This is a genomic window from Nonomuraea sp. B12E4 (genome assembly GCF_039871825.1).
GTDB lineage: Bacteria > Actinomycetota > Actinomycetes > Streptosporangiales > Streptosporangiaceae > Nonomuraea.
This window is the reverse complement of sequence record NZ_JBDPME010000018.1, coordinates 56,521-113,318: the sequence shown is the minus strand read 5'-3', so window position 1 is coordinate 113,318 and position 56,798 is coordinate 56,521. Positions and strand designations below refer to the sequence as shown.

The 56,798-nt window shown below is 69.8% G+C and carries 52 protein-coding genes (1 of these 52 running past the window's edge); 24 read left to right on the top strand and 28 right to left on the bottom strand.

What is annotated here, in order from left to right; translation table 11 throughout:
* A protein-coding gene (locus tag ABGB18_RS32785; protein WP_347699519.1) for a hypothetical protein crosses the window boundary here: on the top strand, positions 1-906 show its 3' portion. The gene continues 198 nt to the left of window position 1, outside the view; 906 of the gene's 1,104 nt are visible here — the last part of the coding sequence; the start codon falls outside the window, past its left edge; it ends in the stop codon at positions 904-906.
* Between the two features lie 372 nt (positions 907-1,278).
* Here ABGB18_RS32785 and ABGB18_RS32780 read toward each other — a convergent pair whose 3' ends face one another.
* A complete protein-coding gene (locus tag ABGB18_RS32780) occupies positions 1,279-1,872 on the bottom strand; it encodes a LysR family substrate-binding domain-containing protein (RefSeq protein WP_347699579.1) in 594 nt (197 codons plus the stop codon).
* Between the two features lie 205 nt (positions 1,873-2,077).
* On the opposite strand from ABGB18_RS32780, the gene ABGB18_RS32775 reads away from it, so the two are divergent.
* Positions 2,078-2,629 (top strand): hypothetical protein, encoded by a 552-nt coding sequence (locus ABGB18_RS32775; protein WP_347699518.1) that lies wholly within the window; start codon positions 2,078-2,080, stop codon positions 2,627-2,629.
* A 97-nt stretch (positions 2,630-2,726) separates the two neighbouring features.
* Here the strand turns inward: ABGB18_RS32775 and ABGB18_RS32770 are convergent, their stop codons facing one another.
* A complete protein-coding gene (locus ABGB18_RS32770) occupies positions 2,727-3,023 on the bottom strand; it encodes a helix-turn-helix transcriptional regulator (protein WP_347699517.1) in 297 nt (98 codons plus the stop codon).
* Positions 3,024-3,043: 20 nt separating this feature from the next.
* Here ABGB18_RS32770 and ABGB18_RS32765 point away from each other — a divergent pair, with 20 nt between their 5' ends.
* Both ABGB18_RS32765 and ABGB18_RS32760 read left to right on the top strand, forming a co-directional pair.
* Entirely contained in the window at positions 3,044-3,217 is a 174-nt protein-coding gene (locus ABGB18_RS32765; protein WP_347699516.1) for a hypothetical protein, read from the top strand.
* Positions 3,214-3,495 carry a hypothetical protein gene (locus tag ABGB18_RS32760; protein ID WP_347699515.1) on the top strand — a complete coding sequence of 94 codons (282 nt, stop codon included), beginning with the start codon at positions 3,214-3,216 and terminating at the stop codon, positions 3,493-3,495. Before ABGB18_RS32765 ends, ABGB18_RS32760 begins: the two co-directional genes overlap by 4 nt.
* 122 nt (positions 3,496-3,617) lie before the next feature.
* Here ABGB18_RS32760 and ABGB18_RS32755 read toward each other — a convergent pair whose 3' ends face one another.
* Positions 3,618-6,266: a cellulose binding domain-containing protein gene (locus ABGB18_RS32755; RefSeq protein ID WP_347699514.1), complete on the bottom strand. Its 2,649-nt coding sequence runs from the start codon at positions 6,264-6,266 to the stop codon at positions 3,618-3,620.
* 192 nt (positions 6,267-6,458) lie between these two features.
* Here ABGB18_RS32755 and ABGB18_RS32750 point away from each other — a divergent pair, with 192 nt between their 5' ends.
* Entirely contained in the window at positions 6,459-7,229 is a 771-nt protein-coding gene (locus tag ABGB18_RS32750; RefSeq protein WP_347699513.1) for a glucose 1-dehydrogenase, read from the top strand.
* Positions 7,230-7,235: 6 nt separating this feature from the next.
* Here ABGB18_RS32750 and ABGB18_RS32745 read toward each other — a convergent pair whose 3' ends face one another.
* The 6 genes from ABGB18_RS32745 to ABGB18_RS32720 all read right to left on the bottom strand — a co-directional run bounded on the left by ABGB18_RS32745 (position 7,236) and on the right by ABGB18_RS32720 (position 17,066).
* On the bottom strand, positions 7,236-10,091 hold the full coding sequence (locus tag ABGB18_RS32745; RefSeq protein ID WP_347699578.1) for a glycoside hydrolase family 3 C-terminal domain-containing protein: 2,856 nt from the start codon (positions 10,089-10,091) through the stop codon (positions 7,236-7,238).
* A gap of 37 nt (positions 10,092-10,128) precedes the next feature.
* Positions 10,129-10,950 carry a carbohydrate ABC transporter permease gene (locus ABGB18_RS32740; protein ID WP_347699512.1) on the bottom strand — a complete coding sequence of 274 codons (822 nt, stop codon included), beginning with the start codon at positions 10,948-10,950 and terminating at the stop codon, positions 10,129-10,131.
* Positions 10,947-11,810, bottom strand: coding sequence for a sugar ABC transporter permease (locus ABGB18_RS32735; protein ID WP_347699511.1), 864 nt, complete (start codon positions 11,808-11,810; stop codon positions 10,947-10,949). The genes ABGB18_RS32740 and ABGB18_RS32735 overlap by 4 nt, the downstream gene beginning before the upstream one ends.
* A gap of 4 nt (positions 11,811-11,814) precedes the next feature.
* On the bottom strand, positions 11,815-13,119 hold the full coding sequence (locus ABGB18_RS32730; protein WP_347699510.1) for an extracellular solute-binding protein: 1,305 nt from the start codon (positions 13,117-13,119) through the stop codon (positions 11,815-11,817).
* 17 nt (positions 13,120-13,136) lie between these two features.
* Positions 13,137-15,458: a TIM-barrel domain-containing protein gene (locus ABGB18_RS32725; protein WP_347699509.1), complete on the bottom strand. Its 2,322-nt coding sequence runs from the start codon at positions 15,456-15,458 to the stop codon at positions 13,137-13,139.
* Between the two features lie 219 nt (positions 15,459-15,677).
* The gene (locus ABGB18_RS32720; RefSeq protein ID WP_347699508.1) at positions 15,678-17,066 is read right to left on the bottom strand and encodes an NAD(P)H-quinone dehydrogenase; all 1,389 of its coding nucleotides are present in this window, start codon (positions 17,064-17,066) and stop codon (positions 15,678-15,680) included.
* Between the two features lie 206 nt (positions 17,067-17,272).
* On the opposite strand from ABGB18_RS32720, the gene ABGB18_RS32715 reads away from it, so the two are divergent.
* Complete coding sequence (locus tag ABGB18_RS32715; RefSeq protein WP_347699507.1) at positions 17,273-17,758, top strand: gamma-glutamylcyclotransferase; 486 nt, start codon at positions 17,273-17,275, stop codon at positions 17,756-17,758.
* On the opposite strand, the gene ABGB18_RS32710 is transcribed toward ABGB18_RS32715, so the two are convergent.
* A complete protein-coding gene (locus tag ABGB18_RS32710) occupies positions 17,755-19,059 on the bottom strand; it encodes an MFS transporter (protein WP_347699506.1) in 1,305 nt (434 codons plus the stop codon). The two genes, ABGB18_RS32715 and ABGB18_RS32710, sit on opposite strands and share 4 nt — an antisense overlap.
* A gap of 109 nt (positions 19,060-19,168) precedes the next feature.
* On the opposite strand from ABGB18_RS32710, the gene ABGB18_RS32705 reads away from it, so the two are divergent.
* The 8 genes from ABGB18_RS32705 to ABGB18_RS32670 all read left to right on the top strand — a co-directional run bounded on the left by ABGB18_RS32705 (position 19,169) and on the right by ABGB18_RS32670 (position 26,914).
* Positions 19,169-20,161 (top strand): Lrp/AsnC family transcriptional regulator, encoded by a 993-nt coding sequence (locus ABGB18_RS32705; protein ID WP_347699505.1) that lies wholly within the window; start codon positions 19,169-19,171, stop codon positions 20,159-20,161.
* Complete coding sequence (locus tag ABGB18_RS32700; protein WP_347699504.1) at positions 20,158-21,462, top strand: M20/M25/M40 family metallo-hydrolase; 1,305 nt, start codon at positions 20,158-20,160, stop codon at positions 21,460-21,462. The genes ABGB18_RS32705 and ABGB18_RS32700 overlap by 4 nt, the downstream gene beginning before the upstream one ends.
* 3 nt (positions 21,463-21,465) lie before the next feature.
* Positions 21,466-22,269 (top strand): purine-nucleoside phosphorylase, encoded by an 804-nt coding sequence (locus ABGB18_RS32695; protein WP_347699503.1) that lies wholly within the window; start codon positions 21,466-21,468, stop codon positions 22,267-22,269.
* Positions 22,266-23,984 carry a phospho-sugar mutase gene (locus ABGB18_RS32690; RefSeq protein WP_347699502.1) on the top strand — a complete coding sequence of 573 codons (1,719 nt, stop codon included), beginning with the start codon at positions 22,266-22,268 and terminating at the stop codon, positions 23,982-23,984. The genes ABGB18_RS32695 and ABGB18_RS32690 overlap by 4 nt, the downstream gene beginning before the upstream one ends.
* A 53-nt stretch (positions 23,985-24,037) precedes the next feature.
* Positions 24,038-24,301 (top strand): hypothetical protein, encoded by a 264-nt coding sequence (locus tag ABGB18_RS32685; RefSeq protein WP_347699501.1) that lies wholly within the window; start codon positions 24,038-24,040, stop codon positions 24,299-24,301.
* Complete coding sequence (locus ABGB18_RS32680) at positions 24,298-24,477, top strand: hypothetical protein (RefSeq protein WP_347699500.1); 180 nt, start codon at positions 24,298-24,300, stop codon at positions 24,475-24,477. Before ABGB18_RS32685 ends, ABGB18_RS32680 begins: the two co-directional genes overlap by 4 nt.
* Positions 24,478-24,695: 218 nt before the next feature.
* Positions 24,696-26,195: an AMP-binding protein gene (locus tag ABGB18_RS32675; protein WP_347699499.1), complete on the top strand. Its 1,500-nt coding sequence runs from the start codon at positions 24,696-24,698 to the stop codon at positions 26,193-26,195.
* A complete protein-coding gene (locus tag ABGB18_RS32670; RefSeq protein ID WP_347699498.1) occupies positions 26,192-26,914 on the top strand; it encodes an enoyl-CoA hydratase/isomerase family protein in 723 nt (240 codons plus the stop codon). Before ABGB18_RS32675 ends, ABGB18_RS32670 begins: the two co-directional genes overlap by 4 nt.
* 38 nt (positions 26,915-26,952) lie before the next feature.
* Here the strand turns inward: ABGB18_RS32670 and ABGB18_RS32665 are convergent, their stop codons facing one another.
* From ABGB18_RS32665 to ABGB18_RS32645, 5 genes are all read right to left on the bottom strand, one after another.
* Positions 26,953-27,684, bottom strand: coding sequence for a PH domain-containing protein (locus ABGB18_RS32665; protein WP_347699497.1), 732 nt, complete (start codon positions 27,682-27,684; stop codon positions 26,953-26,955).
* A complete protein-coding gene (locus ABGB18_RS32660) occupies positions 27,681-28,754 on the bottom strand; it encodes an adenosine deaminase (RefSeq protein ID WP_347699496.1) in 1,074 nt (357 codons plus the stop codon). Before ABGB18_RS32660 ends, ABGB18_RS32665 begins: the two co-directional genes overlap by 4 nt.
* 34 nt (positions 28,755-28,788) lie before the next feature.
* Positions 28,789-29,142 (bottom strand): cupin domain-containing protein, encoded by a 354-nt coding sequence (locus ABGB18_RS32655; RefSeq protein WP_347699495.1) that lies wholly within the window; start codon positions 29,140-29,142, stop codon positions 28,789-28,791.
* A gap of 5 nt (positions 29,143-29,147) precedes the next feature.
* On the bottom strand, positions 29,148-29,792 hold the full coding sequence (locus tag ABGB18_RS32650; RefSeq protein ID WP_347699494.1) for a hypothetical protein: 645 nt from the start codon (positions 29,790-29,792) through the stop codon (positions 29,148-29,150).
* Positions 29,793-29,922: 130 nt separating this feature from the next.
* Positions 29,923-31,335, bottom strand: a complete 1,413-nt coding sequence (locus ABGB18_RS32645) for an MFS transporter (RefSeq protein ID WP_347699493.1) — start codon at positions 31,333-31,335, stop codon at positions 29,923-29,925.
* Positions 31,336-31,422: 87 nt separating this feature from the next.
* Between ABGB18_RS32645 and ABGB18_RS32640 the strand changes: the two genes are divergently transcribed.
* Positions 31,423-31,809 (top strand): MarR family transcriptional regulator, encoded by a 387-nt coding sequence (locus ABGB18_RS32640; protein WP_347699492.1) that lies wholly within the window; start codon positions 31,423-31,425, stop codon positions 31,807-31,809.
* 7 nt (positions 31,810-31,816) lie between these two features.
* On the opposite strand, the gene ABGB18_RS32635 is transcribed toward ABGB18_RS32640, so the two are convergent.
* From ABGB18_RS32635 to ABGB18_RS32610, 6 genes are all read right to left on the bottom strand, one after another.
* Positions 31,817-33,094 (bottom strand): thymidine phosphorylase, encoded by a 1,278-nt coding sequence (locus ABGB18_RS32635; RefSeq protein ID WP_347699491.1) that lies wholly within the window; start codon positions 33,092-33,094, stop codon positions 31,817-31,819.
* Positions 33,094-33,495: a cytidine deaminase gene (locus ABGB18_RS32630; RefSeq protein WP_347699490.1), complete on the bottom strand. Its 402-nt coding sequence runs from the start codon at positions 33,493-33,495 to the stop codon at positions 33,094-33,096. The genes ABGB18_RS32635 and ABGB18_RS32630 overlap by 1 nt, the downstream gene beginning before the upstream one ends.
* Positions 33,492-34,772, bottom strand: a complete 1,281-nt coding sequence (locus tag ABGB18_RS32625; RefSeq protein WP_347699489.1) for an ABC transporter permease — start codon at positions 34,770-34,772, stop codon at positions 33,492-33,494. The genes ABGB18_RS32630 and ABGB18_RS32625 overlap by 4 nt, the downstream gene beginning before the upstream one ends.
* Positions 34,769-35,911, bottom strand: coding sequence for an ABC transporter permease (locus ABGB18_RS32620; protein WP_347699488.1), 1,143 nt, complete (start codon positions 35,909-35,911; stop codon positions 34,769-34,771). The genes ABGB18_RS32625 and ABGB18_RS32620 overlap by 4 nt, the downstream gene beginning before the upstream one ends.
* On the bottom strand, positions 35,911-37,509 hold the full coding sequence (locus tag ABGB18_RS32615; protein WP_347699487.1) for an ABC transporter ATP-binding protein: 1,599 nt from the start codon (positions 37,507-37,509) through the stop codon (positions 35,911-35,913). The genes ABGB18_RS32620 and ABGB18_RS32615 overlap by 1 nt, the downstream gene beginning before the upstream one ends.
* 83 nt (positions 37,510-37,592) lie before the next feature.
* A complete protein-coding gene (locus ABGB18_RS32610; RefSeq protein ID WP_347699486.1) occupies positions 37,593-38,657 on the bottom strand; it encodes a BMP family ABC transporter substrate-binding protein in 1,065 nt (354 codons plus the stop codon).
* A gap of 306 nt (positions 38,658-38,963) precedes the next feature.
* Between ABGB18_RS32610 and ABGB18_RS32605 the strand changes: the two genes are divergently transcribed.
* A complete protein-coding gene (locus ABGB18_RS32605) occupies positions 38,964-40,844 on the top strand; it encodes a Xaa-Pro dipeptidyl-peptidase (RefSeq protein ID WP_347699485.1) in 1,881 nt (626 codons plus the stop codon).
* A gap of 94 nt (positions 40,845-40,938) precedes the next feature.
* On the opposite strand, the gene ABGB18_RS32600 is transcribed toward ABGB18_RS32605, so the two are convergent.
* Positions 40,939-42,162 (bottom strand): M20 family metallopeptidase, encoded by a 1,224-nt coding sequence (locus ABGB18_RS32600; protein ID WP_347699484.1) that lies wholly within the window; start codon positions 42,160-42,162, stop codon positions 40,939-40,941.
* A gap of 529 nt (positions 42,163-42,691) precedes the next feature.
* Between ABGB18_RS32600 and ABGB18_RS32595 the strand changes: the two genes are divergently transcribed.
* Positions 42,692-44,044 (top strand): peptide ligase PGM1-related protein, encoded by a 1,353-nt coding sequence (locus tag ABGB18_RS32595; protein WP_347699483.1) that lies wholly within the window; start codon positions 42,692-42,694, stop codon positions 44,042-44,044.
* On the opposite strand, the gene ABGB18_RS32590 is transcribed toward ABGB18_RS32595, so the two are convergent.
* Positions 44,016-44,300 (bottom strand): hypothetical protein, encoded by a 285-nt coding sequence (locus ABGB18_RS32590; RefSeq protein WP_347699482.1) that lies wholly within the window; start codon positions 44,298-44,300, stop codon positions 44,016-44,018. The two genes, ABGB18_RS32595 and ABGB18_RS32590, sit on opposite strands and share 29 nt — an antisense overlap.
* A gap of 98 nt (positions 44,301-44,398) precedes the next feature.
* Between ABGB18_RS32590 and ABGB18_RS32585 the strand changes: the two genes are divergently transcribed.
* Positions 44,399-45,502 (top strand): D-alanyl-D-alanine carboxypeptidase, encoded by a 1,104-nt coding sequence (locus ABGB18_RS32585; protein ID WP_347699481.1) that lies wholly within the window; start codon positions 44,399-44,401, stop codon positions 45,500-45,502.
* Here the strand turns inward: ABGB18_RS32585 and ABGB18_RS32580 are convergent.
* Positions 45,491-46,555 (bottom strand): YihY/virulence factor BrkB family protein, encoded by a 1,065-nt coding sequence (locus ABGB18_RS32580; protein WP_347699480.1) that lies wholly within the window; start codon positions 46,553-46,555, stop codon positions 45,491-45,493. The genes ABGB18_RS32585 and ABGB18_RS32580 overlap by 12 nt on opposite strands.
* 44 nt (positions 46,556-46,599) lie before the next feature.
* The gene (locus tag ABGB18_RS32575) at positions 46,600-47,883 is read right to left on the bottom strand and encodes an amidohydrolase family protein (protein WP_347699479.1); all 1,284 of its coding nucleotides are present in this window, start codon (positions 47,881-47,883) and stop codon (positions 46,600-46,602) included.
* A gap of 61 nt (positions 47,884-47,944) precedes the next feature.
* On the opposite strand from ABGB18_RS32575, the gene ABGB18_RS32570 reads away from it, so the two are divergent.
* On the top strand, positions 47,945-48,451 hold the full coding sequence (locus ABGB18_RS32570) for a MarR family transcriptional regulator (protein ID WP_347699478.1): 507 nt from the start codon (positions 47,945-47,947) through the stop codon (positions 48,449-48,451).
* 5 nt (positions 48,452-48,456) lie between these two features.
* On the opposite strand, the gene ABGB18_RS32565 is transcribed toward ABGB18_RS32570, so the two are convergent.
* On the bottom strand, positions 48,457-49,317 hold the full coding sequence (locus tag ABGB18_RS32565) for a haloalkane dehalogenase (protein WP_347699477.1): 861 nt from the start codon (positions 49,315-49,317) through the stop codon (positions 48,457-48,459).
* Positions 49,318-49,418: 101 nt separating this feature from the next.
* On the opposite strand from ABGB18_RS32565, the gene ABGB18_RS32560 reads away from it, so the two are divergent.
* The 4 genes from ABGB18_RS32560 (at position 49,419) to ABGB18_RS32545 (ending at position 53,363) form a co-directional block, all read left to right on the top strand.
* The gene (locus ABGB18_RS32560) at positions 49,419-49,913 is read left to right on the top strand and encodes a MarR family transcriptional regulator (RefSeq protein ID WP_347699476.1); all 495 of its coding nucleotides are present in this window, start codon (positions 49,419-49,421) and stop codon (positions 49,911-49,913) included.
* Between the two features lie 130 nt (positions 49,914-50,043).
* Positions 50,044-51,234 (top strand): helix-turn-helix transcriptional regulator, encoded by a 1,191-nt coding sequence (locus tag ABGB18_RS32555; protein WP_347699475.1) that lies wholly within the window; start codon positions 50,044-50,046, stop codon positions 51,232-51,234.
* Positions 51,235-51,523: 289 nt separating this feature from the next.
* Entirely contained in the window at positions 51,524-51,811 is a 288-nt protein-coding gene (locus ABGB18_RS32550; RefSeq protein ID WP_347699474.1) for a hypothetical protein, read from the top strand.
* A gap of 652 nt (positions 51,812-52,463) precedes the next feature.
* Positions 52,464-53,363 (top strand): hypothetical protein, encoded by a 900-nt coding sequence (locus ABGB18_RS32545; protein WP_347699473.1) that lies wholly within the window; start codon positions 52,464-52,466, stop codon positions 53,361-53,363.
* Between the two features lie 63 nt (positions 53,364-53,426).
* Here ABGB18_RS32545 and trpS read toward each other — a convergent pair whose 3' ends face one another.
* On the bottom strand, positions 53,427-54,431 hold the full coding sequence (gene trpS, locus ABGB18_RS32540) for a tryptophan--tRNA ligase (protein WP_347699472.1): 1,005 nt from the start codon (positions 54,429-54,431) through the stop codon (positions 53,427-53,429).
* A 14-nt stretch (positions 54,432-54,445) separates the two neighbouring features.
* Positions 54,446-55,759, bottom strand: coding sequence for a hemolysin family protein (locus ABGB18_RS32535; RefSeq protein ID WP_347699471.1), 1,314 nt, complete (start codon positions 55,757-55,759; stop codon positions 54,446-54,448).
* A gap of 86 nt (positions 55,760-55,845) precedes the next feature.
* Between ABGB18_RS32535 and galE the strand changes: the two genes are divergently transcribed.
* The gene (galE, locus tag ABGB18_RS32530) at positions 55,846-56,796 is read left to right on the top strand and encodes a UDP-glucose 4-epimerase GalE (RefSeq protein WP_347699470.1); all 951 of its coding nucleotides are present in this window, start codon (positions 55,846-55,848) and stop codon (positions 56,794-56,796) included.
* The last annotated feature ends 2 nt before the right edge of the window (positions 56,797-56,798 follow it).

The following is a 56,798-nucleotide window of genomic DNA, read 5'->3' as shown; positions in this document are numbered from 1 at the left end:
ATGCTGCCGCAGCTTCGCAAGGCAAAGCGCACCATGTGGACCCTCGGAACCGCCTTCGCCGTCGCGGGGCTGATCGACGTCGGCTTCATCACGGTGCAGGCAGCCCGCGGCACATACAGCCACTTCAACGCCGAAACCGACGCGTTCAACGCGACCGGGCAACTGATCTTCTCCGGCGGCGTGATGGGGCTGTTCGCGGCGAACCTGCTCATCGCCATCATGCTGCTGTTCCAGCGGACCGGCGACGCGGCACTCACCTGGGCCCTGCGCGCCGGGATCGGACTGGCCGTCCTCGGCATGGCGCTGGCATCCTTCATCACCGCGTCGACCTCGGCGAACGGACCCCGGACGGCCAAGGACGCCTACGGCAACCCGGTCTCACTCGTGGGAGGCCACGGGGTGGGCGCACCGGACGGCGGCGGCATGCCGATCACGAACTGGAGCACCGTAGGCGGAGACCTGCGCGTCCCGCACTTCATCGGCCTGCACTCCGTCCAGGTGTTCCTGCTGACGGTACTCATCCTCACCGCCCTCGCGACCCGGATCAGCCTGCTCCGCCACGAACGCGTACGCGCTCAGCTGACCGGCGTCGTCATCCTGGGATACTCCGCACTGTTCGCCATCACGGCGTGGCAGGCTCTGCGTGGTCAAGCCCTGATCCACCCCGACGGAGCCACCTGGACCGCACTCGCGGTAGCGATCTTCGTGACCACGCTGCCGGCGGCCCTGACCATCGCGACGGCCCGCCGCCGCGGCGACGCGGCACCCGCCGGATCCACCGGATCCACCGGATCCACCGGATCCACCGGATCCACCGGATCCACCGGATCCACCGGATCCACCGGATCCACCGGATCCACCGGATCCACCGGATCCACCGGCCGGGACCCTATCGCGGTCCGGTGAACAGTCGAGAAGGTCCACGTGCGGGGCCGCATGACCGGCCCTGGGCGGGGTTGACCATGGTTCGAGCCGTCAGATGCGTTGATCCGCTGCCTACGGGAAGGCCGCGAAGATGTCTGACGCACACGGTCTGATATCTGGCACCTGGAAGCTCACCACTCCACCGCCCTCGAAGGCAACACCCTGGTGCTTCGCGAGGTCCAGGCGCTGCTCGATCAGGGTCGCGCCGTTGGCGCCAAGCCGCTGCGCGAGTACAACGAGGTCAAGGGTATGGCGACGCTGCTAAATGGGTCTACGGCCAGGCGCTGGAACCGGAGGTGTGGGATGAGGGCCGGCTCATCAGCTTGAGCGAGCTACGTCACGCGGCCCGCCTCGTCACATGTCGGTGGGGAGGGTGGTGCTGCGCTGGAGGACCTCGCGGACGCGCTTCAGGAGGGGGCTGGTGTCGTCGGTGCGCCAGACCAGGTGGAGGAGGGTCGCGGTGCCCGCCAGTGGCCTGGGGGTGACGCCGACGCGGCGTAGCGTGCGGTGGGAGTCGGGCATGACGGCGGCGCCGAACCCCGCGGCGACCAGGGCCAGCACCGTCTGGACGCTGCGGCCTTCAGCTCCGATGCGCGGGACGACGTCGGCGTGGTGGCACAGGGTGATGATCTCGTCGTAGGACCGGGGTGAGACGTTCCTCGGCCAGAGGACCAGGGGGATCTGGCCGAGAGCGGTCAGCGGGGCCGGTTCGGAGCCGTAGGCCAGGGGATGGCCCGCGGGCAGGAACAGCGTCAGCGGCTCGCGCCACCAGACCTCGGTGGCCAGGCGGGCGTCGCGCATCGGCAGCCGCTGGACCGCGAGGTCGCATCGGCCGCTCAGCACCGCGGTGGACATCTCGGTGTCGTTGAAGCTCTCCTCCAGCCGCAGGTCCACCCGGGGCAGCTCGCGGCGCAGCCGGCCCAGCGCCGCACCGAGCGGGCCATTGATGCCCGAACCCGCCCGTCTACTGCGGCGTACCGCGTTCGATCAACGCCACGCTGGTGGCCAAGAAGGTCTTCGCCGAGCGCGGGCTGCTCCCGATCAGCAACATCGATTCTCCAAGCCATGCCCACGCGGCATCGAAAGCGGAGGCGACGTCGGCATAGGACAGAGCCTGGGGGCCGGTGGGAGTAAGTTACGCGCTATGCAACGTATGACCGGTCTGTTGATCGGCGCCCTGTTTGGCGCGATCTTTGTGATCGCCAATGCCCATGACCCCCTCAACCCAGCGACCGTCACCATCGCACGCGCCGTCGCCGCACTCGCCCTGTGCGGTGTCGTCGTCCTGGGCCGGCGAGGACGGGCCGCCGGTCAGGCTCGACCGGCCGCGGAGCGGGGTCGGCGCAACATGTTCGGCCGGGGTTACTGGGTGGTCGTGGCCGCCGAGGCCGTACTCCTGTTCGGCGGGATCGCACTGTTGCGCGCGTGGGGCCAGGCCGATGAGGCGAACGTCGCCTGGATCGCGGTCATCGTCGGCGTCCACTTCATCGTGCTGGCCCCGGTCTGGAGGCAGCCGAGCATCGCCGTGCCCGGCGTGATCCTCGCCCTGCTCGGGGTGGCCGGGCTCGTGATGGCTCAGACCTCCGCCGTCGCGTGGACACCCGTCGTCGCCGGCGTCCTGTCCGGCGTGACGCTCCTGGTGTCCTGCATCGCCGCCGCCTGGTTCGGGTCACGCAGCGGCGCCGCCCCGAAGAGCGCCGCCTGAGCCGGCGCCCCGAAGCGCGCCGTCAGGTGTTGTTCAGGTAGGCGAGGACGGCCAGGACGCGGCGGTTGTGGTTGTCGTCGTCGGTGATGCCGAGCTTTCAGGCGGCGTCCTGTCCGACGGTGATGGTGAAGGTCGTCCCCATTGCCCGTGCCAGCCGATCCAGCATGGCCAGCGTCGGCACTCCGCCGCCGCCCTCGATCCGCGAGAGGGCGGGCTGGCTGAGCTGTGCACGCTGCGCCACCTCAGCCTGGGTCAAGCCCAATTCGATCCGGCGCGCCCGCACCATGTCGCCCAGCCGCAGGTCCAACCCCGCCTGCGTGTACTCGGGATGCTCAGCCGCATCCTCGCGCAACCCGGCCGTCCTGATCGTCTTCCATCTGTTGTGCCCAGACATCAGCCGCTCCTCTCGAACATATGGGTTACGGGGTCGAGGTGAGCCGCCTCGCAGATGCGCTTGGCTTTCGCCGCCAGCATCCACGCACCAAGCAGGCCTCCGGCAGGGTGAAGATCTTCGTCGCGGTCTACGGTGCGCTCAGCGTCGCGGCCCTCATCACGGTCATCATCCTCGCGAGCACCGGGCACAGGTGACCGACTTCATGTGGGGTCGAGCCGCCGGGCTGTTCGCGAGCGCCGCCGTGACCTACTGGATGATTGTCCTCGCCTCCCAGGGGAAACGATGGGCCTATCTTCGCGTGCGCGTCATCACGATCCTCGTGCCGGTCGCCCTCATCGCCATGGACCTGATCCCCGGCATCCTCCCGCCGTGGTTCGTCGTGGCACAGAACGCGAGCGCCCTGGTCATCGGCGCAGCCGCGGTAATCGTCAACGGAGCCAGGCTGCGCGCCGCCTTCCCCAAGGCCCGCTGACCTCGCTGCCCGCCGGTTTCAAGAAGCGCCCGTCATGACGGCTCCTCTGAGGGAGTGCAGGCACAGTCCCGCGGTCCCGGGGAGGGGCCGCGGCTTGCGTGGCGCCCTCCCCGAGGGGTGGGTCAGGTCGGGGTGCAGGTGAGGGTGGCGGGTGGGGTGTTGGTGCCGGAATAGCTGCCGTTGAAGCCGAACGACGTCGTAGCGTTGGGTGCCAGGTTGCCGTTGTAACCGGCGTTCACGACGCTCAGGTTGGCACCCGTCTGGGTGGGGGTGCCGCCCCACATCTGGGTGACCTGCTGGTTACCCGGCCAGGTCCAGGTCACGCGCCAACCCGTGATGGCCGAGCTCCCGGTGTTCCTGACCGTGACGTCCGCCTGGAAGCCGCCCGGCCACCGGTTGCCGGGGGTGTAGGTCGCCGAGCAGCCTCTGCCGGGGGTGGGCGTGATCGTGGGCGTCACCGTGGGGGTCACGGTAGGAGTCACCGTGGGGGTGACCGTGGGGGTGACCGTGGGCGTCACCGTGGGGGTGACCGGGCCGCCCGTGCGGTCGCCGTACAGGATGCCGCGGCCGTTGGTGCCGAGGTAGACCCGGCCGTAGATGCGCGGGTCGCCCGTGAGCGCCTCGCCCATGTTGCCCCACTGGTGCTTGTCGTCGTTGATGCGTACCCAGCTCGCCCCGGCGTCGTCCGAGCGGTACAGGCCGGTGACCCCGTCGATCGTGGCCACCGCGTACAGGGCCAGGTACGTCTGCCCCGGCGCGGCCCGGCCGAAGCCCACGTTGACCGCGTTCGTGATGCCCGCGACCTTCGTGAACGACGTGCCGCTGTTCGTCGAGTGCCACAGCCCGCCCTGGCCGGCCAGCCAGAGGTCGCCCTCCCGGCCGGGCATGGCCTTGAACTTGCCGGTGGTGGGCAGGCCGGTGGCGGCGGTGGCGGTGAAGGACTGGCCGCCGTTCGTGCTGACGTAGAGGCGGCCGCCGCTCAGGCCGTAGAACTTCATCGGGTTGACCCGGTCCGACTCCACGATCGCCTCGGTGGGCAGACCGGCGGCCTGCTGCCAGGAGTTGCCGTAGCCGACCGAGTAGACCGGCGTCACGGCCTTGGGCGCCCAGACGAAGCGGGAGCCGTCGTCCGCCGCGGCCACCGTGCCGCCCTCGTTGACGCCGCCGGGCTCCGTGCCCTGGAACCAGTTGGCGCCGCCGTCGGTGGAGAAGGCCACGTGACTGTCGTTGGGGCGGTCGGCGTCGGTGAAGTTGCCGGCCCGCACCATGATCGACGGGGTCCGCTCCGCGTAGTCGAGGCTGGTGGTGGAGGTGAACGTGGGCGCCGTGAACAACATCGACGGCACGGAGTCCAGGTTGGTGTGCCGGAAGCCCCCGATGTCGCCCAGGCCGCTGACCAGGGGTGCGCCACTGGGCGGGCTGATCAGGTCGAGCACCGCCGTCTCCTCCAGGCCCCTGGCCATGGGCCTGATGGTGAACTGGCCGCCCGAGTCCCACTGGGTCAGGTTCTCGGTGCCGTAGATCGTGGCGCCGGTGCCGTACATCATCCGGTTGGAGTCGAACGGGTCGATCTCCAGCGACTCGGTCATCCAGCCGAGCTTCGGCGTGACCTCGGGAGGCTGCGGGTTGCCGCCGAAGGTCAGCCACGGGTTCTCCGCGATGTCCATCCGGTAGCGGAAGCTGCGGTTCGGGTAGGACGTGAAGTCCCAGACCCGGGTCCAGGTGGCGCCGGAGTCCGTGGACCTGAAGAAGATCACGTCCGGCCACCAGGAGATCTGGGTGGCCACCATGAGTGTGCCCGGCCGCTGCCGGTCGATGGTCAGGCCGCTGTAGCCGAAGTAGTCGTCGGCGCTGGAGGAGGGGACGGGGCTGATCTGGGTCCAGGTGCCGGTGGCAGTGGCGTAGCGCCACACGTCGCCCTTGGCCCCGTCGTAGGGGCCGCCGGTGTCGCTCGTGGCGATGTACAGGTTGCCGTTGACCGTGTCCAGCACGCCCTTGTGCGGCAGGTAGCCGGTGGGCTGCCCGGCCAGGCGGGTCCAGGTGGCGCCCGCGTCAGTGCTGCGGTAGATGCTGTTCTGCTTGTCGGCCACGCCCACGTAGAGGGTCCTGGTGGTGGTGCCCCGGGTGGACGAGCGCGGGTCGTAGGTCACCCAGAGCACGCCGGGCCGGTGGCTGAGGTAGCCGTTGGGGTCGTTCGGATCCTGGGCGTAGTCGCCGGCGTTGGGGAAGCTCGCCACCCTTGCCCAGGTGGCCCCGAAGTCGGTGCTGCGCCACAGCCCGTTGCCGTTGGGCGCGCCGAAGTACAGGACGCTGTTGTTGTTCGGGTCCACGGACAGCGCCTCGCCCATGCCCCGGCCGGGCATGTTGCCGCCCAGCTTGAACGGCAGCGGCGTGACCTGCCAGTTGGCGCCCCGGTCGGTCGAACGCAGGATCGCGCCGTTGTTGGGGTCCCAGGTGTTGGTGTACATGCCGACGGCGGCGTACACCCGGTTGGTCTGCACCGGGTCGGTGGCGAGGCTGATCACGCCGTTGTAGCCCCACCTGTCCCAGCCGGCCCAGTCGAGCAGCGGGGTCCACGACCTGCTGGACTGGTTCCACCGGTACGCGCCGCCGATGAAGATGATGCCGGGGACGAAGCCGCCGCCGTCGATCCGTACGTTCTTGTACGCGTACGGATCCGAGGCCACGGCCGATACCGGCGACATCCGCACGACTGCCACCGCGAGCAGGACGGTGGCGATCGAGAACATCACCAATAATCTTTTTCGCATGCGCGGCTCTTCCTTTCCAGGTGCGCCGGCGGGCGCCCCAAAGGCTCCAGGTGACCGCCATGCACGAGCAGAGTGCAGGACCCTGACCGTCGCCGCGCCTTCGCGCATGAGCTCACCAGCAGGCTCACACACCCGCGTATAGACGGTCAATAGTTTGGATAGACAACGAATTAATGTGCACAGGAGGCTGACATGGCAGGATTTCCCGAATTCCGGATAGACGGCAAGATCGCCCTGGTCACGGGCGCGGCGCGGGGTCTCGGCCGGGCTATCTCGTTAGCTCTGGCGCACGCCGGCGCCGACGTCGCGCTGGGCCTGCGGGACGTCAACGCGGACGGGGGACTGGCCGACGAGATCGCCGCGCTCGGGCGTACCGCGCTGCCGCTGCAGATGGACATGACCGACCCCGGGCAGATCAACCGGTCGGTGCGGGACGTGCTGGACCGGTTCGGCCAGATCGACATTCTGGTGAACAACGCCGGGATCGCCCCGGGCAGCCCGGCCGAGGACTTCCCGGAGGACGACTTCGACCGCACGCTGCAGATCAACCTGAAGGGCACCTTCCTGGCCAGCCAGGCGGCGGGACGAGCCATGATCAGGCAGGGGCACGGCAGGATCGTGAACCTGGGATCCCAGGCGGGTGAGGTGGCCCTGCCCGGCGAATCCGTTTATTGCATGACCAAGGCGGCCATCGCCCACCTCACCCGCTGCCTCGCCGTCGAATGGGGCCCGCACGGCGTCACCGTCAACAACGTCGCGCCGACCTTCATCCGCACGCCGGGCACCGCGGAGGCGCTGGCGGACCCGGCGTTCGAGGCGGACGTGGTCGAGCGGATCGCCGCCCTGCACCGCATCGGCGAGCCCATGGACGTCGCCGGTGCGGTGCTCTTCCTGGTCTCACCGGCCGCCTCGCTGGTCACCGGCCACACCCTCGTGGTGGACGGCGGCTGGACGGCCCGGTGAGTCCCGCTACCCGGCCAGGGCGAAGTCCCTGATCCGCAGGTCGCCCTTGAACACGAGATACAGGTTGCCCTTGCCCGCCTTCAGCCGGGCGCTCGCCGTACCCCACTGGTAGATCCCGCCGGTGGCGGGCACCTGTACGGTGGCCAGCAGCGCGCCGGTCGGCGAGCCGGAGCGCACCTCGAAGGCGCCGCCGCCCACCGAGGACACCCCGGCGGTGAGGCGGGAGCCGTAGGAGGCGCCGGTGAAGGAGATCCAGCCGCCCGCGGTCCCGGCCACGACCTCTCCGCCGGCCTTGGTCTCGTCGGCGAACTGGACGCCCGAGTAGCCGTCGAAGTCCATCGCCCGCGTGGTCCTGGTGAGGTCGCGTACGGGGATGGTCTCGCCGGAGACGCGCAGGGTGGCGGACTGACGGATCTTGTCGGAGGCGGAGCCGACGAGGATGTCGTGGGTGGCGCTCTCGACGGCCCACTTGTTGCGCGTGTGGTCCCAGACGGCCAGGTCCGGCTTCTTCAGGGTGAACGTCACCGTGCGCGACTCGCCCGGGTTCAGGGTGACGCGCTGGAAGCCGCGCAGTTGCTTGACCGGCTGCTGGAAGCGTGAGTCGCGCTGGTGGGTGTAGAGCTGGACCACCTCGTCACCCCTGACCTTGCCGGTGTTGGTGACCTTCACGCTCACCTGCTCGCCCCGCACGCTCAGCCCCTGGTAGGCGAAGGAGGTGTAGCTCAGCCCGTGACCGAAGGCGTAGAGCGGCTTGTCCTTCCCGTACAGGTAGGTCATCCCGGTCTTGGCCAGGTCGTAGTCCAGGATGCTGGGCAGCTTGTCGGTCCCCGGCCAGGTCTGGGTGAGCCGGCCGGCCGGGTTGACGTCGCCGAAGAGCACGTCGGCGACGGCGTGCCCGGTCTCCGCGCCCGCGTGCGTGGTCCACAGCAGCGTCGGCGCGTCCACTATCACCGGGTAGCTGGTCTCCAGGACCACGACGGTGCGCGGGTTGGCCTTGCGCACGGCCTCGATCAGCCGCCGCTGGCCCGCGCCGAGCCGCAGGTCGTCACGGTCGTGGAACTCGCGCCCGGCCACGAACGGGTGGCTGCCCACCACCACGACCGCGACCTCGGCCCTGGCCGCCTGCGCGGCGGCCTCGGCCACGCCGTCCACGACGATCTCCTTGCCGAACCTGGATGCCTGGGCCTTGGGAGCCAGGCCGAGCGTGCCGTCGGCGGCGACGCTCACGTACGGGTCGGGCAGAGCGAACCAGCTCTCGACGGCCTCGTAGCCCGCGTACCGGATGAGGTAGCTGCCGTCGGACTGGGGCTCCAGGGCGAACTGCTGGGAGACGTACCAGCCGTCGGCGTCGGCGTCGTCGGTGTCGAGCGAGCGCCAGTCGCCGCCGAGCAGCCGGCCGTTGCCCGCGTTGCGCAGCGTGGACACCCCGCCGGTCCAGTCGGTCAGGTCCCACTGGGAGGCCGCCGTGGGCGCGGTGTCGATGAGGGCCGCGTTGTCGTCGGGGCCGGTGCCGGTGGCGGTGATGTACCTGCCGGAGTCCAGGTGTTTGAGCGCGATCCGCTCCAGACCCTGGCCGGTGCTCACCTCACTCACCCGCTCCTTGATCCCGTCGACCGGCGTCACCTGGTACGGCATCTGCCCGGAATACCAGTCCCGGTACAACTTCCCGGACAGCGGCCCGACCACGGCCGCCGACTTCGGCCTGGCCAGCGGCAGCACACCGGAGTTGCGCAGCAGCACGGCCGCCTTGCCCGCGGTCTCGCGGTTGAGCCGCTGGTTCGCCGGGCTGTTGATCACGTCCTTGGTGATCTTCTTGTACGGCCCGCCGTCCGGGTCGAAGTGCCCCAGCCGGGTCCGGATGGTCAGCGCGCCGCGTACCGCGTCGTCCACGTCAGCCTGGGTGATGAGCCCCTGGTTCAGCGCGGCGGTGAGGTGCTGCGCCATCGGCCCGCCGTCGCTGTTGTCGATGGTGTAGCTGTCCAGCCCCGCCCTGAGCACGGCGGCGAACGCCTCGGGCTTGTCGTCGTAGTACTCCTCCAGGTCGGTGAGCGCGTGCGGCCCCCAGGCGTCGCTGACGTTGTAGAGCCTCTTGTCGGTCCACGACCTGACCTGCGCGTCCAGGTCGGGGTTGACGTGGTTCGGCCGCCCGTTGACCAGGTTGTACGACGCCATGACCCCGGTGGCGGCATCGGCCGAGATGGCCGCCTTGAAGGCCGGCTCGTAGTACTCGTGCTTGAGCTTGGGCGTCAGGTTGGAGGAGGTGAGGCTGCGGTTGACCTCGTTGTTGTAGGCCAGGTAGTGCTTCAGCACGGGCGCGGTCTTCAGGTAGAAGGGGTCCTCGCCCTGCAGCCCCTTGCCGAAGGCGGTCGAGATCGCCCCGGTCAGGTACGGGTCCTCGGAGTAGCCCTCCTCGTTACGGCCGGCCCGCGGATCGCGCAGCAGGTCCACCACAGGAGACCACACCTGCAATCCCCACAGGATCGGGTCCACGGCGTTGTAACCGCGCACCTCGTCGCCCACGGCGGAGCCGACCTTCTTGATCAGCGCCGGGTCCCAGGTGCTGGCCAGGCCCACGGCCTGCGGGAACACCGTCCCGCTGGCGAACTTCTGGTTCCAGTTGTCGTTGAGGTGGTTGGACCAGGCGACGCCGTGCAGCGCCTCGGTGCCGTTCTTGTGGTAGGCGATGCCGAGCCGGGGGATGGCCGGCTGCGACTGGTGCAGCAGGCTGAGCTTCTCCTGCGGGGTGAGCCGCCCGAGCAGGTCCTCGACCCGCTGCTCGACCGGCAGGCGGGGGTTCTGGAACGGGTGGTCGGCGGCCTGCGCGGCGGGCGCGGCGAGCACAGAGGCCGCCAGCGTTAACACTGCCAATAACGGGATTTTTCGCATTTAGGGCTCTCCATCACTTGATGGCGCCGACCGTCACACCTCGGGTCAGCGTGCGCTGGAAGATCAGGAAGAAGGCGACCGCCGGCACGATGCCCAGCAGGGCCGAGGCGCTGGACATGGTGGCGTCCATGTACTTCTCGCCCTGCAGCACCCCGAGCGCGACGGGCACCGTCTGGGTGTCGTTCGAGATCAGGAAGATCAGCGGCAGGAAGAACTCGTTCCAGGTCCAGATGAAGAAGAAGATCAGCAGGACGTTGAGCGTGGGCCGGCTGATCGGCACCACGATCCGCCACAGCGACCGCAGGCGTCCCGCGCCGTCGATCGCCGCCGCCTCCAGGATCTCCTTCGGGAACCGGCCCAGGACCGCGCTCAGCAGGTACGTGCCGAACGCCGCCTGGATGACCGTCATCACGATGATCACCGCGAGCTGGGTGTCGTACAGCCCGACGGCCTTGGCCAGGTAGTAGATCGGGTAGGCCAGCGCCTCCTGCGGCAGCGTGTTGGCCACCAGGAACAGCACGAGGATCGACAGCCGGCCGCGCACCCTGCCGATGCCCAGCGCGTACGCGTTGAGCACCGACAGCACCACGGCGAGCACCGACACGGAAGCACTGATCAGGAAGCTGTTCCAGAGCTTCGTACCGAACTCGACCCGGTTCCAGAAGTCGACGATCCCCCGCAGGTAGAGCCCGTCGGGCAGGCTCAGCGGCCCGTGCGAGCTGTAGTCGGCCGGCGACTTGACCGCGTTGAGCGCCACGATCCCGAACGGGAACACCATCACGACCGCCAGCACGACCAGCGCGAACAGCACCGCCCAGCGTCCAGGACCTCTCATGGCTCACGCTCCTGGACCCGCAGGAACAGGAACGTCACCACGATGATGATCAGCGCCAGCACCGTGGCGATGGCCGAGCCGTACCCGACGTTGCTCTTCTGGAAGAAGTTCAGATACGAGAAGTACGACGGCACCATCGTGGCGTTCCCCGGCCCGCCCCGGGTCAGCACGAAGATCGGCCCGAACACCTTCAGCGCGGCGATCGTGCACGTCAGCAGCACCACGAAGATCTCCGGCCGGATCTGCGGGATCGTGATGTGCCAGAACTTGCGCCACCACGAGGCCCCGTCGATCTCGGCGGCCTCGTAGTAGGCGGGGTCCACCCGCTGCAGCCCCGCCATGAAGATCACCACCGGGTAGCCGAGCTGGAACCACACCATGACCGCCATGACAGTGGCCAGCGCCAGGTCGGGATCGCCCAGCCAGTCCAGGTCCAGCCCGAGGACCTGGTTGACCGCCCCGTAGGACGGGTGCAGCATCCAGCCCCACACCACGCCGGCCACCGCCACCGGCAGCACCTGTGGCAGGTAGTACATCGCCCGCAGCGCCGAGGCCGTGCGCGCCCCGAACCGCCGGCCGATGTAGTCGAACAGGGCGGCCGCCAGCACCAGGCCGATCGCGGTCGGCACCACGGCCATGGCCACGATCAGGCCCACATTGTGCTGGAACGACTGCCAGAACCGCTCGTCATCCAGCAGCCTGGCGTAGTTCTCCAGCCCGATCCAGCGCGGCGTGCCGACCCCCGACCAACGGGTGAAGCTCGCCCCGACGTTCATCAGGAACGGCACGACGATGACCGCGAGGAACAGCACCAGGCTGGGGAGCAGGTAGAGCCAGTATCCCTTCGTCCGTGCTCTCATCTACTCAGTTGCCGATGTCGGCGAGGTTGTCCTCGTACGGCCCGGCTATCTCGTCCAGCACCGCCGCGGGGGTCTTGCTGCCGTTCATCAGGTTCTGGACCCCGGCCACCAGCACGTCGTAGTAGCCGGGGGCGGGCCAGTCGGGGTAGAAGGCCAGGCCGTCGGCGCTGGTCAGCTTGTTGAAGGTCTCGATGAGCTCCTTGCCCTTGGGATCGGTGATCGCGGCCGGGTCGGCGGCCACGGGCACACCGCCGGAGTTGCCGAGCAGGTTCTGGATCTCCTTGCTCATCGTGATGTCGATGAAGTCGTAGGCCAGGTCCTTGTTCTCCGACTTCTCCGGCACGACCCAGAGGTTCCCGCTGGAACCGGGCGCCATCGTGGCACCGGGGAAGAGGAAGTGGCCCCACTCGAAGCTCTTGGCCGTGGAGACGACCCGGCCGTACCACCAGCTACCGCTGATCATGACGGGGAACTTGCCGTTCATGAACGCCACGCCCATGTCCTCGGCCTTGAGCCCGGCCGCATTCTTGGCCAGGTATCCCTTCTTCACCCAGTCGGCGAACGTGTCGGCGCCGTAGGTGAACTCGGGGCCGTGGAAGTCGACCTCGCCCTTGTAGGACTGGAACGCCTCCAGCCACGGCTTCTGCGCCTTGGTCAGCGCGAGCTGGTAGAGGATCTGCTGGGCCGGGTATTCGGCGCCCGCGTTGGCGATCGGGGTCACCCCGGCCTTGACGAACGTGTCCAGCCCGGCCGTGAACTCCTCGAACGTCGTCGGGACCCTGACCTTGTGCTCGTCGAACAGGTCCTTGTTGTAGTAGACCATCACGAACTCGCCGTAGTTCGGCACGCCGTACCACTTGCCGGCGCCCATGACGCCTCGGTCGTCATATTTCGCGGTGGTCTGCAGGCCGCCCGGCAGCAGCTTGTCCCAGCCGCGCTTGACGGCCTCCTCGCTGAGGTCGGTGAGCAGGCCCTGCTTGGACAGCAGCCCCGCGGTGGCGTTGCCCTTGTTGTACTCCATGAGATCGGGCGCCTCGTCGGAGTTGAGCACCATGCTGGCCGTCTTCTGGATCTGCTCGAAGCCCTTCTCCTCGAACTTGACGGTCACGTTCGGGTGCGACGCCTCGAACTTCTTGATCGCTTCGGCCCACGCCTTGCCCATGGCGCTGTCGGCGGACTCGTAGTGCCACAGCTTGAGGACGCGTGGCTGGTCGCCCTGAGCGCTGGGCGGACTCTCCCCTCCCGAACCGCAGGCCGACAGGGCGAGCGCGGCGGCGACCAGCACCGCCACGCCTCTCATTCTGACCATGATACCTCCATGGGGTATTACGAGATGACGGCCCGCGCGGGAGCTCCGGCCGTCGGGGCGATCTCCACCCCGGTGACCCGCTTCGGGCCTGTGACGGCGACACGCAGCACGTCGCCGTCCCTGCTGGCGACGGCGACCGTCACGCCGTCGGCGTCGTGGATTTCCACGGTCCCGTCGCCACCCCCGAAGGCGACGAGGGTGATCTCGGCCGGTACGTCGACCGTGTCCGTCTGGTGCCCGGCTGGAGTGACCGGGATGAGCGCGCCACATCGGACGAAGAGGGGGATCTGGTCGAGCGGTTTGGCGACCTCCACATAACGGGGACCCGCGAGCACTTCGCCGGTCCAGTAGTCGGCCCACTCGCCGCGCGGCAGGTACACCCGGCGCACGCCCTCCGGGGCCGTCATGGGGGCGACGAGCAGGTCGCGGCCGAGCAGGTACTGCAGGTCGGCCTGCCAGGCCACCGGGTCGTCCGGGTGGTCCACGCACAGCGCCCGCAGCATCGGCGCGCCGGTGCGCGCGGCCTCGACGGCCGCCGAGTAGAGGTAGGGCATCAACCGGTAGCGCAGCTTCAGCGCCTGGACGGCCATCTCCTCGACGGCCGGGAACTCCCAGGGCTCGCGGGTGGTGGTGCCGTGCAGGCGCAGCAGCGGGGAGAGCGCGCCGAACTGGGTCCAGCGCACGTACAGGTCGTCGGTGGGGCGGCCGGTGAAGCCGCCGGCGTCGTGGCTCCAGAACGGCACGCCGGACAGGCCGTGCGCGAGCCCGCCCCTGAGCGTGCTGCCCATGGCGGCGTAGCTGGTGTAGGTGTCGCCGCTCCACTGGGCGCTGTGGCGCTGGCCGCCCAGGAACGACGAGCGCGCCCAGACCAGGTCGTGCCCGTTGACCTCGCGGGTGACGGCGGCGACCGCGTCGTTGAACAGCAGCGTGTAGACGTTGTGCAGGTCGGTGCCGGCCATGCCGTTGGCGGCGACCGCGTCGCTCGGCACGCCCTCGGCGAAGTCGGTCTTGAACGCGGCCACGCCCTGCCGCAGCAGCCCGCGCAGCAGGTCCTGGAACCATTCGACGGCCGCGGGATTGGTGAAGTCGACGATGCCGCAGGCCGGGAAGGACCCGTGCCAGCAGTCGGCGACGTAGGTCTCCCCCTCCTCATTTTTCAGGAAATATCCGGCTTCGGCGGCCGCGGTGAAGGCGGGGCTCAGGTGGGAGACGTACGGGTTCATCCACAGGCAGACCTTGAAGCCCATCCCCGCCAGCTCGGCCAGCATGCCCTCCGGATCGGGGAAGTTCACCGGGTCCCAGCTCAGGTCCGACCAGTGCCCGGCGGACTGCCAGTAGGTGTCCAGGTGCAGCACGTCGCACGGGACGCCACGGGCCCTGATCGTGCGTGCCCTGGCCAGCACCCGCTCCTGGCTGTCCACGCAGAACCCGGAGGAGATCCAGGTCCCGAACGCCCACTTCGGCGGCAGCGCGGGGCGGCAGGTCAGCAGGTCGTAACGGTCCAGGATCTCGGCGGGGCCGGGCCCGGCGATCACGTAGTAGTCCATGACGTCGTCGGGCACCACGATCTGCACGGTGCTGTGCGTGGACTGGCACACGTCGAACTCCGTGGGGGCCCCGCTGTCGACCAGGACGCCGTATCCCCTGCTGGACACGTACAGGGGGACGTTCTTGTAGGCGCGCTGTGACTCGGCCCCGAAGGCGTCGTAGTTCCACATCACGGGGCGCTGGCCGCGCTTGTCCAGCCGGGTGCACGACTCGCCGAATCCGGCGAACGCCTCGTCGGGGGCGGCGGCGAAGCTCTCGTGGTAGGCCACGGTCACGCCGGCCGCGCTGGAGCGGCCGAACGGCAGCGTACGCAGCCGCCCGGAGATGTCGGTGTGCCCGCGATCCTGCTCGACCAGGGTGGCGCCGCGGGCGTCGGTGAAGCGCAGGTGCCACGGCGCGAGCGTGATCTCGGCCCGCAGCGAGCCGGCGTCGATCACGATCGGCTCCCCGGGCGCCGTCCCGGCAACGGCCGCGGAGAAACCCCGCGGGGAGGCCGACTCCCGCCGCCCGGCAGGCGTCACCAGCGAGATGGCCGCCGCCGAGCGCGGCCTGGCGGTGGCGTCCTCCGACAGCCGGACCCGGATGACCCCCTCGCCCGCCACGCCCACCTGGACGACCAGCGTCTCCTCCGCCGTGGTGACCGCCTTGAGCAGCACCTCGCCGCCGTCGGCCGCGACCGGCTCGGCAGCGGTCACCGCCGACAGGCCGCCCTCGCCTCGCGTGCGGACCGGCAGCTCGGGCGGATCCGCGACGAAATACTCGTGCGCGACCAGCGGGGGGCGGTAGGGCATGGAAGCTCCTTCGAACGGCTGCGCCAACTCCTGAGTTAGTTTGGTTGCCATACCAACAAAGGTCAACCATGGAGATGCCACTGAGGCGGCACACGACCGCGAAGAGGACGCGCGTACAGAAGGAGCCCCGCGCGCGAGGCGGCGAGGTGAAGGGAAGAGTCCCGAACCGCCCGCGCGGCGGGCGGCGACCGGGCGGTCAGGACAAGGAGCGGATGCCCGCTAGATGGCCACGCCGGGCTGCATGAGGCGGCGGGCGGCCTCCGTGATGGAGCCCGACAGCGACGGGTAGACCGCGAACGTGTGCGCGAGCTGGTCGACCGTCAGCCGCTGCTGCACGGCCACCGACACCGCGAGGATCAGCTCCGACGCCCGCGGCGCCACCACGACCCCGCCCAGCACGATCTGGGTGTGCGGGCGGCAGAAGAGCTTGACGAAGCCGTCGTTGAAGCCCTGCATCTTGGCCCGGGCGTTGGTGGCCAGCGGCAGCTTGACGACATTGGCCTCGATCTCGCCGGCCTCGATGGCCTGCTGCGAGACCCCGACCGCCGCGATCTCCGGGTCGGTGAAGATGTTGGAGGCCACCGTGGCCAGCCGCAACGGCTGCACGGCCTCCCCGAGCGCGTGCCAGACCGCGATCCTGCCCTGCATGGCCGCGACCGAGGCCAGCATGAGCACCCCGGTGCAGTCACCGGCCGCGTAGACGCCGGGCGCGGAGGTGCGCGAGACCTTGTCGACCTTGATGAAGCCGCCCTGGTCGAGCTGGATCCCGGCCTCCTCCAGGCCGATGCCGGAGGTGTTGGGGACCATGCCGACGGTCATCAGCGCGTGCGACCCCTCGGCCGTGCGGCCGTCCTCCAGGGTCACGACCACGCCGTCGGACGTCCGCTTGACGGAGGCGGCCCGGGAGCGCCCCATGACATTCATCCCGCGGCGGCGGTAGACCTCTTCGAGCACCTCGGCGCCGTCGGCGTCCTCGTTGGGCATCATCCTGGCGCGGCTGGAGACCAGCGTGACCTCCGACCCGAGCGAGCGGTAGGCACCGGCGAACTCGGCCCCGGTCACCCCCGAGCCGACCACGATCAGGTGCTCGGGCAGCTCGTCCAGGTCGTAGAGCTGGCGCCAGTTGAGAATGCGCTCGCCGTCGGGCTCGGCGCCGGGCAGCACGCGCGGCGTCGCGCCGGTGGCCAGGAGCACGACGTCGGCCCGGATCGTCCGGTCACCCGCCCGTACCACCTGCGGGTCCACCAGCCGCCCGCGCGCCTTGATGATCTCGACGCCCTCGGCCGCCACCCGCGTGGCGATGTCGGCGGACTGGGCCTGGGCCAGCTCCTTGACCCGCTTGTTGACCAGCGGCAGATCGACGCCCACCACGCCGACGTCGCCGTCGGACCCGCCGGTGAACGACACGCCCAGCGACGGGGCGTCGAGCAGGGCCTGCTTGCGGACGGAGGTGGCGATGAGCGTCTTGGAGGGCACGCAGTCGGTCAGCACGCAGGCACCTCCGGGACCGTCCTGCTCGACCATCGTGACCTGCGCGCCGAGCTGGGCGGCCACCAGCGCCGCCTCGTAGCCGCCGGGTCCGCCACCGATGATCACGATCCTCGTCACGTGTCCCATTGTCCCGCACCCGGGTGGTACCACCGCAACCGGGCCACCACCACGTCCCCTCTGTGCCGGTTGACGGGCCCGCCGGTGTCACCCCGCCGGGACACGTGGGTCCCGCAGAGGAGCCTGATGGACCGGCGAAGCCGCTCAGCGTGACAGGATGGCGCGGTAGCTGGATGAGGAGCGGCACCCGGCGAGAGGGGTGGATCGTGGCGTGGCTCTCAGATCATTCAGGGAAACCGAGTGAGCCCAGGCTTTACGGGGCCTACGGCTCCAACATGGACCCTGAGCAGATGGTCATGCGTGCCCCGCACTCCCCGGTCTGGGGGGTGGGCTGGCTGCCGGGCTGGCGGCTGACGTTCGGGGGCATGGACCTGGCCTGGGAGGGCGCGGTCGCCACGATCGTGGAGGATCCCGACGAGCACGTGTTCGTCGTGCTCTACGACGTGCCCGACTGGGAGGAGACCTCGCTCGACCAGTGGGAGGGCGCGGTCCGCGGGGCCTACCACAAGGTGCGGCTGCGGGTGCAGACGCTCCAGGGCGAGGCCCTGGCCTGGTTCTACGTGCTCGACGGCTACGAGGGCGGCCTGCCGTCGGCCCGCTACCTCGGCAGCCTGGCGGACGCGGCGGAGCGCGCGGGCGCTCCCGACGACTACGTCAAGGAGCTGCGGGAGCGCCCCTGCAACACCGTCTAACTCAGCGGCTGGTCCTTGGTCTCGCGCAGCACGAAGACGTAGACCAGCGTGGAGACGAGCGCCAGCGCCGACATGTAGTAGGGGAAGGCCCCGACGTTGCCCGCGTCCTCCAGGGCGGTGCCGATGAGCGGCGCGGTGCCACCGAACAGGGCCACGGTCAGCGAATACGGGAAGCCCGCGCCGGCGGCGCGCACCCTGGTCGGGAAGAGCTCGGAGTTCACCGCGGCGGAGATCGAGGTGAAGCAGCCGAGGAAGACCATGCCGATCAACTGCACGGTCAGCAGGCTGCCGAACGAGCCGGAAATCATGTTGAGCAGCGGCACCGGCAGGATCAGGAAGCCGAGCCCGAAGGCGATCAGCATCGGCTTGCGCCCGACGCGGTCAGACAGCATCCCGAGCAGCGGCTGCAGGATCATGAAGAAGAACAGCGCGACCGTGCCGGCCTGCAGCGACGTCGCCGGGTCGAAGTCGACGGTGATCTGCGCGTAGATCGGCAGGAAGCTCGTCCAGGTGTAGTACGCCACGGTGCCCGCGATCGTGATGCCGACGATCGTGGCGGCCGCCTTCGGATGCCGCTGCAGAAACTCGAACATCCCCGGCCGCTCGGCCTCGCCGCGCCGGATCTCCTCCGCCACGGCCGAGGTCTCCTCGGCGCCCTTGCGGATCCACAGGCCGACGAGGCTGATCACCGCGCCCACGAGGAACGGGATGCGCCAGCCGTAGGCGTCCATGTCCGCCTTGGCCAGGCCGGAGGCGAGCAGCGCGGCCAGCCCGGAGGCGATGAGCTGGCCGATGGTGGTGCTGACGTACTGGAAACTGGAGAACAGGCCGCGGCGGCCGGGCGGGGCCGACTCCACCAGGAAGGTGGTCGCGGCGGCGAACTCGCCGCCCACGGACAGGCCCTGGACGAGCCTGGCGAGGGTCAGGATGATCGGCGACAGGAGGCCCACGGCCTCGTAGGTCGGCGTCACGCCCAGCAGCAGCGACCCGGCGCCCATCAGCACGATCGTGAACGTCATCGCGGCCTTGCGCCCGAACCTGTCGGCGAACGCGCCGACCAGCAGTCCGCCCAGCGGGCGCATGAAGAAGCCGACGGCGAACACGCCGTAGCTGCTCAGCAGCGGCACCAGGCTGTTGCCCGTGTCGCTCGGGAAGACCTGCGCGGAGAAGTACGTCGCCAGAAACGTGTACGCATACCAGTCGTACCACTCGACCACGTTGCCGATGCTGGCCGCCATCAGCTGGCGGACCCGGCTCTTGGGGATACCGAGGGGGGATTCAGCCACAGGGGAGGTCGCCACGGAGGCTCCTTTGCTGACAGTGCGGTGATGGCTTACTGTGCAGTTGAAAGACTTAAACAGTCAAATATCTGGGCTCATATTTACAAACCCGACACAGAAACGGCTCCAGGTGGACGTTCTCGACCGGCGCCTCGTCGCCGCGCTCCAGGTCAGCCCGCGGGCGTCGTGGGGTGAGCTCGGCAGAGCCGTGGGCGAGCACGAGCGCACGGTCGCACGCCGGCTGCAGCGGCTGTTCGCCGAGGGCATGGTGCGGGTCACCGCCATCTACGACGACCTGCGCACCGGGCATGGGCGCCCCGCCCACCTGCACGTCCAGGTGCGGCCCGGCACGGCCGGCGAGGTGGCCAGGGGGCTGGCCGACCGGCGCGACACCCGCTCCGTCTACGCCCTGACCGGCGCCGCCGACCTCGCCTGCGAGCTGGTCTCCCCCTCCAGGGAGGACCTGCACCACGTCCTCACCTCGCAGATCACCGCCATCGACGGGGTGCTGCAGACGCAGACCCAGGTCGTGCTGCACACGTTCAGGACCGTGGCCGAGTGGCACGCTCCCTTCCTCGGCGAGGTGGAGCTGTCCGGGCTGCGGCCGCCGCCGCTCCCCGCACGCCTGCCCGACGAGGAGGGCCTGTCGCCGCTGGAGGAGGAGATCGCCCAACTGCTGGTCGCCGACGGCCGGATCGCCTTCACCGCGGTCGCCGAGCGCCTGGACATCTCCGTGCCCACCGCCCGCCGGCGGGTCACCTCGCTGATCGAGCGCCGCCTGCTGCTGCCGCGCGCCGAGGTCGAGCCCGCGCTGCTCGGGCTGGAGGTGGAGGCCGTGCTGTGGCTGAAGGTCCGCCCGTACGGGCTCGACCTGGTCGGCCGGCGGCTGGCCGCGCACCCGTCCGTCCGCTACTGCGCCGCCACCTCCGGCACCCATTCGCTGAACGTTCAGGTCGTGACGGCCAACGAGGCCGACCTGTACCGGTTCATCACCGAGGTCGTGGGCGGCTACGACGAGATCACCGACGTGGACCTCACCCTCATCACCCGTGCCTACAAGCGCGGCCACCTGCACAAGTCCGGATTGCTCACGTTGGATCACCGTTGGGAGAAAACGCCATGACACCCGCCGAGAAAGAAGTCGCCGACCTGTGCGTGGAGCTGATCCGCGCCGACAGCAGCAACTACGGGGACGGCAGCGGCCCCGGCGAGCGGGCCGCGGCCGAGGTCGTCATGGCCAGGCTGTCCGAGGTCGGGATCGACTACGAGTACATCGAGAGCGAGCCGGGGCGCGGCAACGTGATCACCCGGGTGACGGGCACCGACCCGTCGCTGCCCGCGCTGCTGGTGCACGGCCACCTCGACGTGGTGCCCGCCAACGCCGCCGACTGGTCGGTGGACCCGTTCGCCGGTGAGGTTCGCGACGGCTACATCTGGGGCCGCGGCGCGGTGGACATGAAGGACATGGACGCGATGATGCTGTCCCTGATCCGCCAGCTCAAGCGCGAGGGGCGACGGCCGCGCCGGGACCTGGTCTTCGCCTGGGTCGCCGACGAGGAGGCCGGCGGCGTGTACGGCGCCAAATACCTCACCACCCACCACGCCGGCCTGTTCGAGGGCGTCACGGAGGCCATCAGCGAGGTCGGCGGCTACTCGCTGGAGGTGGACCCGTCACTGCGGCTCTACCTGATCGAGACGGCGCAGAAGGGCCTGGCCTGGATGAAGCTGACCGCCGACGGCACGGCGGGGCACGGCTCGATGCTCAACTCCGACAACGCGGTCACCGAGATCGCCAAGGCGGTGGCCAGGATCGGCGACCACGACTGGCCGCTGACGTACACGCCGACCGTGCGGCGGTTCCTCACCGAGGTCGCGAGCGCGTTCGCGATCGAGTTCGACGAGGACGACCCGCAGCCGGTGCTGGACAGGATCGGGCCGCTCGTCCGCTTCGTCGGCGCGACGCTGCGGAACACCACGAACCCCACCCAGCTCGGCGCCGGTTACAAGTCGAACGTCATCCCCGGCCAGGCCACGGCGGTGATCGACGGGCGGTTCCTGCCCGGGTTCGAGGACGACTTCTTCAAGACCATCGACTCGCTGCTCGGGCCGAAGGTGCGGCGCGAGTTCGTGCACCACGACATCGCGCTGGAGACGACGTTCGACGGCGACCTGGTGGATTCGATGATCGCGGCGATCAAGGCCGAGGACCCGGCCGCGCGGGCGATCCCGTACTGCATGTCCGGTGGCACCGACAACAAGACGTTCTTCGCGGACCTGGGGGTGCGCGGGTTCGGGTTCGTGCCGCTGCGGCTGCCCGGGGACATGGACTTCGCCTCCATGTTCCACGGCGTGGACGAGCGGGTGCCGGTCGACGCGCTGCAGTTCGGGGTGCGGGTGCTGGAGAGGCTGCTCCTAAACTACTGAGACGTGACCAAAGACGCATACACCCTCGCCCGCGAGGCCGCCGCGGCCTTGCGGGCCGCGACCGGCCTGGACAGCTTCGACGTGGCGCTCGTCATGGGATCGGGATGGGTACCCGCCGCCGACGCGATCGGCTCGGCGGTCAGCGAGACACCCTTCACCGGCCTGCCCGGCTTCCAGGCCCCCGCGGTGGCCGGGCACGGCGGCAGGATCCGCGTCGTGCGTACGGCGGCGGGGCGGCACGCCCTGGTGTTCCTCGGGCGTACGCACCTCTACGAGGGGCTCGGGGTGGACGCCGTGGTGCACGGCGTGCGTACGGCGGCCGCGGCCGGGGCCCGCACGATCGTGCTCACCAACGCGGCCGGCGGCCTGCGGCCCGAGACGCAGAGCGTCGGCGACCCGGTCCTGATCAGCGACCACATCAACCTGACCGGGGCCAACCCGATCACCGGGACCACGTTCCTGGACCTCACGGAGGTCTACTCGGGCCGGCTGCGTGCCCTGGCCCGCGAGATCGACCCGACGCTGGCCGAGGGGATCTACGTCGCCTTCCGCGGGCCCACGTACGAGACGCCGGCCGAGATCCGCATGCTCCGCACGCTGGGCGGCGACCTGATCGGCATGTCCACCGTGCTGGAGGCTGTCGCGGCCCGCGAGGCCGGCCTCGACGTGCTCGGCCTCTCCCTGGTCACCAACCCCGGTGCGGGCCTGTCCGGGGAGCCGCTCGACCACGAGGAGGTCCTGGAGGTCGGCCGGGCCACGGCCGCCCGCATGGGCGTGCTCCTGGCCAAGCTGGTGGACCGGTTGTGAACGGGATCAGCAGCGGGCACGGTGACCTGCTGGCGGAGGCCCGGCGCTGGCTGGCCCAGGATCCCGACCCCGACACCCGGGCCGAGCTGTCCGGTTTGATCGACCGCGGTGACCTGGACGCGATCGGCGACCGCTTCCGCACCAAGCTGGAGTTCGGCACCGCGGGGCTGCGCGGCGAGCTGGGCGCGGGCCCCAACCGGATGAACCGCGTCACCGTCATGCGCGCCGCCGCGGGCCTGGCCGCGGTGCTCGGGGCGGGCCGGCACGTGGTCATCGGCTACGACGCCCGCTACAAGTCCGACGTCTTCGCCCGGGACACGGCCGCCGTCCTGACCGGCGCGGGCCTGCACGCCTCGCTGCTGCCGCGCCCGCTGCCGACGCCCGTACTGGCCTTCGCCGTACGCCACCTCGGCGCGGACGCCGGGGTGACGGTCACCGCCAGCCACAACCCGCCGCGCGACAACGGCTACAAGGTCTATTGGGGCGACGGCTCGCAGATCGTGCCGCCGATCGACGCGGAGATCTCGGCCGCCATCGACGCCGCCGGCCCCGTGGACCGGCTCCCGCTGCACGCTCCCGGCACGCTGACGGAGCTGGGCGACGAGGTCGTCGCCGCCTACATCGCCGCGGTGACGTCGCTCCCGCTGGGCGAGGCCCGCGACCTGCGGGTGGCCTACACGCCGCTGCACGGGGTGGGCGCCGCCACGCTGGGCGCCGCCTTCCGGGCCGCCGGCTTCGAGCCCCCGGTGGCCGTCGCCGAGCAGCGCGATCCCGATCCCCGCTTCCCCACGGTGTCCTTCCCCAACCCGGAGGAACCGGGCGCGATGGATCTGGCCGTCACGCTGGCCGCCAAGCTGGAGGCGGACCTGGTGCTGGCCAACGACCCGGACGCCGACCGGTGCGCGGTGGGCGTGCCGCTGCCGGACGGCACGTGCCGCATGCTGACCGGCGACGAGGTCGGCGGCCTGCTGGCCGAGCACGTGATCACGCACACCACCGGGGACCGGATGGTGGCCACCACCATCGTCTCCTCGACCCTGCTCGGCAAGATCGCCCAGGCGCACGGGGTCCGGTACGGCGAGACGCTGACCGGCTTCAAGTGGATCATGCGGGCGGGCCCCGGCCTGGTGTTCGGCTACGAGGAGGCCATCGGCTACAGCGTGGGCAGCGGTGCCGGCGCCGCCACCAGCGCCGTTACCGGCGCCGCGACCAGCACAGTCAGCACGGACAACACGGACGCCGGACTCCCGGTGCGAGACAAGGACGGCATCGGAGCGGCACTGACGGTGGCGGCCATCGCGGCGGAGGCCAAGCGCGCCGGCCGTACCCTCCTGGACCTGCTGGACGACCAGGCCCGCCGCTACGGCCTGCACGCCACCTCGCAGCTCGCCTTCCGCGTAGCCGACCTCTCGCTGATCACCACCGCCATGTCCCGCCTGCGCACCACCCCACCCACCACCCTCGGCGGCCGGACGGTGACCCGCGCAGACGACCTGGCCGACGGCGACGGCGGTCTCCCCCCGACCGACGGCCTGCGCTATTTCCTGGCAGGCGACGCCCGCGTGGTGATCCGCCCCTCGGGAACGGAACCCAAGCTCAAGTGCTACCTGGAGGTCGTCGTCCCGGTCGAAGGCGAGGTCGCGGAGGCCCGCACCCACGCCACCACGGCCCTCGACACCCTGAAGACCGACCTGACCGACCTGCTGACACCATAAGGAAGACAACCACTTTTGGTTGTACCAGAGTTGGTACAACCAAAAGTGGTTGCTTGCAGGGGGACTCAGCGGACGGTTTCATCGGCCGCCATCGCGAGCTGACCATGCTCAGCCGGCTTTTCGCACGCGTGGGCGCCGGAGACCGGCCAGGGCGGGCCATCCTCATGCGCGGCCGCCGCCGGGTCGGGAAATCACGTCTCGCGGAGGAGTTCGTCCATCGCAGCGACGTGCCCAGCCTCTTCTTCACCGCCGCGCACGAGCCACCCGACGAGCAACTCCAGCGGTTCATCGAGGATGCACCTTCGTCGGTTCCGTGAAGTGGCTGGAGAACCGGCCCTTCGATCACCACGACCTGAAGGAACTGATCGCCCACAGCTTGAAGCCGTCTGGAGCCGATGCGTCGACACCGCTCTACGCGGTCTCACGCAGCGGCTGCGACGTCCAGGGCGTTACCCACGTCACACCCGAGGAGCTCCTCGACGCGTGGAGGTGAGGCGATGGTCTCACTGCTGAGACCATCGCCGAAGTTGGTCTCACCGATGCGACTGCTTGATACAACCAAATTTGGTTGTATCAAGCGTGAGACCAGGGTGAGCGCGTCGGTGCTCCGCAGCCCGGCCGGCTGCTGACACGGTGTCATGGTCAACCTATGGTGATTTCGGATGACATGGGGCCTTTCCCTGCCGCTCGACCTGTCATGGGAGCCGCCGGATGCACGAAACGATCCCCGAGTTGATGAGGCACGCCGCCAGAACGTACGGCGCACGAGAGTTCCTCCGCTGCAACGACACCTCGCTGACCTTCGCAGAGGCCGATGAGCGGTCGGATCTGATCGCCCGGGGCCTGGTCGCCTGGGGCGTGCGGCCCGGCGACCGGGTCGCGATCATGCTGGACAACGTCTCCGACTGGCCGTTGACCTGGCTCGGGGTCCTGAAGGCCGGGGCCGTCGCCGTCCCGGTGAACACGCGCTACCAGGCCGCCGACCTGGCACACGTCCTGCGGGACTCCGGCTCCGCCCGAACCGTCACCAACCTCGACTACGCCTCCATCAACCTGGGCGGCTGCAGCACCCCGGACTTCCTGACGTACCAGCAGAGCCACCTGGTCCCCGACACTCCCACCGAAAGCCACGATGTAGCGAATTTTCAGTACACGTCGGGCACTACGGGCTTCCCCAAGGCCTGCATGCTCACCCACGACTTCTTCCTCAGAACCGCCCAGATCATCGCCGACCAGGTGAACCTCCGGGACGACGACGTCATGATCATGGCCCAGGCCTACTCCTACCTGGACCCCCAGTGGGCCACCGTGCTCTGCCTGCTCGGCGGCGTCCCGCTCGTGGTGCTCCCCCGCTTCTCCGCCTCCGGCTTCTGGGCCTCGGTCAGGGAGCACCGGGCGACGCTCACGTACGTGCTGGGCTCCATGCCCCTGCTGCTGCACAAGCAGCCACCCCACCCGCGCGACCGCGACCACCGCATGCGGCTGGTGATCTGCTCGGGCATCCGGCCGGACCTGCACCAGGCGTTCGAGGAGCGCTGGGGTGCACCCTGGCGCGAGCTGTACGGCTCCACGGAGAGCGGCCCCGACCTGGTGATGCCCGAGGACGCGGACGGGACGGCCGGCACCGGCGCGCTGGGCGTCCCGCCCCCGGGCAAGGAGGTCGAGCTGGACGAGAGCGGCGAGATCCTGGTCAGGGGCGTGCCCATGATGCGCGGCTACTGGAACCACCCGGAGGCGACCGCCCACGCCTTCAGGGACGGCTGGTACCACACCGGTGACCTGGGCTTCCGCGACGCACAGGGCTACATACACCACGCCGGGCGGATCAAGGACATGGTCCGCAGGGGCGGCGAGAACATCTCGTGCGCCGAGGTGGAAGCGGTGCTCACCCAGCACCCGGCGGTGCTGCAGGCGGCCCTGGTCCCCATCCCCGACGAGCTGTACGGCGAGCTGCCCAAGGCGTTCCTGCAGCTCCGCCCCGGCCACGAGCCCGGCGTCGAGCTGGCCGTGAGCGTGGTAGGGCACGCCAGAGAACGCCTGGCCAAGTTCAAGATCCCGGCGTACGTGGAGTTCGTGGAAGGGTTCTCCCTGACCCCCTCGGCCCGCATTGAGAAGCGCCACCTCCTCACCCCGGAACGCGACCAGCGCGCCGCCCCCGCCATCGCGACCGACCACCCCCACCGGGCGACAGCACAGAAGGAGCACTCATGATCCACGTGACGGAGCGCGACGAGGTGGCGGTGATCACGATCGCCCGCCCGGAGAAGCTGAACGCCCTCACCAACGCCATGCGCACCGACCTGGCGGCCGCGGTGCGCGAGCACGGCAAGAGCGCCAGGGGCATCGTGGTCACCGGCACCGGCCGGGCCTTCTCGGCGGGTGAGGACCTGTACGAGGCCGTGGGCAAGTCGCTCGTGACCGAGGTGGAGACCTTCCACGACATGACCAGGGCCGTGCTGGAGACGCGGGTCCCGGTTGTGGCCGCGGTCAACGGCCTGGCCGTGGGCGGGGCCGCCGAATGGACGCTCTGCTTCGACTCCCGCATCGGCACCGAGGCGGCCGGCTATTTCTGGCCCGAGAACCACCTGGGCCTGTCGATCTCGAACGCCTCCAGCTACCTGCTCCCCCGCCTGGTGGGCGCCAGGGCGCTGCGGCTGGTGCTCGACTCGACCCGCATGACCGCCGAGCAGGCCCACGCGATGGGCCTGCTGGACGAGCTCGTCGCCGCGGAGGCGCTGCTGGATGCGGCCGTCGCCCGCGTACGCCACTGGACCGCCCCGGGCACGGCCACCGCCACACACCTCGCGCTGCTGCGCCCGCCGCTGGAGGAGGTGGAGCGCGCTTTCGGGGCGGAGACCGCGGCCGCCGTCGAGGTGGAGGAATCGGGCCTCGCCCAGGCGGGCATGTCCCGGTTCGTCAACCGGACCTAGTCCGACCTGGCCCACTGTGTCCGGTTCGTCTATCCGACCTAGGCGACGACGATGGCCGCGACCACCAGCGCCACCGCCACCAGCAGCACGGCGATGGAGTCGTAGGACCAGGTCACCCGGACCCCCGCCGCCTCAGACCCGACCGTCTCAGACCCGACCGCCTCAGACCCGACCGTCTCGGACTCGGCCGCCGTGTGAGGCTTGGCCGCCGTATCGCGCTTGGCCGCCGCCGTGTCGGCCGGGGCCGCCGCCTCCGCGCGGCGCCTGGCCGCCTCGGCGCGCTCGCGGATCTGATCTCCCACCCAGTCGGCGTGCGTCTTGCCGGCGAACGCCTCCTGCGCCGCCTGCTCGCCCCTGGACAGCGTGGGCTCGGTGTTGAAGCGCCCCCGCCGCTGCGGCCGGGGGCTCGCGCGCCGCTGCGCCTTGGCCCGCTCCCGCGCGCTGCTCATCGGCGTCCACAGCCGCAGCACGCGCTCGTCGCCGTGGTGCACGTTGATGGCGTGCGACACCGTCACGTCCTCGATCGAGGCCCACGGCAGGAACGTCGTGCGGAACGGGTTGCGCCCCACCAGCCCCGCCTCCGTGAACACGGTGGCCGGGCGCAGCGCGATCGCGTAGACCAGCGCCGTCAGCACCCCGAGCACGGCCAGCGCCACCAGCGACGGCGGACCGCTGTAGCGGACGATCAGGTCCCAGACGTTGAAGGCGACGAAGACCAGCCACACCCAGCCGAGCACGAACGCCGTCTTCGAACGGTAGGTTTGCTTCACAGTTGCCACTTCAGTTGAGCGAACCCCGGCTTGATGACACCGTTGATCAGCGCCAGCCGCTCGTCGAACGGGATGAACGCCGACTTCATGGCGTTGACCGCGAACCACTGCAGGTCATCCCATCCATAGCCGAACGCCTCCACCAGCTTGTGGCACTCCAGCGACGCGTTCGTCGAGCTCATCAGCCGGTTGTCGGTGTTGACCGTGACCCTGAAGTGCAGCCGCCGCAGCAGCCCGATGGGATGCTCGGCGATCGACGCGGCGGCCCCGGTCTGCAGGTTGGAGGTGGGGCACATCTCCAGCGGGATGCGCTTGTCGCGCACGTAGGCGGCCAGCCGCCCCAGCTTGGCGACCCCGTCGCCGTCCACGGTGATGTCGTCGATGATGCGTACGCCGTGCCCGAGCCGGTCGGCGCCGCACCACTGGATGGCCTGCCAGATGGACGGCAGCCCGAACGCCTCGCCGGCGTGGATGGTGAAGTGGGCGTTTTCCCGCTGCAGGTATTCGAACGCGTCGAGGTGCCTGGTGGGCGGGTATCCGGCCTCGGCCCCGGCGATGTCGAAGCCCACCACGCCGCCGTCCCGGTAACGCACCGCGAGCTCGGCGATCTCCCTGGACCTCGCCTGGTGCCGCATGGCCGTCAGCAGCGTGCCGACGCGTACGCCGCGCCCCTGCGAGCCCTGCCGGAATCCCTCCAGCACGGCCTCCACCACCTGGTCCAGGCTCAGGCCCCGGGTGGTGTGCTGCTCGGGCGCGAACCGCACCTCCGCGTAGACCACCCCGTCGTCGGCCAGGTCCTGCGCGCACTCGGCGGCCACGCGGACGAGCGACTCGCGCGTCTGCATGACCCCGACCGTGTGCTCGAACGTCTCCAGATAGCGTTCGAGCGAGCCCGAGTCGGACGCCGCCTCGAACCACTCGCGGAGGTTGTCGGGGTCCTCGGTGGGCAACCGATCGTAGCCGGTCTCCCGGGCGAGCTCGACGATCGTCTCGGCGCGGAGCCCGCCGTCGAGGTGATCGTGCAGCAACACCTTGGGAGCCCGCCGGATCTCATCAAGCGTGGGGCTCATCTGGACATGATATGAGCAGCGCCCGCTCCTGCGGCTACTGCTCCCGCCCCGCCGTTTCCGGCGAGAAGGCGGGCAGGCACACGGCGATGTACTCGGCGCCCTCGGGCCCCACGCTGTAACGCACCTTCTCCCCCGGCGACGTCACCACCGACTGCCCGGCCGCGACCTCCGTCACGTCGCCGTCGTGCTCCACCACCACCGTGCCGCGCAGCACCACGGTGTATTCGGTGAAGGACGGCGCCTGGGCCGGCTCGGACCAGCCGGGCGGCGCGGTCATGTGCGCGATGGAGATGGCGCCGTCACCGCTGCTGACGCGGCCGACGTGCTCGTCGATGAGCTTTCCACCAGGTACGGGAATGCGGGCCGGAGCCTCGATCTTTCTCACCACGAGGGTCAGTGTGCCACGTCGACCGTCAGCCGTCCGGGTCGCTCCCTGACCTGGTAACCGGCCTGCCGGTCCAGCACCAGCCCGATGCCGACGCGGCCCTTGACCTCGCCGGTGCGCACGACCTGGTTGAGGTTGCCCAGGTCGGCGCGGTAGATCGGGCCGCCGGACCAGGTCGATCTGCCGTGGCGGTCGCGCGCGTTCGCCGGGAAGATCGTGAGCTGCAGGTATGCGCCGCCACTCACGTCGATGGGCTTGCCGGAGCCCTCCTGGACGAGCCTGTCCACCCAGGTGACGTGGTAGCCCGGGGTGCCGCCCTTGAGGTTGACGACCACGCGGTCGTAGGTGCCGTGGGTGGCGTACCGCACGGCCGTCACGAGCGCTGGCCGGCCGCCGCCGTAATCGACGTGTACCTCGCTGTTGCTCGACGAGGTGCCGCTCTCCGGGTCGCGGTCGGGCGGCGCGCCGGCGTCCAGGTCCGCCTCCGGGTCGTCCGGCCAGGAACCGCCGGACGAGATGCCGTCGTCCGCTTCGCCGCCACCGGACGGCGCCCGGGCGGGCGGCCTGTCCGGCACGACGGTGTCGGAGGAGGTGCCGCAGGCGGTGAGCACGGCGACCAGGCAGGCGAACGGAACGGCGGCACGTGAGCGCATATCGGGTAGATGCCCAGCTCACGGGCTTACAAGCGGCATCATGCCGAATCGGCCCGAGGCCACGCGAACGGCGTCCCGCGCCGGAAAGACCCCGCGGTGCCCGGTGCGGGCGCCCGCGGGGCCGTACGCGTCAGACGGTCTCGTAGACGGTGGCCGAGCCCTTCTGCTCGACCGGCACGGCCCTACGGGCGCGCAGGCCGGTCGCGGAGATCACCAGGCCGACCAGGGCCAGCACCAGCGACACGACGATGGCCGCGCGCATCGACCCGATGGAGAGCGTCTCACCACCGCCCGAGGTGAGCACGGCGGTCACCACGGCCAGTACGATCGCGCCGCCCACCTGGCCCGACGTGTTGAGCAGCCCGGAGGCCAGGCCCTGCTCGTCGTCGTGCACGCCGTTGGTGGCCTGGATGTTCAGCGAGGGGAACGACAGCGCGAACGCGATGCCCAGCAGGACCATACCGGGGATCACCATGCCGCCGAGGCTGGGCGTGCGGTCGATGCCGAGGAAGATCGCATACCCTCCGGCGAGCGCGGCGGCGCCGACGACGATCAGCTTGCCGGTGCCGAACCGGTCGGCGAAGTCGCCCATCTTGGTCGAGGTGATCGCGACGAGCAGGCCGGTGGGCAGGAACGCCATGGCCGTGCCGAACGCCGACCAGCCCAGCAGGTTCTGGAAGTACTGCATGGCCACGAACTGGAAGGCCACGTACGAGCCCATCAGGATGAGCAGCCCCAGGTTGGCCCGCACGATCGAGCCCGAGCGCAGGATGCCGAGCCGGACCAGCGGGTGCCGCATCCGCTGCTCGGCCAGGACGAACAGGATGAGCAGCACGGCGACCACCACCAGCGAGCCGATGGTCTGCAGGGAGGCCCAGCCGGCCTCGGGCGCCTGCACCACGGTGAACACCAGCAGCAGCATGGAGGCCGTGATCAGCGCCGCGCCGACCAGGTCGTGACCGCCCTCGGCGCGCTCCTCCCGGACGCGCGGCAGCACCTTCAGCGCGGCGAAAAGGGCGATGACCGCGACAGGCACCGGCATCAGCAGCGTCCAGCGCCAGCCGATCTCGGTGAGCAGGCCGGACAGCACCAGGCCGAGCGAGTAGCCGCTGGCGCCGCAGGCGGTGAAGATGCTCAACGCCCGGTTGCGCTCCGGCCCTTCGGGAAACGTCGTGGTGATGATCGACAGGGCCGCGGGCGCGGTGAAGGCGGCGGCCACACCCTTCACGAACCGGGCCGCGATCAGCAACCCGCCGTCGTCCACCACGCCACCGAGCAACGAGGCCACGGCGAAGACGCCCAGCGCGGCCAGGAACACCCTGCGCCGCCCGAGCAGGTCGGCGGTCCTGCCCCCGAGCAGCAGAAGACCGCCGTAGCCGAGCACGTAGCCGCTGACCACCCATTGCAAAGAGGAAGTACTGAGCCCCAGGTCATGCTGGATGGCGGGCAGAGCCACGCCGACCATCGAGACATCCAGGGCGTCAAGGAATATCACTGTGCAGAGCACGGCAAGCGCGCCCCAACGGGATGACAAGGAGGACATGCCTCAGAACAATACATGCAAGTGCATCTAATGCAAGCGCATTTAATGCCGTTGCATGTTTATTGGCGGGATGGTAACCTCCGCGACATGGACGACGACGTCGCGGTCGACACCTGGCACTATGTCCTGGCCAAACACGCCAAGGGGATGTGCGCGCTGGAGCGCGAGCTGGGCGAGCGGCACGGCCTGGGGCCCAGCGAGTTCGAGGTCCTGGACCGCATCGTCCGCCACGACAGGAAGCTGCGCATCCAGGAGCTCTGCGACGAGGTCCACCTGAGCCAGAGCGCGCTGTCGCGGGTGGTGGCCCGGCTGGAGAAGGTCGCGCTCGTGTCACGCGGCGTCTGCGACGACGACCGGCGCGGCGTCTTCGTCTGCATCACCGACGAGGGCCGCGCCCGGCACGCCGAGGCGGTCCCGACGCACCAGGCCGTCCTTCAGGAGATCTTCGCCGACGACCCGGCCCTGGCCCGCTGACCGGCGGCTACGGTGCGGTGATGCGGTCGATGACCAGGGGAAGCCGCTCCTCGCTCACCGCGCCCACCGCGTAGCCGCCCCGCAGGGCTTCGAGCGCACGCTCGAAGCGGCCCGTCTCATCGGCGTGCAGCGTCAGCAGCGGCTGTCCGGCCCGCACCAGATCGCCCGGCTTGGCGTGCAGTGTGACGCCCGCCCCGAAGGACACCGGATCCTCCTTGCGCGCCCGCCCGGCGCCCAGCCGCCACGCGGCCAGCCCCACCGCGTACGCGTCCAGCCGGGTCAGCACGCCCGACTCCGGCACCTCCACGGTCATGGTCTCGGCCGCGCTGGGCAGCAGGGCGTCCGGATCGCCGCCCTGGGCGGTCACCATCCGCCGCCAGGCGTCCATGGCCGACCCGTCCGCCAGCGCCTTGGCCGGGTCCTTGCCCGCGATCCCGGCGGCCTCCAGCATCTCCCTGGCCAGCCGTACCGTCAGCTCCACCACGTCCTCGGGACCGCCGTCGGCCAGCACCTCGACGGCCTCGGCGACCTCCAGCGCGTTGCCGACGGCCCGCCCGAGCGGCCGGTCCATCGCCGTCAGCAGCGCGACCGTGCGCACGCCCGCGTCCGTGCCGAGCGCGACCATGGTCTCGGCGAGCTCCCGGGCCGTCTCCGGGGTCTTCATGAACGCCCCGGAGCCCACCTTCACGTCGAGGACGAGCGCGCCGGTCCCCTCGGCGATCTTCTTGGACATGATCGACGAGGCGATCAGCGGGATCGACTCGACGGTGCCGGTGACGTCGCGCAAGGCGTACAGCTTCTTGTCGGCCGGGGCGAGCCCGGAGCCGGCGGCGCAGACGACCGCGCCCGCCGAGCGCAGGACGTGCAGCATCTCGTCGCCGGACAGCGAGGCCCGCCAGCCGGGGATGGACTCCAGCTTGTCCAGCGTGCCGCCGGTGTGGCCGAGGCCGCGCCCGGACAGTTGCGGCACGTACGCGCCGCAGGCCGCCACCAGCGGGGCCAGCGGCAGCGTGATCTTGTCGCCGACGCCGCCCGTCGAGTGCTTGTCGGCCGTGGGCCGGTCGAGCCCGGACCAGTCCATGCGCTCGCCCGAGCGGATCATGGCCTGCGTCCAGCCGGCGATCTCACGCCGGTTCATGCCGTTCAGCAGGATCGCCATGGCCAGCGCGGACATCTGCTCGTCGGCCACCTCGCCCCGGGTGTAGGCGTCGATCACCCAGTCGATCTGCGCGGCCGTGAGCTCGCCGCCGTCGCGCTTGGCGCGGATGACCTCGATGGCGTCCATCACGCGCTCTTGCTGAGGTCGGCGGGACCGAACGCGTACGGCAGGATCTCGGCCATCGGCTTGGGCCCGTCCACGGTCTCGACCAGCAGGTCCTCGCCGCCGAACTCGTAGAGGAGCTGACGGCAGCGCCCGCACGGCATCAGCAGCTCGCCATGACCGTCCACGCAGGTGAAGGCCACCAGCCGGCCGCCACCGGAGAGCTGCAGCGCCGACACCAGCCCGCACTCGGCGCACAGCCCGAGCCCGTAGGAGGCGTTCTCGACGTTGCAGCCGGTGACGACCCGGCCGTCATCGACGAGCGCCGCCGCCCCCACGGGAAATTTGGAATAAGGCGCGTACGCGTTGCGCATCGCCTCCGCCGCCTCGGCCCGCAGGCCGTCCCAGTCGACGTCGATACTCAATGTTGTTCCCCCCGGCGATAGCGCACGCCGTCGGCCTTGGGCATCCGCAACCGCTGCGAAGCCACCAGCAGCACGAGCAGCGTGAGCACGTGTGGTGTGATGAAGACGAACTCGTTAGGAAGCTGGTCGACGGTCAGCCAGAGCCAGAAGAGCACGACCATTCCCGCGGCGGCGAGCGCCATCAGGGTGTATTCCCTTGTGCCCCGGGCCGCCAGCTCGGCCGGCCGGTCGGACACGGTGAGCCGGCGCACCTGCAACCCAAGGTAGACCAGCAGCAGCACCGCGCCGAACAGGAAGAACGACGTGACCGCCCCGGAGCTGCGCAGTTGCAGGCCGTCGGCGTAGCCGAACAGCGCGGCACCGGCCGCGAGCCCGCCGGGCCGCCAGTTGCCGAAGATCATCGCGGCCAGGCCGATGAACCCGCGCCCGGCCGTCTGACCCTCCACGTACTTGGTGGAGACGAAGACCAGGAACACGCCGCCGAGCCCGGCGAACGCGCCGGAGATGATGACGGCGATGTATTTGATCCGGTAGACGTCGACGCCCAGCGACTCGGCCGCCCACGGGTTCTCGCCCACCGAGCGCAGCCGCAGGCCGAAGGCCGTGTGCCAGAGCACGAAGAAGGTCAGCGGGAGCAGCAGCACGGCCAGGATCACCAGCACGCTCACATTGTGGGTCAGGCCGCGCAGGATTCCCGCCAGGTCCGCCAGCAGGAACCAGTGCGTGTCCTCCAGCCGGCCGAGCACATCGGGGCCGTCAGACAGCAGCGGCAGGCTGGCCTGCCACGCGGACGAACTGATCGCCGGCGAGGTGGTGATGCCGGCGCCCGCGTCGGCCGCCGGCGTGCCCTCCTTGAAGAGCACCTCGGACAGGAAGCGGGTGACGCCGGGCCCGAGCAGGTTGATCGCGACGCCACTGATGATGTGGTCCACGCCGAAGGACACGGTGGCGATGGCGTGGACGAGCCCGCCGAGCGCGCCGCCGAGCAGCCCGGCCAGCAGCGCGGCCACGGGCCCCCACTGGTATCCGGCCCAGCCGGCGAACCAGGTGCCGAGCACCATCATGCCTTCGAGGCCGATGTTGACCACGCCGGCCCGCTCCGCCCACAGCCCGCCCAGCCCGGCCAGGCCGATCGGCACCGCCAGCAGCAGCGCGGCGGCGAACGTGCCGGAGGAGGTGATGTCGTTCTGGCCCGACACGACGCGCACCAGCGACATCAGCAGGATGAGCGCGGCGACCGCGACAAGCGCCACGTGGTATTTGCCGACCCTGCTCATGCTCCCACCTCAACCGGGATGTTCCTGCCGAGCTGCTGGGCGGCTCGCCGTTCTTCGAGTCTGTTGGCGAACCGGTTGGTCACCTCGTTGGCCACGACGACCAGCAGCACGATCATGCCCTGGATGATCGTGATGACGGACGCGGGGACGTCGGCGAACTGCAACGCGCCCTGAGCCCGGTCGAGGAAGGCGAACAGCAGCGCCGCGAACGCGATGCCGACCGGCTTGTTCCGGCCGAGCAGCGCCACCGCGATGCCGAGGAAGCCCAGGCCGGCGGTGAAGGTGGAGGTGTAGGCGCCCTTGTCGCCGAGCAGCTCCGGCAGGCTGATGAGCCCGGCGATCGCCCCGGAGAGCACCATCGCCGCGATGGTCATCTTCTTCGGGTCGACGCCCGAGGCGAGCGCGGCCTGGCCGTTGAGGCCGCTGGCCTTGATGCTGAAGCCGAAGCGGGTGCGCTCCAGCACCACCCAGACCAGCACGCCGAGCACGACGGCCCCGATCAGGAACCCCCACACGCCGCCCCCGCGGGTCGGCTCCGGCTGCCCGAACCAGTCGAAGATGAAGTTGAGGTTGGGGAACATGGCCGACTCGGGGAGCTCAGGCGTGGTCGTGTTGAGCGACCCCTCGGCGCGTGGTCCGGAGAACGGCCCGCGTACGAGGTAGGACGCCAGGTTGATCGCGACATAGTTGAGCATGATCGTGGCGATGACCTCGTTCACGCCCCTGGTGACCTTCATGACCGCGGGGATCAGCGCGTACAGGCCGCCCACGGCCGCCGCGACCACGATGATCACGGCGATCTGGATCGGCGCCGGCGCGGTGAACGTAGAGCCCACGTACGCGGCGACGATGCCCGCGAGCCGATACTGGCCCTCCACGCCGATGTTGAAGAGGTTCATGCGGAAGCCGACGGCCACCGCCAGCCCGGCGATGAACAGCGGCACCGCCCGGTTGAGGAAGGTCGCGATGCCGTTGGCCACCGTCGCCGGTCTCGAACCGAAGTCGAAGAACGCGCCGAGCGCGGCGAGCGGGCTGGCCCCCGCGGCGATGATGGCCACGCTGGAGATCGCGATGGCCAGGAGGATGGCGATGACGGCGCCGACGAGGGTGAGCAGCGCCCGGTTGAGCCCCGCGGGCATCACGTCTCCTCGGTGTCGGCGATGGCGCCGGTCATGTAGCCGCCCAGCCGCTCGGGCGTGAGGTGGGAAGGGTCGAGTGCGGCCACGAGCCGTCCCCGGTAGATGACGCGCAGCGAGTCGGACAGGCCGATCAGCTCGTCGAGGTCGGCGGAGATGAGCAGCACCGCCAGCCCGGCGGCCCTGGCCTCGCGCAGATGGTCCCAGATGGCGGCCTGCGCGCCGACGTCCACGCCCCGGGTGGGGTGGGCGGCGATGAGCAGCTTGGGCTCGCCGCTCATCTCGCGCCCCACGATCAGCTTCTGCTGGTTGCCGCCGGACAGGGCCAGCGCCAGGGTGTCCACGCTCGGGGTGCGTACGTCGTAGTCCTTGACGATGCGCTCGGTGTCGGCCCTGGCGGCCCGCCGGTTGACCCAGATGCCGCGGCGCGCCGGGGGCCTGGTCTGGTGGCCGAGCACCCGGTTCTCCCACAGTGACGCCTCCAGCAGCAGACCCTGCCGGTGGCGGTCCTCCGGGATGTAGCCGATGCCCGACTCCCTGCGCCTGAGCGTGGACCAGCCGCTGATGTCCCGGCCGCCCAGCTCCACGCTGCCGTGCGCGGGGCGGATGCCCATGATCGCTTCGATCAGCTCGGACTGGCCGTTGCCCTCGACCCCGGCGATGCCGAGGATCTCGCCCTCGTGGATCTCGAAGGACACGTCGTCGAGCAGCAGCCGCTTGCCCTCCTCGCGCAGCCGGTCCAGGTAACCGGTGTCGTTCGGGGCGGGGCGGTGGCCGTCGGCCTCCATGGTGACGCCCGTGACCTTCAGCGCCACGCGGTCGGTCACCGTGGACTCGCGGGTCTCCGGCGTGGGCAACTCGCTGCCGACCATGAGCTCGGCGAGCTGCCGCGCGGTGACGTCTGCGGGGTTCACGCTGGCGACCGTGGTGCCGCGGCGGATCACGGTGATCGCGTTGGCGATGTCGAGCACCTCGTCGAGCTTGTGGGAGATGAAGATGACCGTCAGGCCCTCGGACTTGAGCCGGCGCAGGTTCTGGAAGAGCTCCTCGACCTCCTGGGGGACGAGCACCGCCGTGGGCTCGTCGAGGATGAGGATGCGCGCGCCGCGGTAGAGGACCTTGAGGATCTCCACCCGCTGGCGGTCGCCCACGCCGAGGTCCTCCACCAGCCTGTCCGGATCGACCCGCAGCCCGTGGTCCTGGGCCAGCTCGATGATCCGCGCCCTGGCCGCGGCGGTGTCGAGCAGGCCGAGCCGCTTCGGCTCGGCGCCGAGGACGATGTTCTCCAGCACGGTGAGGTTGTCGGCCAGCATGAAGTGCTGGTGCACCATGCCGATGCCGGCGCCGATGGCGTCGCTGGGGGTGCGGAAGCTGACCTCCGCGCCGCCGACCTTGATCGTGCCCTCGTCAGGCTTCTGCATGCCGTAGAGGATCTTCATCAATGTGGACTTGCCAGCGCCGTTCTCCCCCACGATGGCGTGCACCGTGCCGGGTTGGACGGTGATGCGGATGTCGTGGTTCGCGACGACGCCGGGGAAACGCTTGGTGATGCCCTCCAGCTCTACGGCGGGTTTCGCCGTGGCCAGGGTGTCAGCACTCATCTCGCCTCTCCTACAAGGGGGTTCGGATAGACGAAGGGCCCGAAGCCGAGAACTCCGGGCCCTTGGTCGAGTCCGTACCCAGGTTACGGCTTGGCCGGAACCGTGATCTTGCCGTCGACGATGTCCTTCTTGGCAGCGTCGATCTTGTCCTTGATGTCGTCGATCTCGCCGCCGGTGGTGGACAGGCCCACCCCGTCGACCTTGAGGTCGTAGGTGACATCGGTGCCGCCCTTGGCGCCGCCCTGGAAGGCCTTGATGTACTCGAAGACGCCGACGTCGACGCGCTTGAGCATCGAGGTCATGATGACCGGCTGCAGATCGGTCTCCTTGATCGTCTGGCGCTGGTCGGAGTCGACGCCGATGGCCTTCTTCTTGGCCGCGGCCGCCGCCTGGAAGACGCCCAGGCCCGAGTCGCCGGCCGCGTGGTAGACGATGTCCGCGCCGTCCTGGAACATCTTCTCGGCCGCCACCTTGCCCTTGTCAGGGGCCTTGAAGCCGCTGAAGTCGCCGTCAGGAGTGAGGTACTTGATGTCGAGCTTGATGTCCGGCTTGACCGACTTCGCGCCGGCCACGAAACCCGCCTCGAACTTCCTGATCAGGTCGCTCTCGACGCCGCCGACGAAACCGAGGTGGTTGGTCGTGGTCTTGTTCGCCGCGGCGACGCCCGCCAGGTAGGAGCCCTGCTCCTCGGCGAACAGCAGGCCGGTCACGTTGGGCGCGTTGGAGGCGGAGTCGACCACCGCGAACTGCAGGTCGGGATATTCTCCCGCGACCTTCTTGACGTCCTCGGCGTAGGCGAAGCCGACCGCGATGATCGGGTTGTAGTCGGCGTCGGCGAGCTGGCGCAGCAGGTCACCGCGGTTGGAGCCGTCGGAGCTTGGGCTCAGCTCCTTGATCTCAGCGCCGAGCTCCGTGTGGGCCTTCTCCAGGCCGGCGTAGGCAGCGTCGTTGAAGGACTTGTCACCACGCCCGCCGACGTCGAACGCGAGCCCGACCTTGAGCGCGCCCTTCGCGTCGCCGGTCGTCGCGCTGGGGTCCTCACTGGCCGTGGTCCCCCCGCCGGTGCCACCGCCGCAGGCGGTCGCTGCCATGAGCATGACGCCGACGACCGTGCCGAACGCCATCCTGTTGAATCGCTTGCCGAGCAAGGCGACTCCCTTCCTGTTCCCCGCCGTCTTCCTCTCGCCGTCAAGAAACTTCGTCACAGACGCGAAGAAACGTACGGCACCTGCACGGAAGATAGTTGCTTGACCAGGGCATACCAAACCGTGGAACGGGGTCGCAACCGCTCCGTTATCGACATCAGGCGGGTCTGTGACCTGAAGCTGACTTCAGGCACTCCTCTCGTCTCTGGAAAATTTTGTGCAATTTCAGCACACTCGTACCCCTTGCCCCCGGCCCGATCTTGGACAAGATTCCCAACCATCGGAGGAAATTTCGTATCGGAGCCCAGCATGCACCCTTGGAAGGCCTTAGCCGTGCCCCTGGCCGCGCTGCTCGTCGCGACCATGACCGGCGCCACCCCGGCCACCGCCGACACCCCGGCCATCAAGATCGAGAACAACGCCACCCAGCCCGTCTTCTCCCGCGCCGACGCCGTCAAGCAGACGGTGTTCGTCGAGGTGGCGGGAACCGACAGCGACCACGACGGCCAGGCCGACCGGGTCGCCGTGGACATCCTGCGGCCCAAGGAGACCGACCAGGGCCTCAAGGTCCCGGTGATCATGGAGGCGAGCCCCTACTTCGCCGGCGGCAACGACGTCTCCAACCACCCCGTGGACGTGGACGAGAACGGCAACCCGCTGCCCACCCTGCGGGCGCTGGTCGACAAGCTGGCCGCCGAGCCGTTCGACGGCTACTACGACAACTACTTCCTGCCCCGCGGCTACGCCATCGCGCTGGTGGAGAACCTCGGCAGCGGCCGCGCCACCGGCTGCCCGACCTCCGGCGACGTCAACGAGACGGCCGGCCCGAAGGCCGCGATCGACTGGCTGAACGGCCGCGCCAGGGGCTTCGACGCCGACGGCAACCCGGTCGAGGCCACCTGGTCCACCGGCAAGGTCGGCATGATCGGCGTCTCGTACAACGGCACGCTGCCGAACGCGGTGGCCGCGACGGGCGTCAAGGGCCTGGAGACGATCGTGCCGATCGCCGCCATCTCCAGCTGGTACGACTACTACCGCGCCAACGGCGGCGTCCTGGCCCCCGGCACGTTCCAGGGCGAGGACCTGGACGTGCTCGCCAAATACGTGCTGACCAGGGAGAACGGCCAAGCGGCCTGCGGCGCCCTGATAGACCGGCTCACGGCCGACCAGGACCGCGTCACCGGCGACTACAGCCCCCTCTGGGACGCCCGCAACTACATGAACGACGTCCGCAAGGTCAAGGCCAGCGTCTTCCTGGTGCACGGCCTCAACGACTGGAACGTCAAGACCAAGCAGTTCGCGCAGTGGTGGTACGCCCTGGCCAAGCAGCACGTGCCGCGCAAGATCTGGCTGCACCAGGGCACCCACATGAACCCCTTCAACCTGCGCACCGCCGAGTGGCTGCGCCAGTTGCACGGCTGGTTCGACTACTGGCTGCACGGCATCGACTCGGGCATCATGCGCGAGCCGCAGGCCGACGTGGAGACCGCGGCCGGCCAGTGGGAGCGGCACGCCTCGTGGCCGCTGCCCGGCACCGCCACCGTGCCCCTCTTCCCGGGCTCGGACTCGAAACTGAACCTGCTGCCCCGGCCGCTGTCGCCCAAGGAGTCCTTCGTGGACCAGAAGACGCGCACTGCCGAGCAGCTCGTGGAGGCCACCGGCAAGGATCCGAACCGGCTGGCGTACGCGACCGGCACCCTGCCCACCGACGTGCGGATCTCCGGCACGCCGACGGTCTCGGTGCGGGCATCGTTCAAGGACGGGGCGTCACCATACCTGACGGCCCTGCTGGTGGACTACGGCACCGACGTCCGCCCGAACGGCACGCTGGTCTCGACCGGCGAGAACTACTGCTACGGCCAGGGCATCCCGGGTGACACCGGCTGCACCACGCTCAGGACGCTCGGCACCGCCACCACCCCCTACAAGATCGTCACCCGCGGCTGGCTGGACGTGCGCAACCGGCACCGCGCGGACAGGACCGAGCCGCTGCGCGCGGGTAAGGACTACAGCTTCACCTGGGACTTCCAGCCGACGGACTATCTGTTCAAGAAGGGCCACCGGCTGGGCCTGGTGATCCTCTCGACCGACTACGACTACACCCTGCGCTACCCGCCGGGCACCAAGGTCACGGTCTCGCCGGGGCTCTCGTCCCTGCGGCTGCCCGTGACCTTCGGCAAGCTGCACTGACCGGAAACCCCCGCGTGAGCAGTCACGCGGGGGTTTCCGGACGGCCCGCCGCCTCAGCGCGGCGGGCTCGCTCACGTCAGGGCCGGGCCGATCCTCACGCCAGGGCCGAGGTGATCGAGTCGAGTGGGCCGACCTCCCACAGGGCGGTCAGCGCGGTGGCGGTCATGACCCGCACGCCCGTCGCGATCGCCCGCTCGTCCACGTCGAACGTGCCCTGGTGGATGTCGTAGGTGATCCCGTCGGGCGAGCGGGTGCCCAGGCGGCCGAACGCGCCGGGGATCGACTCCAGATACCAGGCGAAGTCCTCGCCGCCGAGCGACTGCTGCGTGGGCACCACGGCGTTCGAGCCCAGCACCCGCTCGGTGGCCTCGGCCAGCATCTCGACGCTGACCTCGTCGTTGACCACCGGCGGCACCCCGCGCGTGTAGTCCATCGTGGCCTCCACGCCGTAGGCGCTCGCCACCGACTCCAGCAGGGACTTGATCAGGTCGGGGGCGGCGTGCCAGGCGTTCTCGTCGAGGCAGCGGACCGTTCCCTCGGCGATGCCGCCGTCGGGGATCGCGTTGGCCGCCGAGCCCGCCTCGACCCGGCCCCAGACGAGGCTGAGCGAGGAGCGCGGGTCGATGCGCCGTGACAGGGCGGCGGGCAGCTCGGTGAGGATCTTGGCGAGCGCGAAGACCAGGTCGGCGGTCAGGTGGGGGCGGGCGGTGTGGCCGCCGGGGCCCGAGACCCGGACGGCCAGCCGGTCGCAGGCCGAGGTGATCGGGCCGGGCTTGAGCCCGACCTGGCCGACGTCCACGCGGGGGTCGCAGTGGAGGCCGAAGATGCGGTCGGCGCCGCTGATGCCGCCGTGCGCCATGACCTCCAGCGCGCCGCCGGGCAGCTCCTCGGCGGGCTGGAAGATCAGCCGCACCCGGCCGGGCAGCAGGCCGGCCTCGGCCTGCTGGGCCAGGAAGATCGAGGTGCCGAGCAGCACCGTGGTGTGCACGTCGTGCCCGCAGGCGTGGCAGGCCCCGGCGACGGTCGAGCGGTAGGCCACGTCCTTCTCGTCCTGGAGGGGCAGCGCGTCGATGTCGGCGCGCAGCGCCACGGTGGGGCCGTCGCCGGTGCCCACCTCGCAGATCAGCCCGGTGCCCCGGGGAAGCACCGAAGGGGTCAGCCCGGCGGCGGTGAGCCGCTCGACGATCCGCTCGGTCGTACGATATTCGGCGAAGGCCAGCTCAGGGTGCATGTGGAGGTCGCGGCGGAACGCCACGAGATCCTCCTCGGTCTCCGCCAGGAACGCGTCGAGTTCCCCCCGAAGCTCACGTCCCCGCATATGTCACCATCCCGTCCTATGCCGCGCGCCTCATAATGTCCTGACCAACGCGGCTCATGCGCTGTAGAAACTCGTCATCCCGCGGTGGCCACCCGGTGGAGCGGCCGCTCGGCGAGTCAAAAGACACACCCGGTGGTCGGGCGCGAGATCGTCAGCACGGGCTTTGCGCTCATCGGTCGCGAGGCCGCTGCAGCCGGGAGCACAGCGGTGGCCGTGAGCCCGATGTCGATGCTTCGACTTTATCCCTCTCGCGCGTCTCCTTGCCGACAGATACTCCAGAAGTTGGCTCATGGACAGCCCAAAACCGCAGGTGGTCACGGTCCGTGAAGGTCCCTCTGATCCGGAAATAGTCACAAGGGATCATTAGATCGTGACCCGATGTCGCCACTTCCAAACGTGGTCAGCGATTCCGAATCCTGTCACCTTCCGTCATGGTCATGACACTTCGGCGATGGCTGCATTTGAGAAGAATGCGTGTTTCACTCGCTATATGATCACTAATATCCCGTTCGGGGAGAAGTGTGCTGGGTTGAGCATCTTCAAGCCGAGCGAGGGGACCCTGGTGGTCGTACCCTCGCTCTCCCTGCCGCAGGATGAGCTCCGCCGGATCACGGCAGCCAGATCGTACGAGGAACGCCTGCTGTTCCTGCTGCTCTCGCTCCGTGAGCCCGGGGTCAAGGTGATCTACCTCTCGTCCGCGCCCATCGATCCCGACATCATCGACTACTACCTCGGATTCCTGCCCGACCCGGATGACGCCGCCAAGCGGCTGACGCTCATCAGCCTCGACGAACCCTGGTCCCAGCCGCTGACCAAAACGCTGCTCTCCCGCCCAGACGCCATCGAGCGACTACGCTCGGAGATCGACGGCGACGCCTGGGTGGTGCCGTTCGTCCTGAGCGAGTTGGAGGAGGAGCTCGCCTCGTTACTCAGCGTTCCCCTCTACGGTCCCGCCACGTCCCTTTCCTATTACGGTTCCAAGAGCGGGGCTCGCGAGGTGGGACAGGAGGCGGGCGTGCCCATGCCGCGCGGGTTCGGCGACGTACGGACGGCGCTGGAGATCGAGGAGGCGATCGAGGCCCTGCCTGGCGAGCGCGTGATCGTCAAGCTGAACGACGGCTACTCCGGGCTCGGCAACGCCATCGTCCCCAGGACAGACCGGGGGCTGACCAGCTTCTCGATGGCGGGCGAGACCTGGACCAGCTTCACCGCGAAGATCAGGGACCGGGGAGCGGTGGTCGAGGAGTACATCGAGCACCGGCCGCTCTACTACCCGAGCGCGCTGGCCTGCATCACGCCCGGCGGCCAGGCTCAGGTGCTGGCCACGCACGACCAGGTGCTCGGCGGTGCCAACGGCCAGGTCTACCAGGGCTGCACGTTCCCGGCGGCGCCCGAGTACCGGGCCGAGGTGGGCGCGTCGGCCGACCGGATCGCGCGGATCCTGGCGAAGCGGGGCGTGGTCGGGCTGTTCGGGATGGACTTCTTCGCGCTGAAGGCCGACGCCGGGTACGCGGCGCTGCTGTGCGAGATCAACCTGCGCATCGGCGGGACCACCCATCCGTTCGGGGCCGCCGTGATGACGACCGGGGCGACGTACGATCCGGCAACCGGCCTCCTCATGTCCGGAAATCAACCGAAGTACTACACCGCGACCGACAACTGCGCCGCAGCCTGCCTGCGCGGCGCCTCCCCGGGCGACATCACGCGTACGGCCGAGCGGCTGGGGATCGGGTTCGACGCGGAACGGCGCACCGGGAATGTCTTCCATCTGCTCGGAGCCCTTCCCGAGCATGGCAAGCTGGGCTTCACCTCGATCGGCGACTCCCGCGAGGAGGCGGACGAGCTGCACGCCCTCACCCGGCGTCTCCTCTGCGGCTCCTGACCGAAGCGGCGCCGCCGGAAGAGCCGCTGGCAGCAGCGTCGCTGCCAGCAGAGCCACCGGCCGAAGCCCCGCGCAGGCCGCGCCAGCCGATGACGCCCACCACGACGGCGAGGACGATGTTCACCGCGATCAGGATGCCATGCACCACGTAGAAGCTGGTCGGATGGCCGTCGGCCAAGTTAAACCCGAGATTGACCCACTCGAAGATCATGAACACGCCGAGGACGATGAGGAATCCGGCGATCTTTCGTGACATGAATGCCTCTCAGCTATCGAAGGTGGATCATCGGGGCATGTGTCGCCACATGGGCATTAACACGGAGCTACGCTGAGACCGCCATGTGGACGAAAATCATGCCAATAGCGGCACTCATCGCCTCGGCCTCGCTCACCAGCGGGACCGCATATGCCGCGCCGACAACGCCGGTCGGCGGTGAGGCACTGGGCAACCGCGGTCTGGTGGCGCCCCAGGGCGTCAATAAACCGCCCAAGACCCAGGCTACTTCGTATGTTGTCGCTGATGTCACCACGGGAGAGGTGCTCGCGGCGAAGGACGCCCACGGACGCTATCTGCCGGCCAGCACGCTGAAGACGCTGACCGCGCTCACGCTGATCCCCAAGCTCGACAAGAACCGCACGATCAGGCCCAGCCAGAACGCGTGCAACCAGGAGGGCAGCGCGGTCGGCCTCTCGGTCAAGGCCAGGTACAAGATCGATGATCTGTTCAAGGGGCTGATGATGTCGTCGGGCAACGACGCCGCCATGGCCCTGGCCGAGGTCAACGGCGGCCTCGACAAGACCATGCGGGACATGAACGCCGAGGCGAAGCGGTTGCAGGCGTACGACACCGTGGCCAAGACGCCGAGCGGCCTGGACAAGCCCGGCCAGAGCAGCTCCGCCTACGACCTGGCGCTGATCGCCCGCGCCGGCCTCGCCAACTCCGAGTTCCGCCGGTACATCAGCACCAAGGTCGCCGACTTCCCGGCCCCGAAGGGCAAGCACTACCAGATCAGCAACCACAACAAGCTGCTCTGGCGCTACGACGGCATGGTCGGCATCAAGAACGGCTGGACCTCGAAGGCGCTGGGCAGCTTCGTGGGCGCCGCCACCCGCGGCGGGCACACGATCGTGGTGAGCATCATGCGGCACGAGGGCGGCTTCTGGGACGAGGTGGCGCAACTGCTGGACTGGGGCTTCTCGGTCAGGGGCAAGGCCACGGCGGTCGGCCGGCTCGTGGACCCGCTCCCCGCGGCGCAGGCCGCTCCCCCGCAGGCGGGGTCCGTGCCGCTGACCAAGGTCACGCCGGCCGTCCAGCCGCCGCTGCTGGGCACGGCGGCCTCGAAGCAGACCGACTACAGCAAGACGGTCGGGATGGTGGTGATCGGCGGCGGGCTGCTGTTCGGGCTGGTCTGGCTGGGGTTCGGGATCCGCCGCCGGCGCGGCGGCTCACGCTCCTGACGCCCCGTCCCGATCGTCCCCGGACGCCACACCCGGCCGGCTCCGGGGCGCCGGACCCCCGTTGGCGCCGGGCGGCCCTCCCCCGTCGGCGCGCGCACGCGGCGCGGGCTCCGCACCGCCCTCCACCGCCGCGCCCGAGGGCGGGATCGGGGACGGGGACGGTGGCGGGCAGAACCCGGTGGTGGCCGTCCAGGCGGCGACGTAGAGCACGAGCCTGGCCGAGATGTTGATCCAGATGAGCAGTCCCACGATGATGGCGAAAGTCCCGTAGACCAGATTGTTCAGCGTGTGCCCGAGCACCAGGGTGGCCAGTTGCTTGAGCAGCCCGAAGCCGATCGCGCCGAGCAGCGCCCCCCTGGCGATCACCTTGAACGGCTGGGCCGTCCTGGCCACCCACCCCAGCAGGATCAGGAACAGCAGCCAGTCGGCCGCCACGCTCGCCGCCACCCCCACCGCCCTCAGCCCGAGAGCGGCCCCCATCGACTCCCCGCCGAAGACGGAGTGCACGAACCTGTCCGTGGCCCAGGTGGCGAACCCCGCGACCGGCACGGACACGACCAGCGTTCCCCCGATCATGAGGAGCGTGGCCAGGTCACGTAGCTTGCCGACGAAGAAGTTGAGCGGCGGCTCGGTGGTCATCGACATCTCGCGCAACGCCCCGCGCAGCGCGTCCATCGCGCCCAGCCCCGCGTAGAGGAGACCGAGCAGGCCGACGATACCGGCCGCCTCCTTGGACCTGGCGATGGCCTCGAGGTTGAGCCCGTTGGCGATCACCGGTAGTCGCTCGACGATGGCCGCCTCCAGGGCCTTCCTGGTCTCCTCGCTGGCCGCCACCACGAACCCGAGCACCGCGTACGCCAGCGCCACCAGCGGGAAGAACGACAGGAAGGCGAAATAGGTGACCGAACCGGCCAGCCGGTCGCCGGACTGCCCGTGATACCGGCGTACCGTCCTGATCAGGTGGTCGAGTGACAGCCTGCGGACTCGCCAGTGGTCCACCCTCCCCCGGACCCATGACTTCACCGACCCGATCCGCCGCACCAGACCCGTCATCGCACTCTCCTCGGGGACCCCCTACCCCCGAGTAAGGCCGACGATCACGCCGCCACCACCGCGCCGGCCGTCTCCGCCAGGTCCGCGAGCACCGCGCCGAGGTCGTGGTGGAGCAACCGCCCGTCACGCTTGACCACACGCCCCGCGACCATGACCGTGTCGACCGAGCTCGTGTCGGCGTTCAGCACGACGGCGGCGATCGGGTCGTGCGCCGCCGCCATGCCCGGCGTGTCCGTGCGCAGCAGCACCACGTCGGCCTGCTTGCCCGGCCGCAGCGACCCGACGACGTCGGCCAGCCCGACCACCTGCGCGCCCTCGATCGTGGCCATGCGCAGGGCGTCGCGGGTGGTGAAGCCGAACCCGGCGCCGTCGGGGCGGCCGCGCTCCAGGAGGTGGGCGGTCCGCATCTGGCTGAACATGTCCCCGGACGAGCACACCACCGTGTCGGCGCTGAGCCCGGCCGGGATTCCCGCCGCCCTGGCGCGCCCGGTGGTGGGGTAACCGAGCCCCAGGTTCATCTCGTCCACCGGCGAGATCGAGACGGTGCCGCCGGCCGCGGCGATGCGCTTGAACTCGTCGTCGGTGTAGTGCAGGGCGTGTACGAAGGTGGTGGGGGTGGCGAGCAGCCCGTTCTCCTCCAGGAACGCCAGCCCCCGCCGGGCGCTCTCCCCGCCGTGCCCGCCGAGGTGCGCGGTGACCGGCAGGCCGAGGTCCGCGGCCAGGCGCCACTCCGCCAGCGCGTGCTCCTCGTCCGCGATCTCCGGCCCCAGCGCGGCGATCACCATGGTGACCAGCCCGCCGGTGGTGTCGAAGAGCCGCTCGCGCACTCCCCGGGCCGTCGCGGCGAGCCCGTCGGTCGGGCCCGCGTAGCAGTAACCGAACACGGCCCTGATGCCGGACTCGTGCAGCGCCGCTACGGCGGAGTCCGTGTGGTCGGGGGTGGACTGCACGTGCGACCAGTCGAGGAGCGTGGTGATGCCGCTGTCCAGGCATTCCAGCGCGCCGGCGAGGTTGCCGGCGTGGACGTCGCGGGGGCGGTGGCGGGGGGCGAGCTCGCCGAGCACGCGCCGCACGTACTCGGTGAAGGCGATGTCGGGCGCGACGGCCCTGATGCCGGCCTGCCAGGTGTGCCGGTGGGTGTCCACGAACCCCGGCAGCACGATCCGCCCGGTCGCGTCGATCACCTCGGCGTGCGGCCCGGCGGGCAGGTCGGGCCCCACCTCGGCGATGGTGTCGCCGTCGATCCGCACGTCCAGCCGGCCCAGCACGACGGGCTCGGGCTCGGTGTCGACGACGACGCCGTTCTTGATCAAAGTCGTGGTTTCCATGATGAAAAGCTTAAAGAGAAGCTTTTAAGAAAGCAATATGCCGATGGGTATCCTCAGGAGCGTGAAGCCGGATGAGATCGACGAGCTGACCTCGCGGTGGGAGGAGGCCGGCATGCCGTCGTCTCTCATCACCGCCCTGGCGCTGAGCAAGCGCATGTCGCGGATCAACCTGCTGTTCGAGCAGGCGGTCAAGGCGGAGCTGGTGGAGCTGGGGCTGACGTACGCCGAGTTCGACGTGCTGGCCGCGCTCAACCGGGCGGCGCCGCCGCACCGGATGAAGCCGAGCGAGCTGTCGAAGTCGCTGTTCCTCACCTCGGGAGGGATCAGCAATGTGCTGCAGCGGCTGGCGGCGGCCGGATACGTGGAGCGCGAGGCCAACCCGGGCGACGCGCGCAGCCGCTGGGTGCAGCTCACGGACGAGGGGCGGCGCGTGGCGACGGCGGCCCAGCAGGCCTCCGCGGAGGCGCACGCCGCCCTGATGGCCGGGGTGCCGGAGGAGGCCACCCGGCAGGCGGCCGACGCGCTGCGCGAGATCCTCGCCCACGTGGGCCGCCGCCGCTACCGCTGACCCACTCAGGCTCCGAGGCGGCGGGACGCCCAGCCGCTGACGGCGGCGGCGATGGCCTCGGGCTTGTCCTCCTGCGCGTGGTGCCCGGCCGCGCCGCAGTGCGCGATCTCCAGGGCGGCGACGTGCCCGGCGCACCAGGCCGCCAGCTCGTCCCTGATCAGCAGGGTCGGGGAGGTGTCGAAGGTGAGCAGCAGCTTGGGCACGTCCGCGCTGCTCTCCAGCCACTTGCCGTAGCCGTCGACCCGCTCGACGACGTCGGCGGGCTCGCCGTCGAGCGGGAACGAGCGCGCCCACTCCAGCAGCGGGCGGCGGCTCTCGCGCGTCGGGTACGGCGCCAGGTAAGGCGCGATCTCCTCCTCGCTCAGGCCGGTCAGCACCCCTCCCGTGAACGCCGTCCGCACCAGGTAGTCCTGGCCCAGCGCCAGCGACTCCCCCTCGGGGCCGCGCAGGGCCACCGACCGGGCCCGCGCGCCCTCGCCCAACTCGTCCCAGCTCATCGAGCGGACGAACGTCTCCATGAACGCCACGCCCCGCACCCGCCCCGGATGCCGGGCCGCCCAGTCGAGGGCGAGCACGCCGCCCCAGTCGTGCCCCACGAGCACGACCCCCTCCAGCTCCAGCGCGTCGAACCAGGCGTCGAGGTAGCGGGCGTGGTCACCGATCCGGTACGGCACGTCTGGCTTGCCCGAGCGGCCCATGCCGATGAGGTCGGGGGCGAGCAGGCGGCGGCCGGGCTCGCGGACCCCCGGCAGCACCCCCCGCCAGGCGCGTGACGAGGCCGGGTTGCCGTGCAGGAAGACGTAGGGGACGCCGGCGCCGGAGTCCTCGTGGTACATGGTCGAGTCGAGCACGTCGATGGTGGGCATGCCGATCATCCTTCGTGATTCGTTTGTGAGACTAACGTTTGCGATACTAACGGACACTACATCGTTAGTCCAACTAACGCCAGCGGGATAGGATCATCGTCATGACGGACGCCATGGACGAGCAGGACACCTCCGCCCCGCTGCGGCTGCCGCCCAGCCGGATGCTGTCGCTGGTCGCCATGCACGCCGACCGGCTGGTGAGCGAGGGACTGGCCCGCGAGGGCGCGCGCAAGTGGCACTACGCGGCCCTCATGGCGCTGCACCAGGCCGGGCCGATGAGCCAGGCGGCACTGAGCAGGCTCACCGGCGTCTACCGCAGCGATCTGGTGGCCGTCATCAACGAGCTGGCCGAGCGCGGCTTCGTCGAGCGTGCCCCCGACTCCGCCGACCGCCGGCGCAACGTCGTCACCATCACCCCGCAGGGCCGTACGCACCTGCGGCGGCTCTACACGCTGGTGACCGAGCTCCAGGACGACGTGTTCGCCCCCCTGACCGGGCCGGAGCGAGAGCTGCTGACCGGCCTGCTGACCCGCCTCATGGAGCACCACTCACCTCAGGGCCCTTCCTGGAGCTCCAGCCGCCCGATGTCGCCCTGACCCTGGAGCTCCAGGAATTGGCGCTCCTTCTGACTGTCCGACCCCTCTGAGCAGCGCGGAAACCGATGCAGGCGATCTTTACTGGCCCTAGCCTGTGCATGTCAGGAACGATCCAGGAGGCGTCGCCCCCATGGCCGAAATCAGCACCGGGCAGATGGTCAGGCTCCAGCGCGAGCGGCGGGGCATGAGCACCACCGCGCTGGCCACCCAGGCCGGCTGCACCCCCAGGCACATCGAGCTGATCGAGCACGGAAAACGCACCCCCTCGCTGCCTCTCCTTCGGGAGATCGCCAAAGTGCTGGGCGTGCGCACCGCCGTGCTCTTAGGAGAGGCCCCGCGCGACTCCCACGAGCCCAGCAGGCCGCAGATCAGCGACATCGAGCGCGCGTTGTTCACCTGCCGCTCCATGGCGCCCGACATCGAGCCGCCGGACGTCGAGCAGCTCTCCGAAAGGGTGGCGGCGGCCCGCAACGCCTGGTTCACCTCGACGCGCCGCTACTCGATCCTGATGGCCGCCCTGCCCTCCCTGATCACCGACGCGGAGAACCTCGCGCTGGAGCGTACGCCGAGCGCGTACAGCGTGGCCACGGACGCGTACCTGCTGGCCAGGGGGGTGCTCAAGCACCTGCGGCGGGTGGATCTCGCGCATCTGGCCGCGGAGCGCGCGATGCGCTTCGGCGAGGAGTCGGCCGATCCGCTCATGACCGCCTGGGCCTACTGGTCGCTCGGACAGTCGATGCTGTCGGACGACATGCACCAGATCGCCTACGACATCGCCCGGCGCGGCATCGAGCTACTCGAACCGCACGTCGCCGACGGGGACGAGCGCCACGTCAAGGCCTTCGGCGCGCTGCACCTGCTCGCCGCCATCGGCGCGGCCCGCTCGGGGGACGAGGACGAGGCCAGGGAGACGATCCGCGGCCCGGCCGCGCGGCTCGCCGAGCACGTGGCCGACTGCTCGGGCGTCTACGACCTGGCCTTCTTCGGGCCCACCAACGTGGCCATCCACATGGCCAGCCTGGAGAACGACACCGGCCGCCCCGAGGCGGTGCTGCGCATCGCCGACGACATCGACCTGCGCGGCACGCCGTCCATCGAGCGCCGCACCACGCACCTGTGGCATGTGGCCCGCGCCTGCGAGGATCTCGGCGACGACGCCGCCAGCCTGCTCCACCTGCTGCGGATCGAGCGTGAGTGCCCGGAGGAGCTGGACCACAAGCTGCTGCTCAGAGAGATGGTGCGATCCCTCGCCCGGCGCGCCCGCCCCTCGTGGGCCCCGGAGGTGCGCCAGCTCGCCGAGCGCCATTGCATCCCGATCTGACCTGCGAACTCCGAGTTCGGCCGGGGCGAACGAGGAGATCGGTCGCCCGAGTTCGTCACAGAGGGGTGTTTGGATGCCACGCTGCGTTCATGACCACAGCGCCAAGTGCCGATCTCGTCATGCAACGACTGCTTCAGGAGGCCATCCGGGAGTTTCCCGGGTGGTCATTCGAACGCGATCATTCCGGTTGGACCGCCATCCACGGCGAGACCCGGCTCACCAGGTCGAGTCTCGCCGCCCTGCGCGCACTGCTGCGGGTCCACCGGGCGACACGACGGAGGTGACCTGGATGCCCTTCGAGGGCCGGGCCGGTAGGCCGCTCGAAAGCGACGGACAGTTCATGGCACGCCAGCTCGACGTGCTGCGCACCACGTATCCGGGGTGGGAGATCCACCTTGGCGCCGACGGGCCCGGCGCGGCCCGGTGGACGGCCGAGCTGCGGCGGCCGGTCACGGCACAGATGCTGGCGGCCGGGATGCGGGAACGCCTGGTGAGCCACGACGCCGTCACGCTCGCCTCGGCCCTGGCCCACCAGGCGTGCCTGCTCCACCGGAGATCCAGCCACTGGCCCGGCTGACCCCACGACGCCCCGGCTCGCCCCCTCAGCGGACAAGTCGCACGATTGCCCCGGGTCGCCACATGTGATGCATTGGACGCGGATCGCCGCAGTCCCGAAGTTCGGCCCCTGGGTGGCGGATGTCGGACCGGCCGTGGCGGATGCCTGGCGACGGCCACAGGCGCTGACGGCGGCGCACCCCAGGGGCTGACGGCCGGGCGCGCCAGACGCTGACAGCCGGGCCGCGCCGGTTCTGCTCCGGCCGCCGTCGCACCCACCGAGAACCTGCACTAAAGTCCATAACTGGGACAGACCAGGCCCCTGCCCACCCGTGGGCAGGGGCCATTTTTCTTTGCCGGTGTTTGGGAATCGTCCGGCAGGCCGAGTGTGCCGTTCCTTGCCGAATGAACGATCGGGTATTGACGCTTTTTCACCGGCTCTTTCCCGGTTATGGGGAGTACGGCTTCGGCGTGGCGTTGTGGTGCGGCTCGCGCCGAGTGTAAGCATCGTACCGGTCTCTGATGGCTCGCCCAGTGGGCAGGCACCGGCCTTAATCCGGCTTACGAGTCAAATCGCGCCCATGAGCCGCATTCCGAAAGGAACGTATATGTTCACGCCAAATCCCCGGACAAAGGCCGCAGCCGCCCCCACCCGGCCGAAGGCGCGTCACCCGATGAAGAAGATGGCGGTGTCGACCCTGCGCGGCTCTCTCGTGATGGCTCTGGTCGCCGCCACGGCTCCGGCGGCGCGTGCGGAAAGCGAATACGACTGGTTCGACTTTGCGGGCGACACGTATTCCACATCGGCCAAGAAGCCGCGGAAGACACCCACGGCCACACCCGCGGCCACACCCGCGGCCACCGTGACCGTGACCGAGACGCCCACCGCGTCCGAGACACCCACCGCGTCGGAGACACCCACCGTGTCGGAGATACCGACCACGTTCGACAGGCGGCGCTTCTTCCGCCCGCGCCGTCCCCACCTCAACACCCACCTCGGCGACGGGCGATGCGACGAGCGCCTCTTCTACAAGGTCAACCACCTCTCGCCGCGGAACTTCTTCCTGCCCCGCACCCGCTACATCGACGGCCCCGGAGGCTCGATGACGGTGACCGTCACGCGGGAGCATGAGGTTACCGCGTTCCTGGAGAGCGAGAGCGAGCGGACGAACAGCATCTCCCACTCGGAGGAGTTCGACCGCCCGGACGACGCCAATAACGCGAACAACCTCCAGGGCAACTTCCAGGGCAACTTCCTGAATGACTTCCCGGACGTGACCACCGAGGAACTCATCAGCCAGTTGCGCCGGCTGGGACTGCCCCACCTTGAAGAGCGGCACATGGTCTTCTCCGGGCACGAATACACCCGGGACATCAGCGACGGAAAATACGGCAATATGTGGTACCGCGTCTTCGGTTACCGGGTCGGCTGGTCAGCCTGGTCGGTGCTCGGCACGTGCCGCCACGTGCTCGTCGACAAAGGCCTCGCCAACATTCCCTCCCGGGTGGAGGGCTGGCGTTACTGGGAGACCGACAGGCCCCGCTTCAAGGGCCGCCTGCTGTCGAAGAAGTAAAGCCTCGGCGGGCTCCCGTCGTTTCGCATGTTCGCGGGCGACGGGAGCCTTTTCTTTTCCGGCTTACAGCTTGGGCAGGAAGCCCACGCGCTCCCGTACGTCCGCCATCGTCTGCCGGGCCACCTCGGACGCGCGCTCCGCGCCGATGGCCAGCAGCCGGTCGAGCTCCTTCTCGTCCGACAGCAGCTTCTCCGTGCGCTCCCTGATCGGGTTGAACGTCTCCACCACCGCCTCGGCCACGTCCTTCTTGAACGTGCCGTATCCCTGGCCCTCGTAGCGGGTCACCAGGTCGGGGATCGGAGTGCCGGTCAGCGCCGACTGGATGCGGAGCAGGTTGCTGACGCCCGGCTTGTTCTCCTCGTCGAAGAGCACCTCGGAGCCGGTGTCCGTCACCGCCCGCATGACCTTCTTACGCAGCGGGCCCGGCTGCTCCAGCACGTCGAGGATACCCGCGGGGCTGGAGGACGACTTCGACATCTTCGCCGTCGGATTCTGGAGGTCGGTGATCTTCTCGACCTCCTTGGGGATGTACGGCTCCGGCAGCGTGAACGTGTCACCGAACCGGTGGTTGAAGCGCTGCCCCAGATCCCGGGTCAGCTCCACGTGCTGCTTCTGGTCCACCCCCACCGGGACCTGGTTGGCCTGGTAGAGCAGGATGTCGGCCGCCTGCAGGATCGGGTAGGTGAACAGGCCGACGCTCGCGGCGTTTTCCCCGAACTTGGCGGACTTGTCCTTGAACTGCGTCATCCGCGCCGCCTCCCCCATCCCGGTGAGGCAGATCAGCACCCAGGCGAGCTCAGTGTGCTCGCGCACGTGCGACTGCACGAAGACGGTGGACCGCTCGGGGTCGAGCCCGCAGGCGAAGAGCTGGGCGGCGGCCACGCGGCTGCGGCGGCGCAGCGCGGCGGGCTCGGTGGGCACGGTGATCGCGTGGAGATCGACCACGCAGTAGAAGGCGTCGTGGGTCTCCTGCATAGCTACCCACTGACGCACGGCACCCAGGTAGTTGCCCAGATGGAAGGAGTCCGCCGTGGGCTGGATGCCGGAGAGTACACGAGGTCTGGCCATAGCAGGCAATTCTGTCAGGAATCCTGGTCGGCGGGCGACTCGGCCACCGCGCGGCGTTTCACCCTGACCCGGGCGATGCGCCGGCCGTCCAGCTCGGTGACCGTCAGCTCGAACCCCGAGAACTCGACCCTCTCCCCGGCGGCGGGGACGTGCCCCAGCATGGCCATGACGAACCCGGCCAGCGTCTCGTAGGGGCCGTCGGGCAGCCGGATGCCGGTCTCCGTGGCGAAGTCGTTCAGGTTGGTCAGGCCCTCGATCTCGATCTCCCCGGCGGGCAGGATGACGACCTCCTCCTCGACGTCGTATTCGTCCCTGATGTCCCCGATCAGCTCCTCGACCAGGTCCTCCATGGTGACGATGCCCGCCGTGCCGCCGTATTCGTCCACCACGATGGCCAGGTGCTGCCCCTCGTCGCGCATCTCGTTGAGCGTGGTGAGCAGCCGCTTGGACGCGGGCACGAACTTGGCCGCCCGAATCGGAACGACCGCGCTGATCGGCTCGGTCCGGCCGGTCAGCTCGGGGTCGAGCAGGTCGCGTACGTGGACGAAGCCAACGATCTCATCGTAGGACTCGCGATAGACAGGAAAGCGTGAGTGCGGGAGCCCGGCGGCCAGCCGCGCCGCCGCGTCCAGCGGCGTGTCGGCGTCCATGAACTCCACCTCGGTACGCGGCAACATCACCTCCCTGAGCTGCCGTTTCCCGGCCGCGAAGACCTCGTTGATCAGCTTGCGCTCATCGGCGGTCAGATCGGTGTGCCCGACCACCATGTCCCGCAGTTCCTCGGTGGTGACCTCCTCCCGGTCGGCCGCCGGGTTGCCGCCGAGCAGCTTCACCACGCCGTCGGTGGACTTGGACAGCATCCAGATGATCGGCCGCGACAGGGACGCGATCCGGTCCAGGAACGGGGCCACCACCAGCGACAGCCCCTCGGCCCGCTGCAGCGCCAGCCGCTTGGGCGCCAGCTCCCCCAGCACCAGTGACACGTACGAGATGGCCAGCGTCACCAGCACCAGCCCGAGCACGGGCGCGACGGCTTCGGGCACCCGCCAGCCCTCCAGCACGGGCTCCAACTGCGCGCCCAGCCGGTCGGCGCCGAACGCGGCGGACAGCATGGTGGCGACGGTGACGCCGATCTGCACGGCGGACAGGAACCGGTTGGGGTCTCGGGCCAGCTTGGCCACGCGCTCGCCTCTGCGGCCCTTGCGGGAGAGCTTGCGGACCTGGCTGTCCCGCAGGGAGACCATGGCCATTTCGGCGGCGGCGAAGAACCCCCCGATCAGAATGAAGAGCAGAACCAGGGCGATGTTGGCCGCGACGGTGTCAAACATGGTGGTTGGCAGCGTACTCGGCGGCTTTCCCGCGTATGCTGAACCGCGAGCCGTACAAAATCAAACATATTTGCACAGGAGTGCACATGAGGCTACTGGTCACCGGCGGTGCCGGATACATCGGGAGTGTTGTCGCGGCGCAGCTCGTCGAGGCGGGACACGAGGTGACCGTACTCGACGACCTGTCAACGGGACATCAGGACGCGGTACCGGAAGGTGCCCGATTTGTCCAAAAATGCATCACTCAGGCCGACGAGGAGCTCGACGGCGTGGACGCCGTGCTGCACTTCGCCGCCAAGTCGCTGGTGGGCGAGTCGGTGGCCCAGCCCGGACTCTACTGGTCCAACAACCTGGGCGGCACGCTGGCGCTGCTCGACGCCATGCGCGACCGGGGCGTGGGGCGGATCGTGTTCTCCTCGACGGCGGCCACGTACGGCGAGCCCGAGCGCTCTCCCATCGAGGAGGGCGACCCCACCCGCCCGACCAACCCCTACGGCGCCACCAAGCTGGCCGTGGACACGGCCCTGACCACGTTCGCCCGGACCCGGGGGCTCGGCGCGGTGAGCCTGCGCTACTTCAACGTGGGCGGCGCCTACGGCCGCTTCAGCGAACGGCACACGGTCGAGACCCACCTCATCCCCAACGTGCTCAAGGTCGCGACCGGAGAGCGCGAGTCCGTCAGCGTGTTCGGCACCGACTACCCGACACCCGACGGCACCTGCGTGCGTGACTACATCCACGTCTCCGACCTGGCCAAGGCCCACCTGATGGCACTCGACGCGATCGAGCCGGGCGGCCACCGGATCTACAACCTGGGCAGCGGCACCGGCTTCTCCGTGCAACAGGTGATCTCGGTCTGCCGCGAGGTCACCGGCCACGAGATCCCCGCCGTCGTCGGGGACCGGCGGCCCGGCGACCCGGCGGTGCTGGTCGCCTCGTCCGCCCGGATCGAGCGGGAGCTCGGCTGGAAGGCCGAACGGCCGTCGCTGAGCGACATCGTTTCCGACGCCTGGCAAGCGCTTTCGGGAAAAGCGTGATA

What these genes read in the sequence shown, in the direction of transcription:
- ABGB18_RS32670 (WP_347699498.1), top strand. Translation starts at nt 26,192, where the DNA reads ATGATCCACGTGACGGAGCGCGACGAGGTGGCGGTGATCACGATCGCC.
- ABGB18_RS32770 (WP_347699517.1), bottom strand. Translation starts at nt 3,023, where the DNA reads ATGTCTGGGCACAACAGATGGAAGACGATCAGGACGGCCGGGTTGCGC.
- ABGB18_RS32625 (WP_347699489.1), bottom strand. Translation starts at nt 34,772, where the DNA reads ATGAGCAGGGTCGGCAAATACCACGTGGCGCTTGTCGCGGTCGCCGCG.
- ABGB18_RS32600 (WP_347699484.1), bottom strand. Translation starts at nt 42,162, where the DNA reads ATGCGGGGACGTGAGCTTCGGGGGGAACTCGACGCGTTCCTGGCGGAG.
- ABGB18_RS32620 (WP_347699488.1), bottom strand. Translation starts at nt 35,911, where the DNA reads ATGCCCGCGGGGCTCAACCGGGCGCTGCTCACCCTCGTCGGCGCCGTC.
- ABGB18_RS32750 (WP_347699513.1), top strand. Translation starts at nt 6,459, where the DNA reads ATGGCAGGATTTCCCGAATTCCGGATAGACGGCAAGATCGCCCTGGTC.
- ABGB18_RS32555 (WP_347699475.1), top strand. Translation starts at nt 50,044, where the DNA reads ATGGCCGAAATCAGCACCGGGCAGATGGTCAGGCTCCAGCGCGAGCGG.
- ABGB18_RS32645 (WP_347699493.1), bottom strand. Translation starts at nt 31,335, where the DNA reads ATGTCCTCCTTGTCATCCCGTTGGGGCGCGCTTGCCGTGCTCTGCACA.
- ABGB18_RS32580 (WP_347699480.1), bottom strand. Translation starts at nt 46,555, where the DNA reads ATGACGGGTCTGGTGCGGCGGATCGGGTCGGTGAAGTCATGGGTCCGG.
- ABGB18_RS32725 (WP_347699509.1), bottom strand. Translation starts at nt 15,458, where the DNA reads ATGCCCTACCGCCCCCCGCTGGTCGCGCACGAGTATTTCGTCGCGGAT.
- ABGB18_RS32700 (WP_347699504.1), top strand. Translation starts at nt 20,158, where the DNA reads ATGACACCCGCCGAGAAAGAAGTCGCCGACCTGTGCGTGGAGCTGATC.
- ABGB18_RS32775 (WP_347699518.1), top strand. Translation starts at nt 2,078, where the DNA reads ATGACCGGTCTGTTGATCGGCGCCCTGTTTGGCGCGATCTTTGTGATC.
- ABGB18_RS32605 (WP_347699485.1), top strand. Translation starts at nt 38,964, where the DNA reads ATGCACCCTTGGAAGGCCTTAGCCGTGCCCCTGGCCGCGCTGCTCGTC.
- ABGB18_RS32640 (WP_347699492.1), top strand. Translation starts at nt 31,423, where the DNA reads ATGGACGACGACGTCGCGGTCGACACCTGGCACTATGTCCTGGCCAAA.
- ABGB18_RS32565 (WP_347699477.1), bottom strand. Translation starts at nt 49,317, where the DNA reads ATGCCCACCATCGACGTGCTCGACTCGACCATGTACCACGAGGACTCC.
- ABGB18_RS32650 (WP_347699494.1), bottom strand. Translation starts at nt 29,792, where the DNA reads ATGCGCTCACGTGCCGCCGTTCCGTTCGCCTGCCTGGTCGCCGTGCTC.
- ABGB18_RS32550 (WP_347699474.1), top strand. Translation starts at nt 51,524, where the DNA reads ATGCCCTTCGAGGGCCGGGCCGGTAGGCCGCTCGAAAGCGACGGACAG.
- ABGB18_RS32765 (WP_347699516.1), top strand. Translation starts at nt 3,044, where the DNA reads ATGGGTTACGGGGTCGAGGTGAGCCGCCTCGCAGATGCGCTTGGCTTT.
- ABGB18_RS32675 (WP_347699499.1), top strand. Translation starts at nt 24,696, where the DNA reads ATGCACGAAACGATCCCCGAGTTGATGAGGCACGCCGCCAGAACGTAC.
- ABGB18_RS32585 (WP_347699481.1), top strand. Translation starts at nt 44,399, where the DNA reads ATGCCAATAGCGGCACTCATCGCCTCGGCCTCGCTCACCAGCGGGACC.
- ABGB18_RS32575 (WP_347699479.1), bottom strand. Translation starts at nt 47,883, where the DNA reads ATGGAAACCACGACTTTGATCAAGAACGGCGTCGTCGTCGACACCGAG.
- ABGB18_RS32535 (WP_347699471.1), bottom strand. Translation starts at nt 55,759, where the DNA reads ATGTTTGACACCGTCGCGGCCAACATCGCCCTGGTTCTGCTCTTCATT.
- ABGB18_RS32560 (WP_347699476.1), top strand. Translation starts at nt 49,419, where the DNA reads ATGACGGACGCCATGGACGAGCAGGACACCTCCGCCCCGCTGCGGCTG.
- ABGB18_RS32635 (WP_347699491.1), bottom strand. Translation starts at nt 33,094, where the DNA reads ATGGACGCCATCGAGGTCATCCGCGCCAAGCGCGACGGCGGCGAGCTC.
- ABGB18_RS32740 (WP_347699512.1), bottom strand. Translation starts at nt 10,950, where the DNA reads ATGAGAGGTCCTGGACGCTGGGCGGTGCTGTTCGCGCTGGTCGTGCTG.
- ABGB18_RS32755 (WP_347699514.1), bottom strand. Translation starts at nt 6,266, where the DNA reads ATGCGAAAAAGATTATTGGTGATGTTCTCGATCGCCACCGTCCTGCTC.
- ABGB18_RS32590 (WP_347699482.1), bottom strand. Translation starts at nt 44,300, where the DNA reads ATGTCACGAAAGATCGCCGGATTCCTCATCGTCCTCGGCGTGTTCATG.
- ABGB18_RS32735 (WP_347699511.1), bottom strand. Translation starts at nt 11,810, where the DNA reads ATGAGAGCACGGACGAAGGGATACTGGCTCTACCTGCTCCCCAGCCTG.
- ABGB18_RS32730 (WP_347699510.1), bottom strand. Translation starts at nt 13,119, where the DNA reads ATGGTCAGAATGAGAGGCGTGGCGGTGCTGGTCGCCGCCGCGCTCGCC.
- ABGB18_RS32660 (WP_347699496.1), bottom strand. Translation starts at nt 28,754, where the DNA reads ATGAGCCCCACGCTTGATGAGATCCGGCGGGCTCCCAAGGTGTTGCTG.
- ABGB18_RS32615 (WP_347699487.1), bottom strand. Translation starts at nt 37,509, where the DNA reads ATGAGTGCTGACACCCTGGCCACGGCGAAACCCGCCGTAGAGCTGGAG.
- galE (WP_347699470.1), top strand. Translation starts at nt 55,846, where the DNA reads ATGAGGCTACTGGTCACCGGCGGTGCCGGATACATCGGGAGTGTTGTC.
- trpS (WP_347699472.1), bottom strand. Translation starts at nt 54,431, where the DNA reads ATGGCCAGACCTCGTGTACTCTCCGGCATCCAGCCCACGGCGGACTCC.
- ABGB18_RS32545 (WP_347699473.1), top strand. Translation starts at nt 52,464, where the DNA reads ATGAAGAAGATGGCGGTGTCGACCCTGCGCGGCTCTCTCGTGATGGCT.